Here is a 57671-nt window from a genome sequence, read left to right on the forward strand (position 1 = left end):
CAGCAGCAGGAACAATAGAACTATTGTAAGCAACGCCTTGACCACTTTGAACGGAATAAATAGAAGCGGTTGCGGCCCCAAGCTCAAAATCCTCCGCGCTCACGGCGAGTACGCCGATGTCATCTTCCTCGACTGCGGTAATCCGAACCGGATAGCAATCCAAGCCGAGCGCGGGATCGGTCAGCGAAACGATGTCCATAGGCTCCAGCAGGCAATATTCAAATGTTAATTTGAATTGATAAGTGTTCCGTACAGCAAGACCGCGCTGCAGCATTAATTGAACAGCAATCTGACCGACCTCCGGATCGCAAATCTCATGGGCGGTAATGCTGGATCCTTTCCGCAGGCCGAATGTTTCAATTGAATTTTGGTCCCAAGCCTCAATCGGTAAAGGGCTATACTGCGCTTCTCTCTCCGCTATTTCCAACGCCAGCCAATTTTTCGCTGTAAATGGATCCGAGCGCGACACCTGCACGGGATCATTTTCTCCCGTGGCGACAAAGTCATCGTCGGTTAAGTTGTAAATTGGCGATATCTGTGGAGTATAAGTTGAAAGCTTTCCGGTTTGGAGTTGCCTTGTAATTTGCAAGTCGCCATAGGGAATAAATTTCAATTCTCCGCCCGACCATACTACAGCGGCATTTGTAAGCAACAACCATCGCGCAAGTATGCTGTTGGCAGTCTCTTGATTAACTAACGTCGGGGAAAGCGCGAGACCGGCTGCTCGACAATAGGTCTGATAGGATGCATCTCCTGACGCGCCCAATAGAGTCGATGCATTTATGCTTTCTGGTGGAAAGCCGACGCCATATTGTGAATTCGTCAGGAAGTCCTGCACAATAAGTGCTGGATCCGCATCCAAGCCGTTTACGACTGCAGAAGTAGATGGGAAGGATAGCACGCCACGTATTTCGAAATTTTCGGACGGCAGATTTGCACTCGAACCCAAATAAAATGCTGCTGAACATACATATGCTAGACCACCATAAGCGATTGTTTGGTCGGGAAACTGCGTTGAAAGAACCGACCAATACGGTTGTGGCGTGGAGCCGCTGAAGAATGTCCAACCTGCGGACGCCAATGTCGTGGAACTCGACCCGGACCAAATTGTTCCAATTCCTGCAATCGGACCTTCGCACAGACCTAGAATAGCTGAAACATAGTAGCTGTAACCCGATACCGTCTGCTTATTTGACGACCCGCCCTTCCCGCCTGAACCGGTGTTCGCCGAATATTGCGGCACGCCAAAAAAGCCGCCTTGCCATATTAAATTATAGCCACTCTTATTCGTTCCATAGACAATTGGAATTGGAACTCCGGCCGTTGCCGACTGTATCTGCAGTCCAGAATATTCATAGACCCATGCTTGTTTAGCAGCATTCGCCGAGCGCAAGAAACTCATTTTAATTATCTTCTTTTCGCACAACGCTAAAGAAGCGCACGCGGCGTTTGGAGTTACTCAGATCGGGATGAGTCCAGACAGGATCCTCGACAACAACGCGAGACGGCTGAAAAGCATGAATAATTGTCAATGGTTCCACATTCGAAACGATTCCGCCGTGTGAGTAGCACCTTCCCCAACGAAATACGCATATGTCACCTGACTCGGGTCGGGGGACTTCAGTGGCCCGCTCGTCGACGAAGCCTAGATATCTTTCGTCAGATCGATGCAAGTGCCAGTCGGCACTGTACGGCCTGGGATCAAATTGCGCCGTCAGTCCAAGGTCGACGTAGACGCGGACGAGGAGCATCCCACAATCAACCCCGACGCCCCGCACATCGGCGCAATTATGATATGGGGTTCCAATCCACTTCCGAGCCTCTCGTACGATAACTGATCTAGTATCCATGGCTAACTCGATAATTACAGGTCATATGTCGGTGGCGGTATGAATGGAAAGCCACGAAAATTGATCTGGTTATTGAATTTGGTCCGGCACGTAGATAGCGTGTGATCACATCCTTGATAGACTGTAAACGCGTCTCCGACAGTAGGTTGGTGCGGTAGCTTATTGCTTAGCGTCAAAGAGCCAGCTACCGCTGCCTTGATGTTCGCCGTCGCACCTATATTTGGACCGGAAGTGAACGCAATCGTTCCTTGGGCGTATTCTGCCGCGGCAGCCGACCAATTGATTATCGTCGGCGTAGAGCCAGCACCGACCTGACCCATAGCGCCAAAGGCACTTTTAATGAGCGTGCAGCCAGAATCATAAAGCTTATGTTGACAACTTGGCGAATATATGTTGCGCGGCATCTCGATGTCGAGGAGCACTAAATCCGAGTTCACGGTCAATTGTGCCGTTGTACGCCCAACGTTATCCACCGCTCCGACCCGTCCTTTAAATAGGACAACGCTACCTATCGGTGGTTCAGTCCACGTTTTCAGAAACGCTCTCTCCCGCTGGATTAGCGCGCCGTCAAAAATCCCGTTGCGGACAGCTTGCATAAACGGGATGCCGCCCAGGGTGTCAACGGTCCTTGCAGAAATCGTAATTTGCTGTTGATCCACCTCAAGCCCGACGCTGCTCTTCAATCTCAAGCCGTCAATGAGGATTGAATTCGCTTGATATATTGCGCCATTTAGCGCAATTGACACATCGGCGTTTGTAACGGTCAGTATTAGTCCGTTTTGAAGCGTCAAAGTAAAGCAGTCGCCGACAAGTGCAGTTATATCACAATTCGAACGTAGTACGCCGAGAAATTCGACTAGATCTGGCGACGCGCTTCTCATGGCCTCACGCTTCGAAATTTCACAGAGGTGGCTTGCCAGAGCCCATCCATTATCTGTTGAAAGTCACTTTGATCATCCGCAAATCTACACAAATACGCAAAAGCGAAGCTTGCACTAACAATATGACCTTCCTGCGGGGCGATTGAGAACGCTATCATATTATTTGAACCGTGCGGCGCGTAGATTGAGTAATCTGTGTTAGCAACCACCGTATCATTGTCGTAAATTGTGGCCGGCGGATTGCTTAATACCCAACCTACCGGCTCCGTGAACCCTCCGTAGGTCCGGACTAAGACAAATGTTGTCGATATTCTATCTCCAGTTGCGATGATTTGCCTATCAGCAAGATGATCGGACGGGTCGACGTAGAGAAACGTACCATATTGGCCTTGACATTGCAGGTAAAGCCCGAGAAGGGCCTGCAGAGAATTGGCGCCTAAGCCAGGAAATTTGCCCGCAGAATCGAGGGCATCGAAGGTCATTTCAAATTCATAGAGGGGATAGGCGTAGAACGGTACGCGCGCTTCGCGACCAGAGACGTGCGAAGCGACTCTGGTAGAAAATGTTGGCCGCTTTGTTATCGACCATCCCTGACCCGGCAACATCGGGAAATTTGGCGGCGCAGTCAATCAAGCACCGCCGGCGCGGCATTTGAGCAATCCCCGATCGCGCAGCGACTCGCAACAAACGCATCACCGTAGTCGCTCTTATCGACGTAAGAATATTGCCCGAAGGCACTCAAGATTACCGCGATAGATTCCTTAACCACGGAGCCTTCCTTGTGCGTGAGAGACTTATAGATCCACAACCTGTAATATCAATCCAGTGTGCCGAATGTCTCGTACAAGTGTAGCTGAATACGTTCAAATAGGCGCCGTTAAAAAGGCCTCATTCAGTAGGTTATCCTTCGCCCGGAGCACGACGGGACGTCGCCCGAACTCAACGCACGATTTGAACCGCCGATTTCAAAGGCGACATAATTTCGGGCGTAACCGATCCATTCCGTCTAGGTCCTGTTGACCAATGGCTCCATAGCCGGATCTCGATAATTTGGAAGAAACCAAGATAATTGGCTGGGGCTTTGGCATATCGGATCGCCCGGCTACGCGCGTTCTTGTCCTTGTGAAGCAGCGTTCGATGTCGTTGCGCGAGGTATAGTCCTAGCCAGCGACCTAGATTTGGCTTTGCGCTTCCTGCGCGTAACGACGGTCGCGGCGCCCTTGTCCTCTAGCGTTTCGCGAATACGATCGGAATTATTGCAGCCATCTGCGATTGATATTTGGCTACGGCCCGACCGCGTCCCTCAAAGGGTCAAAGCGCGAATAATCCAAGCCCTAGCCTGCAATGATCTCTGCGGCTAACAGCAGTCCTCGCCGTTCCTAGGGAGGTGACTCTTAGGCGTGAAGTCGCCTCTCAAGCGCCCAAGACCTGACGCGAGGTCCCTTTAGCGCCTACGGCGCAGTGATGCACCCGGACGATGGCGCCATGATCGTCTGGACTCTCTCGCCGACGCCTTCAGTCTCGTTCAGAGGCTCAAGCAGAAGGTCCCGCAATCCGCGGATCATCCAGCGTCGGAACTGTCGATAGGACGACGACCACTTGCTAAAATGTTCATGCCGGCCGAGATGGTGCAGGCGATCCAGACAATCCCATCCGGAAAAGGGCGATGATCTTTAGGGCGTCGCCCGCAGTGTATGCCGCGAACCGTCACGAAGGACTCAAAATTGGCCCATTCCTCATCTGACATCAATCCTCGAACCAGGGCCGCTGCCCGCCGAAACGGATATCAAATCAGAAACTTGTCCTAATGGGACTCCTTTCTGTCAATAAAGCCTAGGCTCGGCAAGCCATGTAATCCTACTCGCCCTTCACGCTGCGAAATTTAATTGCGCCGAGTGCTACGAGGCGTTCCATGAATTCTTCGTAGCTTTCGCCCTCATCATCCAAGCGACATGTCAGCATCGTTATGCCGTCATGCTCGATTGGCGCCGGAAATAGAAACGGACGATGTCGACCAAAATGCATCGCGACGAAACCGATGACTTCTTGCAGCTCAGCGTAAGGCGGGTCCATTCGTAATAGATCAAAGCCGATTTCGATGTTAAATATGGGCGTCGACATACGACTAAGAAGACACTGCCTTCCGGACGCATGTCTTGTTATAGCGGATGAAAATTGCGGTTGATAGCGCACGCACCAGCCGCGCCCAACGAAAGTAGGAAATTGAAAGTACGATCCAAGCTCCGGAGGCGGATCAGGGATTGGCATCTCTGTTGGTGGCGACTTTCCAGTGAGCCAACTTCCGCCTGACCAATTGCTCCCGTCCGCCCACACATCAGATCTGACGGGAAAGATCGGAAAAGGCCGAGCGTCCCAATTCCAAACCGAACAAAATTCGGGCTGGATCATATGGATGCTATCTACGACGGGATTATTGCTCGGCACATCGGTGAACCAATATTCGTGGAAGGCCTGGAGCGCCAAGCTTTGAAGAACTAAATCAGTTCGCGGCAAATAGCCAGCCCCATCCGCGGAATCCCAGATAGACCAATAAGCGGTGGCGCTCTCCGATGATTTTGCATCGAAAAAGGCATTGGGCTGATTTGTCGATCGGTCTGTACTCGCGAAACCGTATTCTGTGAACGCTACGGATTTCATATGGGCAAACCAAGCAGTTGTCTGGCCTTTCGGGCTTTCTCCGGCGCCGTCACCGCTATCATAGAGCGCTCTATGAGAATTGCTCCACCACCACCGAACTTGCTTTTGGGCCAGTATCTCCTGATTTGGATAATAGCGATTTCGCGCCTGCGTCAGACGATCTCCGTCGACGCACGAAACACGAAGATCAGTTCCAAATGGATCAAGACCAACTCCCTTGTTGCGCGAGTTGACATAGAACCAATTAAACCGCTCGCCACCCTCAATATTTGCTTTCAGATATTCCTTCGAGTAGAGCGTGGGAGCGCCAGTAAGGCCGAGTCCGATCGAAAGGGGATCGGCCGGAGGCCAAATTATCGGCGCGGAATCACACCAAAGTCTCGCATCGAGACCGCCAGAACCCGTCGTCCAATCCGACATCGGTAGATAATTGTCAAAACAAACGAGATCGATATTCGGACTAGACCAAAGCGAATCTAGATGTGGCCACAATCCAACCGACGAAGCTGGGTTCGACAACGAATGGTCACATCCCATCCAAGTCGACCAATCAGCTGCGTAGCTGATGAGGTTGTGTAGTCCAGCTACGTTCTTCGTCAGACCCGCCTCGTCAAAAATTCCTCTGACGTCGTCGGACAATTGCGATAGGCCGCCAACGAACGGATAATCCCATGCCGCATGACTGTTCTCATCGACCGTCCCGGCAGCGCTCCATCCTGGGCCTCGAATCGTCTCGAGCCCGCGGAGTTCGGAACCGAGAAGAAATAGGTCAACGCCACCTGCAATGACGCACAGATTTGCGTAATGCAAAATCATACGCCTATATGTATAATTAGAAGGCGGTCCAGAATATCCGACCGTTAAATTCATTGTGTCGCGACTAAACTCTGATGGCGACGCCATCCCCAGAAATTTGGCGACGGCTGAGGCAGCAGACTCCGAGATATCAGGGCCGCTATAGGCAATCCTTCCACGCCAAGGCAACCCCTGGCAGGTCATCAATATGAACGGATAGAAGACGATCCGAAGGCCCCGCGATCTCAGTGCCCGAATACAGCGTACGATCGATTGGTCCGAAGGCGTTCCACCGTAGATAAACGATTCTCCATTCATTGGAAGCGGAATTATTTCCTGCGATAGTTGCGTCAGTTCAGAACATCGCCATACGTCACCGACCCAGTCGTTCCCGCTCCACTTCTCAAATCCACCGCCTATATATGTCGTTGACGGAAAAATCTTGCAATTCTCTACATCGGTCGAATTTCCAAACCACGACACTACAATGGCAACGGTGATACAGCTAGGGAACGCGGCTTGAAGCTGATCAAGCGCAAGTTCGATATCGCCTCTATCCGGCCCTTCGCCGCCATAAGCATTGATCAACTCGAAGGCCGATGCATTCGCTCGATGGCCTCGGTAACAGATAGTGTCATAGGTGAACTCTCCAGTCGACGGGAGCAGATTCACGCCATTGACAAACTCCATATTTCACACCGTCCCGAGCTTGGTTAGGCCAAGATGTGAACCAGTTCGCACGCTCTCATTGATTGAACGCAATATTGTTTTGCCGTGATCTTTAAAGAACTGCTTTAGGCCCATTGCGTCTACGGCTTGAATATTGAAATTTGTGGAATTATGCACATGCACAGCGCCAGCCGCGCCGCCACCGCCTTCCAATGCACTACGAAGCGCTGCGGCAGGGCCCGCCGGGACAATCATCTCGCCTTGATGCACTGCAGCAATCATATCGCTCGGAAGACTCCAAGCGCCTACGGCAAAGGATGCTAGCCCCCCGGCTGCACTGGCTACCGTCGCTGCGCCCGCCGCAGCTGGCCCGGCCGCTCCTGGTCCCATGACCGGAGCCAAAAATCCAAAAATCCCAGCGAACGTTTCCGCCGCCGACGCACTAATGCTACGCAATACCGCCGAGATCGTCTCCGCGGCAGACGCTGTCGACGCGGTCGCCTCAAGACTTGTTCGTGCAGATGTTCCGGCAGCGACCGCCGCAGTCTTACTCGCCTCACTAGACGCCGTGACGCTCAATTGCGCGACAGCTCCCGCCGTCCAATCACCCACCATTTTTATCTTCGCTTGAAGAAACGACTGAATGATAGCCAAGCACACCTTTTGCGCCGCCTGGGCCAGCGTCTGCTGCCCTTGGATCATTCCCATGATCGATGTGGACGCGCTCGCACCAATTTGCTCAAAACTCCGACGATAGTCTCCTGCAATCTCCCCGTTGACTCGGCGCATGATATCCAGTTGGCTCAGCGCCGATCGGCTGGATAGATCCACAATGGCGCGCTGATTTTCGGCAAACTCGTTTGCTTTTTCTTGCCCCGAAAACCTCGCTGCCTCCAATCGGCGTCGATCGAGATCTTCCTTTTCTTGATCAAGAGCTAGCAAACCCGCCAGTTCCGCTTGCCGCGACATCTGCCCTAGTCTGCCCGATTCGATCGTGATCGCGGACTGCTGCTGCAATCCCTCCAGTGCGCTCTCATAGCGTGCTTGCTGAACTCTACGTGCGTTAGCTAATAGCGCCTCACTATTCGATTCATCATCCGAGGCCATCTGGACACCGCCCCCGGCAACCGCCTGAGATAGCGATGCAAACGACGCTTGGGCCTGTGAGGCGCCACTGCGCAATGTCCCGACCGTAGCATCTACCGCACCCGCCGCCTGTTGCATTCCCTTCTGCAAATTTGAAATATCGGCGATAAAGCGGATTGTTACATCATCGGCCATTCAGCATCGTCCTTCTATAAGACCAAACAAACTAACGGACGCCGATGCACCGCCTTAAGCGTTGATTGATACGTAGCAAATCGCTTATGTGAGCATCGCGACCGTCGACGTCGCGCCAGCGGCATCGCAATGACCAATGCACTGCACAAAAAATCGGGACCCGATCACCTTTTTGTCAACGCGCCCGCACAAATCCCTCAGGGAAAGCCGCCACGAGCGCCCCAACGCCGCTAGGATCACCTTTGCTTCGGATTGATGACGTCGGCTCTTTCGCCTCGATCCGATAGACACATTTCAATATCTCATGGACAGGCGGCGAAGTTCTCCAGTAATCGAATAGAACCCGCACATCATGAAGCGTCATATCGTCGATTTGCGACGGCGCATAGCCACATGCCGTCATTAGTCGGGCATAGATATAGTTAAAATCGATGCGGGCGGACGGACCAGATCCACCACACCCGCCTACACTCCCCCCGGCGCAATTCCCCCAGATCTTTCTTTGTCTCCCTGCTCCGATTCAATAAAGCCGCCAAGTCGAAGAACAGCGCCCATCGCCAGCGCAATATCCGACGCCGTCGCCTCGATCTCACCCAGCGCGCGCGCCGCTTCCGGATGGTCGCGCCTCAAGCCGATAGCCACAATGGCGACAGCCGACTGAACGCTGCATCTCGCGCCTCCATCCGCACTCATCAAAAATGGCTCAATCTCCTGAACTTGACACAAATTTAGCGGACGAACCAACCATTCATGTTCGCCAAGACGAATTACCTCGGGCTGCGGACGCATTTTAGGACGCCTCGCCGAAGGACCAAGTCATGACGTTACCAGCCGCATCGGCAAAGCAGGAAAAATCGAATTCCGGCATGACAAAGTCCTCGAGCTTCGTCTGGAAACTCAGCTTAGTCGACGTGCAATTATTAAGTTGCAACGAAATTGCCTGCCCCTGATAAGACGTATAAAAAACCGCCTGAAAGGTCGGAGTCGTACCCAATAGCTGGTTTGCCACGCTGACCTTCGTCCCCGAATTGCCGACCGTGTAAAGATAGCTCGTAAAGACCGTCTTTCCCGCATCGCCGGAACTAAATGTATAGACACCTGAAACGACCGAATATTGACCTACTGACGGCGTCGACGCAACCTTCACCAGTGGCAAGCCTGTCGCCGCATAAACGACACCTTCATCGCCGACAAACGACCCGGAATTAGCTACAGTATTTGTGTATGGACTTGTTGACCCGACAGCCCCAACTTCAGCAAATGACGTCGCCACTTGGCCAGCGACCGGATTAACGCCATAAAATAAATTTGCGAAGGCTAAGCCGGAGATGCGCGCCAGTTTAGCCTTTCCTGTTGTCTTAATCGTCCCGCGAGCAGCAGCTATCGGTCTCTGATACTGGCCATATAGCTCTTTGATCGTCGCAGTTTCCTCAATTGTTACCTCTTGAACCGATCCAAAATTAATTGGCGTCCCATTCAATATGTCATTACGAGTCCCAAGCAATACGCCGGAACCAAAACTATACATTTATAACCTCACTTCTAAGTTTCGTAATTTGCCACACTGATTTTCTTAATGTAGCTTAGGATGCGATCAATCTTGCGAACAGCCGTCAATTCCAGTGTCGCACTCACGCACAACTTACAATATCCGGTCCTTAGGTAGCGCTTTCAGGTTCGCCAACCAATTTTTTTATGCGTTCCTTAAGGTCTTCAATTGCAGCGCTGACCGTGTTCCAGACAATCACGTCACGCGCTACGACCGATCCAGCAAGCATCTCGAAGCGCCACAGGTCCACGATCTCGGCGACGTCATCAATTTTCGTTGGATAGCGAGAAACGTTCACAATTCTACTCTCTTAGGGCAAAATGATCTTAATAGGAACAATTACGAGTCCATCGCCATCGATGTCACCCGGGTCTTTTAAAATCTTGCCGTCGATTCGACATTGATACGCGACGCCGTTCAAAGTGTTGCGTCCGGCGACCTTATCATAGCCAGTCGGCATGAACGCCTCGTCAAGCGCGTCAAGCACATCGTTGACGAGCGCGCCGCCAATAGACTTTGGATCCTTCGCATTAAGGTAAATAAATAACTTAACTTCAACTATACGCTTCGGCGTCGCAATATCTGTCCAAACATATGTGTCATGTCCCCCTTCATAGATAAAACAGGCGGGACGGTTCATCGTAGGGACATCACTCCATAATTTCAATCGACGCGCCGGTCCGATCGCCCAGGCATATGTACCTTCAACTTGCTGAATAAGTCCCGCAATTGCGAGCTCACGTGCAGACATAGCGTTTGCTCATAAAAATCATAAGTTGCGGCGCAGATCTACGCAAATAGCGAAGCACTATCAGCCCTTATTCAAAGACTTTAGCAACGCAGCTTTCCAACTCGCCATTAAAACATCATGGATATTTGCATTTGCATCGCCAAATACGATCGTGCTTGACGCGTCCGGCTCGCCAACAGAGTCTCTGCCCACGACCCGTGACCGACATATGAGGCAACTCCCTAAAACTTTCTCTTTCGTCGATGTCAATTCGGTCGCTGCGCGTCGACCGGCTAGTTTAACTTTTCGAGAAACACACCCGTCACTTTCTGTCGTCAATACTAAAATCCCTTGATCGTCGCTCACCGTCGCATAAATCGACGATGCCAAGCGCGCCCAAGGCGCGCGAACGCGTTCGACACACCGAACTCGTCAAATGCGATCTCCAAAGACGTCGCATAAATTTACTACTGTTGAAGGAAACATGTTGAAATTGCGCCGATTCAATTTAGTCAAGGGGTCACAATTCTTCGATAGGGGACCAGAGCGCTTCGAACAAAATCCGGTATATCCTTAACAATAAACGCTATCGTTTCTTGTCCGCCGAGAGACTTCGATTGTTGCCCGATGCGCGAGCGATATGTATATCGCTCTGCGGCCCAATCCATACAACAAGCAGCAAGTTCAGCCGGCATATATCCGTAGGATATTTGCATCTCGACGCCAGCATCAGCCTGCGAAAATGTATATGTTCCGTCCGCTACAGAATATTGCCCACCTAAAGGATTCGAAGCGACACGCGTGAGTTGCGTACCGTCGATATAACTTACGCCGCAATCACTGCGCCAGTCGCCCAACGGCGCTGCTGCAGCAACACAAAATGGAGCGGACTTCGGTCCGGTCACATTTTCGTCAGTGATTTGATATCCCGCGGTATAGGAAATCATCACATTCTGAATGCCGCAGACGAAGCGTCCATTTCGAAGCGACAAGCGCTGCATACCTCCAGGCGGCCAACTCCCGGCAGGATCTATAATATACCCAACACTTTCACTCCATATTCCCGCGTTTTGGACGAAAGAGGGAATGAGTACGTCATTGATCCTGCATGCTATGATTCCGAGAACAGGCCACTCGCGAAGTGTGACCGACCTCTCGCCGCCGCCATCAAATACATCTTCAAATGGCATTGGAAGAATGGATGAACGGTTGATGTATGCAAGAATAGCGCGACTAATTTGACTTATTAGATGACCAAGGAACACATCGTCGTCGTCCCCAGCGATATCCAAACATCCCTTCAAATCTCCTAGACTCGCAAAGTCAAACGGAGAAGGCATTTTATTCATATCCCTTCACGAGAGACGTCTCTTCGTATTCTCGTAAGTCACGCCCGAACCTGATGTCCGCGGCAATCCATCGAAATTCAAGCGTTCCACTTTTCAATTTCTGAAGATCGCCTTTGCCTACGCATAAAAATGCGCTGTCCAATTACCCCAAGTCGTTGCAGGCACGGGCTCATTTGCCGGCGTTGCGAGCCAGTCGGCGCAACTGGTCATTTGTAATCGGCAACGAGACCGCGACGCGCTGCATTCTGAGAAATGCAAATAACTCGTTACGGTTGAGCTTTTCAATCCGTTCGGCATCGCATATTGTCATTCTGCCACTCTGCCCGAATCCGTCAGATCCTTCTGGCGCAACATTTTGCTCTTCTACATGAAATTTTAGCCCGTCAGACGCTTTTTCCGAGCTCGACGACGACGAATATTTCGGCTGAATAACCAATTCGGGATTGTCCAATGCGCTTTTGCAGTTTATCGAGTTAAGATTAGTTTCATTGCAATGCGTAAAGCCATGGCTTGCGAACGTCAGCCAGTCTTGGTCATCGACTTCGATTGAGCCATCTTCGCCTATGTTAACTGCAGTGCCGCGATGCGATACCGAGGCACAGCCAATTGGAGCACGCAATTTCATCGGCTTTATCCTCATTGCCTTCATATAGAAGTGTAGCCAGAGGCCCTTTTAGCCATTTCCGATGTTGGTGATCATCGCCATTGACGGAGGAAAGTAATTTTGAAGCACTTCATCCGCATAGACTCCGTACTCGTATCTACGCGTCCGCAACGGCCACTCGATCTGATAATAATCTTGTCGCGTCCGGATTTGCAACACGTTGCCGACGCCAGCGAGCGGGTACGGAAGCGCCTTAGAGGTCATCAATATTGTTCCAGCGGGCATATTCGGATGCACTTTAATATCTAGCACCGCTCCACCCTGCATTGGAAAGCGGTTTAGATATGTTCGAACCATGATCCCACCGCCAACCATTTCCTGAGCGGACTCGAATACAAATCGCTGCGCGGCGGATTGGGAGCCCAACAAGATTTTTCGTGATATGTTCAAAGCCTCTTGCGAATTCACCCAAATCGTGTCCGGCGAGAGTCGGAAATTGTCCCACATATACTTGAGCACTGCATCAATTTCGATAATTCCTCCTGCGCTATCGGAGGTCAGAGGTGTGCCAGTCCCTGCCGCCCCAGTGGTCATCGTATAGATGTAAGAACCCGATCCCTGCTTGATTGCTTGATAAATCAAACCATCGAATGCGAGCGCATTTGCAGAATTGTCATTCACTCCGAGCGACGCAGCAGTCTGCACACCGGCAGCAATCGCCGTAATGACAATTGAATTAATTGTAGTGATAGCACCAAGCGCTTCAGCTCCGGGCGCACCCCAGAACCAAGCGTATCCCAACGCACCGCGTACCGCCGAAACGCTCGCGCTAATAGATCCAGTTGGCCCCGCTACTGCGACGGTGGCGTTGGCGCTTTTAGCGCCAACGCCACCGCCAAACGTATCAGTCGATCCGTCCGCGTTAACACGTGTGATTTGTCCCTGGATACCCGACGCCACAGAGCCATTGACGAGTCCATCATGCGTGAGGGCCGCGCAAATGACAGAATAGGTCTGTGTCCCGAGAGAACCTCCAATTCCAGATGACGTCAACGTAGGGGTCGGCGTTACGCCGAGAGGCGTTGAGGCGCATCCACCAAGAATCATCGATTCTTCGCCCAGCATCAATGCCTCGAGGCCCGTTTTCGCTGCCGCGGCGCGAACGTCATCGAACTCCTGACCGGCATATTGCGCCTCAAAGTCGACGCTGGTCTCAACGCCGATGCCTTTATAGGTCGCTGTGTAATCCTGGGTCGCAATCGCTAGCACACCGCCACGATTAGCGGAAGAAACGCCGAAACGTAGCCCATTTGTGTTAATTGCCGTAATTGCCCGCCACGCGGCCTGAATGCCGCCTTTCCCGGAAACGCGAGGAATCGAGTTACGTAGGGGAGTGAGAACAGGATAAAGGAATTTTGCGCCAAGCTCGAGATCGTAAAATGTGAGTCCTGAGGTCGGTGACGAACTTTGCGAGAACGTTCCTTTTTCAAGTCCCAGTAGACTTCTAAACCGAGGATCACCGAGAGGCCGTTGCTGGGCCGTCTTGAGTCGGCCTAGCACATCCTCGACGTCGGTTTGCGATATCATACGCTGCTCCTAAGGAGAAAATGTATAGAGGTAATGAGAATCGGCGTGGATTGCGCTTCACACCGGTCGAAGCGGCAGCCGAAAGGCCCGATCAATATTACGATATATTGCTTGTCGGCTTAGTCGGTACAAATTACCGAATTGGGGCTAGGAGCATTGCCTTGCATTTTTGGATTTGCATACCGTCTACCGCGAGGTCCTGCCCCCGCTACGATGTGCCAATTTTATAGCGAGCAGAGAAAGTCCATCCGGATCGGATAGAAGCTGGTCGACGACATCGCTAGAACGGAGCCCTCCACTGGCATCCTCGGCTTTAGAAATTGCTCTATTATTACCGCCAACAGGGAGCGGCACCGGCTGCGCCTCGATGCGCATTACTCTCTGGAGTACATCGTCCAGGGTTCTCGCCAAAACTTCGAAGCTTTTTTCTAGCCCACCCGATGCAAACTGTTGCGACGGACAAGATAGGCGCCGGCAATCGCTCTCTTCGGACCGATCGCGCAGCTTGATGCTATTCGCTTTATCAAGAAACTTCACCGATGATCGCGAAGGTGCCGAATCCTGAGATTGTTCGCCGTCAGCTTCTTTCATGTTTCTTTCGTCGGACGCCGTTCGCAGAATCGATATTGCGCGGTCAATGATGTCGCTAAATTTATATGACACATCCGAGATTTCACGCCCGGGATCATCAGATTCCTTCGCTGTATCTCGTAAGGACTCCATTTCTTGAATTATCGCGTCAGTTGGATTGTCGGCGCGAACGCTATCAGAAAACTGACGAAATTCTCGGCTCCCATCAATTTTGATCAGCTCAAAGGACGACTCCGCCAAGCATGGAACGTCGACGAGCGAGATTTCTGTTGGCGCGGCCGTATAACGTGTAAGGCCGTCGGCGTCTGTCCAACGCTTTAAATAGGCGCCACCTTGCGAGAAGCCCGTATAAACGCCTTCTACAACCTTCTCCCATTCACTATCGTCAACAACCTTTACGCAGATTTCGATCTGCCTATCCAAATCATTGAAGTTTATCGCAGTGACCTTGCCGGCAGCGTTGGGCTTGTGCATCGCTCTCAGCACGCCAAGCGATCGGCCTCGCGTTGACCTGGCGATTTCGTTCGACCACTTTTCATATTGCGGCTTAGTAGAATTGTAATCGCAAATTTCCCCAGCTCGGTCTTGCTTCTCCGCGGTCGCGAGGCCGTAGACGAGGCGCTGCGCCGCATCGACCTTTGTGATCGGGATGAACATACGCAACGCTGACATCCGTTCTCCCATTTTTGAATAAGACATAAGCAAGTCAACTAAATCTACCGGCGCTGCAAGAGCGGTAATCTAAGCGCAGTGGTCTGAGCATATGAGACGTGACGTTCCGTTCCCTAAGACCGGCGCGTTATCTGTAGACGAAGTTTATTGTTTTGACGCAAGCGAGTCCGCCAACGGCGTATCACCGCTTGCATTGGAGCATTAGATTGAATTCAGTCCGGCAATGCCACATATCCAGCAGCAGTCAATGTCATCGGCTTATTTGCTGACACCTCGTCAACTGGTTCGCGGCCGAGCGTGGCGCGAGCTTCGTTAATAGTGAGAATGCCTTTTGATGTGTAACTTGAGAGAATAGCCTCTTGAATCAAAGGATCCGTCTCTTGACCGGCGCCCCAAATAAATTCGAGATCCGGCGAATCGAATTCACGCGCTAAAATGTCGTCGAAGAGCGACTTCGACCAGCCCAAAATTGGCGCGAGTCCCTCCTCCTCCGCGAGCTCCTTTTGCGTTTCTGCGGTGGCTCGGTTCATTGACTGAGTAAGCGCTTGCGGCGAAATTGAAAAAGCGAAGCATATGATGCGCGCTAACCATTCATCAAACGGACCTTTTAGCTCTGGTTCCTTTGTTTGAACAAAGGTCTTTGCGACGCCGCCAGGAACGAATTTTGCGCGGCGCCGACGACTGAGTTCCCCGTCAAAATATGCATCCCAGTATTTTTGGTAGGAAGCGATTTGGTCCGGGGTCCAGCTTTCCGGTACGCCGATCAAACTGTCCGGGATGTTTCCCTCGGTGAAATAATCCAGCAGATAAGCTTGGCGGCGGAGGGCGATATTCACCGTCGTGACAATTTGCTCGACCGGACTAAAGCCATAGACATGATTGACGCGGATGTTTCGCGGTCTGTAGATTAAATCGCGCACAGAATAGTCTATCGCAGGATAACCTTTGAGGATTTGCTGATAGGCGACGGGATAGACAATTTGTTCTCCATCCCGATATGGCTGGGGCGTACGGCCCCATGCATCGATGACAGGTTTGACCGTCGCACCGTCAAGAGGTAGAAGCGTATTGATGCGCCCACTTCGGTCGCGACTTACATATAGAGCAGTCGCATCGGTCACCAGGACTTCTTCGAGAATCATTCGCAACCAATCGGCGAAACAATGAATGCCGTCCGGGCGCCGAAAAAATAATGTCGCAGACGCAATGCGCTCCAAGTCGGTTTGAGTGACCGCTGTTTTGGATCGCGCGCTTATGCTCCAGCATTGGCGCGTTGCCTGGTCTTTGCGGGTTTCTATGACAAGGCGCAGTAAGTCATATCCGTCTGCAAGCGCGCGCAAAGTTGAGAAAGTTACAGGCTCATACGGACGGGATGTTGTTGAAAGATTGTAGCCGGACGGAAAGTCCCACTGTCGGCCGGTCACTTCGGTCGGCGCCAGTGGAGAAATAGGCGTCAGGGGGCCGAACCAGTTCGCCGCATCGCTTTCTTTTGTCGCGCTTCCAAAGCTAACATTGACCTGATACGGACTGAGCGACCATGTTCTCTGCCCCACTCCGCGCTCGGCCATTTCTAAGTCCCTTTCTAAGGTAGATGCGATCCATGTTGGCTGCATTTGTTAGCGGTGCCGATCCGCCACAATCATAAACTCCGACGGCCCCCTTCAGCTTGACGCCGGTAGAATTCGATGATTCCAGCCCCGTCGTCTGTGGCGAAGAGATATGTCAGCGCCCAAATCGCTGCGTCTACGTGGTCGGGACTGCCGGCTCCGCCATATCCGGCCGATGAAAACGCGCATAGTTGGTCTTCGAGCTTGGCAAACCGGCTAACATGATGAACCTGCCCCTGCGAATAGCGTACGGAAATCGGCTCGGCTCTTACAGCTTTTCCTCGGCTTGCAACGACCAACCGAACTGGCACATTGGGATCCGCCGCCTTGATGGTCGCGCGGACCATCTCGCCGCCGAAATTCGATTCGGCGACGATGCAATCCGCGCGAAATTCATGGAAAGCGACGACCGCCCGTCTCCCCCACACCGCCGGAGCTTCTCGACACGATCGATCAGCGAGAATATAGCAGTCCCCATCGGATCCGCGGGCCGCGACTATGATGCCGATTTCATCGGCGCCGAGATCGTCGCGTCCGGCCGCGCCCGAGGGATCCACGGCGACGACGACCGCCATGCGCTGGTCTTCTGGAATGTCTTCAGGTTGACGACGATTGGCGTCAATCCCTTCGTAAGTCCAAAGAGCTCCTTCGACCTCGTCGACATAAACGCCCTCTAAAAAGCGTTTACGCTGCTTTTCAGGAAGCTCCGCAAGGCTCGCCAGGAATTCGGGCGAAAGATTCGCGGCATTGTCAGGAGGATTTAGAAATTCGCGCTGATAGTTTTTTGGGGATTTAAGCGGTTGCAAGCTGATTGGATCTCGTTTTTCGCCAAACAGAAGGTTGGTCCAATGCGTCTTGCCGACAGGATTAAGGTCAAAAAAGGCCCGTTGAGGCACCTCCGGAACCAATTGGGCCAAGCGGGTGAGAGCTATCAAAGCGGATGAATATGGAATTTGGGACGCTTCGTTTAAATAGACGGTCGAATATTCAAGTCCCAAGATTTTTTCGACACGCTCCTTGTCGTCCAGGCCGCCGATCCAAATACGGGCGCCGTTCGGCAGCGCAAAATAGCCGTCCTGCCGATGCTCTTTTAAACGCACGTTCGGATAGCAAAGATGCATAACCTGCGGAAGCGTATCGAGCGCGATCGATGCTCGCGCTGCGTTTGCATGAAGACGCAGGATCGCGTGACGAGAACAGCCGGATGCGAGCGCGCGACCAACAATAGCTCTTACAATTAGAAATGTTTTGCCGGAGCGTGTTCCTCCGGCGAGGCAAGTGTAACGTTGAGGCCCTTCCAGGAGACGACGAGCCGTCTCTTGACCTGGGCTGAATGTAACCATGCAGGATCCTGTTTATAATATAAGTCGTCGCGCGCTTTTCAGCGACGAATGGCATTCTCCTTGACGCCTTATTGTGGATATGGCGAGCTGCCAAAACAAGACCACACAGATCTTCAAAATTACTTTTAATACGGGATGCGTGTAGCGAGTTTGTCGTCACGGGCCTTCAAATTGGTTTGAGGCCGCGTGGATTGCCGTCTGCATACGCGCATATATCAATAGCAAACCATCCAAGGTCAATTCGTCGGCGTAATTTCGATTGCGCGATCATACAAAGTTACAGTCGCGCATTTTGTGGGTCATCGCAAAATCAGACTCGACCAAAGCCTCGATGGCGAGGACCTCGGCGCCATTGATGCAATATGCTCATATGTGGCATTTTACGGAAGTGATTCAGTTCAACTTGTCTGCAGTGGTAGAGTTTGTCCGCTGCATACGCGCATATAACCATAGCAATTTATCGCAGGTCAATGCGTCGACAAAACCAACATAACACAACCTTACATGCGTCCATTCGTTCAGGCTGTGGATTTACTAGCGGTTTAAATTTTCACGGCGTGAGCGCGCGAAGCGCGTCGACAGCCGATTACGAGGCGCACACAGATGCTCTTCTCTTACCGCAATCAGCTGTTTCGATTAAGCGCTAGGGCGCAAAACTTGCGCGCTGCACACGCGCATAAAGCCATATCTTTTCGTTGCAGGTCAATGCTTCGCAGCGCCGTCTCAGACGCGATCTTACCCGAGTCGCCAAGCCTGTTGACCAATCGGCGGATGGGCGAAGCGCGGAGTTGCTCTAGACGCGCTTGGTCCGCGTGGATAATTCCGGCGCCTAGTCCAGCCCCGGAGGCCGCGGCCCGCCATAGGCAAAGGCGAGGAGTTCGATCGTATGAACCATCGGAATGTCGATTGCGCTCGCGATCTGCGTCACGCAGCCGATATTGCCGGTGGCGACGACGTCGGGCGAAGTTGCAAGAATATTCGCGACCTTGCGATCGCGGAGCGCTGCGGCCAATTCTGGCTGAAGGATATTATAGGTCCCGGCAGAACCGCAACATAGATGCGCCTCGGCGAGATCGCGCACCAAAAAGCCGGCCTGGGCGAGAAGGCGCTTCGGCAGCGCATCGATTTTCTGCCCATGCTGCATGGAACAGGCGGACTGGTAGGCGACGGTCAACGCAGGCAGCGATCGCGGAGCGCCAAGATCGAGGGTCGCAAGAAACTCGGTTGCGTCTTTCGCAAGCGCCGAGATGCGCGCGGCCTTTGCGGCATAAGACGCTTCGTTCCTTAGGAGGAAACCGTAATCCTTAATCATCGTTCCGCAACCAGACGCGGTCACGAGAATAGCGTCTAGACCACGCGACTCTATCTGCGCGCTCCACAAGTCTATATTTCGCCGCGCCTGGGAAAGCGCCTGCGCCTCGTCACCCAAGTGATGGACGAGCGCGCCGCAACAGACCTCGCCAGGCGTAGCTGCAATTTCCACCCCGAGACGCTCCAGCAGATCGATCGCCGAAGCATTTGTTTGTGGTCGTAAAACGCTCTGCGCGCAGCCCTTCAGCAAGGCGACGCGCGCAATCTGCGGCGTATTGGTTTTTGTAGCCGTCTTGCTCCGGCGCCTCAAAGCGCGATCGAGACGATTGGGCGCCAGCCGCAGCATCGCGGCAAGCCGCTGGCCTGTTTTGCCGAAGCCCGCAAGCATAGGCGCCAACGGCTTGGCGAGGACGCCGGCGCGGAGCGCGAGCGCGAAACGCCTTGGATGGGGGAGAATAAAAGCGAGCGATGCGCGCATCAGCCTCTCGGCGAACGGCCTCCTGTAAGTCTTTTCGATCCTGGCCCGCGCAGCGTCGACGAGATGCATGTAATTTACGCCGGATGGACACGTCGTCATGCAGCCGAGACAAGAGAGGCAGCGGTCGATGTGCCGAACTGTTTCTGCATCGGCGGCGCGATCGGCCTCGAACATCTCTTTGATGAGGTAAATGCGTCCACGCGGACTGTCGAGCTCGTCGCCGAGAAGCATGAAGGTCGGGCAGGTCGCCGTGCAAAATCCGCAATGGACGCAACTGCGCAGGATCTTGTCGGCTTCCGCTGTTCCTACGTCCGAAAGCTGCGCCAAGGAAAAATTGGTTTGCATGTCAAAACTCGAAAAAAAGGCGTCTCGGCTCTAAGATCCCGTTCGGATCGAATGCAGCCTTCAAACGACGAGACAAAGCCACTAGCGCGCTGTCCTGAGGCCCAAACGCGTCGATCCGACCGCGAAGCTCTGCAGGAGCCCGAACAAGCGTGGCATGCCCACCTCCTTGAGCCGCCACCGCGCGCTTGATCACCTCCGCGCCGGCGTCTGCGGCAAGGTCAGACGATGGCTCCACAGCGAGCCAGACCAGCCCTCCAGACCAGTCGAACAGCGCCTCGCAAGACAAGGCCTCGGCACATGCGTCGGCGACCCTCGGTCCGGCGGTCGGCGCGACTGAACATTTCCAAATGAGGCTCTCGGACGAGGTTGCAAGCGGAGCAACGTCACGGATCGCCGACCAGAGAATTTTGGAAGCTTCTGCGTCAAGAGAATCTGACGGGCCGAACGGTTTCAAAATGGCGGCCAGCCGTTCGAAACGCGCCTTTACGGACGGCGCGAATCCTTCAACGCGCAAGACCGTGAGCGCGGTCGAATATCCTTGGCGCTGCGCCGCCGCCGCCGGCAAATGAGCCGCGCCCGAGACGTCGACCGGCGCGCCCATCGCAGTGCAAAGCGCAGCGATCGCGCGGCCGGGATCGAGGCCGGAGAGAACGAGCGTCGCGACAGTCTCCGGCGCCGGCAAGACCTTGACTGTGATTTCTGTCGCGACCGCCAATGTTCCGAAAGAGCCGGCGAGCGCGCGAGGAAGATCGTAGCCAGTCACATTCTTCACGACGCGACCGCCGGCCTTGAAGGCCTCGCCGCGACCGGACACTGCCTTGACCCCGAGCACGTGATCACGGGCTGCTCCCGCCTTGATCCGGCGGGGCCCGGAGAGATTGGCCATGACGCAGCCGCCGAGCGTGCCGGCTCCGGTCCCGTAGATCCGGCTGAAAGACATGGGCTCAAAAGCAAGTTCCTGGCCCTGATCGGACAATAGCGTCTCGATCGTCTCGATCGGCGTGGCCGCGAGCGCCGAAAGCACAAGCTCCTCAGGCTCATAGAGCGTCACGCCCGACAGAGCCGAGAGGTCGAGCCGGCGCACGGCCTCGCTCGGCCTGCCGAGCGCCGATTTGGAGCCGAGGCCGGAGACGCTGAGCGGCGTGCGCGAGGCGACGGCCAAAGAGACGGCGGCCGCGACTTCGGCGGCGTCGGCCGGGGCGAGAGGAGACATTTGAAACCTACGCGGCAAGATCGGAACGAAATCTATACCTATTTTCCGAGGCTTTGGCACCCGAGGCTCAGCCTTGACAATACGATCAGAGGTTCAGCGACACGAGCGGAGGCCGAATCCTTGCGCATTTGCATGAAAGATCGGGCGCATGACCGAGTTTCCGCAGAAGCCGATCATTTAAGCCTTGCTCCTAAAGGCGCCGCCGCTCGACCGCCGCGGCCCAACGGCTCTGCTCACACGGTGAAACAACACGCCATTCAGCACATGTTGATCCTTTCGAGTGATAGCGCCGACATGAGGCGAGACCTGACTACAAGACGGATGATGGCTATGAGTTGCTTTGCATAACTTGTTCGTCGGATGCTGTGCGCGCGAGTCACGACTGATGCGTAATTTATGTAATAATATTACGCAAACTCATCCATTTGGTGGATTTCCTTCATGCGCAAAAATCATCACCTTGGAGCCTTCCCGTGACGTTCGAGGTTGCCGGTGATAGATATAATCCACGGTTACGAACGGCTTGCTCGCCCAAAGTTTTTCGATGAGATGTTGCGTCACCGCAAGCACTTTACGGTCGGCTCGGGAAACATGGGTTTGAACCCCATCGATGATGAACTCGACATCGACCCGTTCGATCGAGACGACGCCGTTTACCTATGTAGCCGCCTGCCAGACGGCGCGCTTGCCGGATCCGTCCGCTTTCTCAACACGATGACCGCGACAATGGCGGAAGGACTTTTGAAGACAGATTTCTCAAACTTGGCAGTTCGGGCGCCGACGATTTGGGAGTGCTCGCGATTCGTCTTTTCAAATAATGTCAGCCTTCAGCCAAATGGGGCGCCGTTACCGGCCTGTGAACTCATCGTCGGGATGTGCCTTTTCGGCCTTGAAAATGGGGTGACGCAAATGACCGCCGTTCATGAGGCGAGCCTGGAAGCCGTTTTTGCGAAATGTGGCCTGGATTTCGACGTTCTCGGACGATTGTGGATCGAGAATTACGGCGCGATGCATTATTCGCTCTGGGATATTTCGCGTGATTTAGCGACATTGGTTCGTCAAGCGACGCAATTATCGTCGGATTTGTTACGCCCTGAAGACTTGGGCTCTGCGCAAGACTTTGGCTTCGTGCAAAGCCAGGGCCGCGCGGACGAGTAGCGCGGCGCCAAGGGCTCGACCTACAACTTGCGCAGCTCCACTTCCTCGACGCGATGGCTCGGCCCTTTAGTAAGAACCAAATTGGCGCGGGCCTTCGTCGGCAATATGTTTTCGCGTAGATTTTTCAGGTTGATCCGGGTCCAAATATCCTGCGCAGTAGCTTCCGCGGCGGCGTCGTCGAGGTCCGCATATTTCTTGAAGTAGGACGAAGGATCGCGAAACGAGGTCTGACGCAACCGCATGAAGCGGTCGACGAACCATTTTTCGAGTTCCGTCTCCTCCGCATGGAGATAGACCGAAAAATCAAAGAAATCGGATACGAAGGGTATGGCGCGACCGTCTTTGCCCGCGCGATTAGGCATTAGTACGTTCAGCCCCTCGACGATGAGGATATCCGGCCGATCGACGATAATATGCTCGCCCGGCACGACGTCATAGGTCACATGGGAATAGACCGGCGCACGTACGACGCGCTCGCCCGCTTTGACGTCGGAAAGAAAACGAAGCAAAGCAGCCCCGTCATAGCTTTCGGGAAAGCCCTTTTTCTGCATCAAGCCGTCACGCAGCAGTTCGGCGTTCGGATGCAGAAATCCGTCGGTCGTGACCAGTTCGACCTTCGGCGTGTTCGGCCAGCGCGAAAGCAAAGCCTGCATGATGCGCGACAGAGTCGACTTGCCGACTGAAACAGATCCAGCAACGCCGATAATATAGGGCGTCTTGCCGTCTTCGTCGCCGAGAAAGCGTTGAGTCGCTTTGTAGAGCCCTTGAGTCGCGGCGACGTAAAGGGACAGGAGCCGCGAAAGCGGAAGATAGATCGCAATGACCTCGTCGAGCGAAATCGGATCATTGAGAGATCTGAGTCGAGCGAGATCCTCAAGAGTCAGGGTCAGCGGCGCATCGGCGCGCAGCGCAGCCCACTCGTTTCGGGTGAACCGGTGATAAGGAGAGAGGGTCGCGGCAGCGACTGTCGCCCGCTCTTCCATGCGAGATCCTTTTTGCCGGCTGCGAAGCGTCGCATGCAATTGTCTTGGCCGGACCGCGCGCCCGGTCAAGGCGAAATATTGCGCCGCGAAGCTTTTTCTTCATGGCCAGATTTGGCGGTGCGCTTTTCGAGCTCCTCCAGAACCTCCCCGAGGGATGCGCCGCTCTGATGCAGCACGACAAGCAAATGATAAAGCAAGTCCGCGCTCTCGCTGACGACGGCCTTATGATCCTTCTCGAGGGCCGCAATGACGAGCTCGACGGCTTCCTCGCCCAATTTCTTCGCGGCGCGGGAAGGACCGCCCTCGAGCAGCGATTTTGTATAGGACGCCGCAGCGTCAGCCTTGGATCTCGCCGCGATGATCGCGGCGAGATCTTCCAAGCAAAACGTCGTCATCGGCTTGTCTCCGCAAGCAGAGAAGTGTCGGCCGGGCGCAAGGCGGACGGACTTGCGTCGAGGCGCATCGGTAGGCCGTAGCTCGCCATATGGCGCTTGGCCTCGCCGATGGTGAATTCCCCGAAATGAAAAATGGAGGCGGCGAGGACCGCGGTCGCGCCGCCGTCGCGAACGCCTTCGACAAGATGGTCGAGCGTTCCGACGCCGCCCGAGGCGATGACCGGCACGCCGACCGCGTCTGTGACGGCGCGGGTGAGCGCGATGTCAAATCCGCTCCGGGCCCCATCCCGGTCCATCGAGGTCAGCAGAATTTCCCCCGCGCCAAGGGCCACGACCTCGCGCGCATAGGCGATGACGTCGAGGCCGGTTGGACGCCGCCCGCCATGGGTGAAGATTTCCCATTTGCCGGGGCCGGTCTGCTTTGCGTCAATAGCGACGACGACGCATTGGCTGCCGAACTTTTCCGCCGCCTCGCGCACGAAATCACGATTCGCCACAGCGGCGGTCATGATCGAGACTTTATCCGCGCCCGCGAGCAAAAGCTTGCGAATATCCTCGAGCGTGCGCACGCCGCCTCCGACCGTGAGGGGCATGAAACAGGCCTCCGCCGTGCGCTGAACGACGTCGAAAATGATCGCTCGATCTTCGTGGCTCGCCGTGATGTCGAGAAAGCAAAGCTCGTCGGCGCCGGCGGAATCATAGGCGATCGCGCACTCGACCGGATCGCCGGCGTCGCGCAGATCGACGAAATTCACGCCCTTGACCACGCGGCTGTCCTTGACGTCGAGACAAGGGATGACGCGGCATTTAAGCATGGGCTCGCCCTTACAATTTAGCGATTTGTCACGCCGGCGCCTTCGCCAGCCGTATGAGATCGAGGGCTTGCGCGGGATCGAGCCTTCCGTCGTAGAGAGCCCGCCCCGTGATCGCGCCTTCGAGCTTGGCGCAGTCTGGCTTCAGCAGGCGCTCGACATCCGCAAGCGAGGCGAGACCGCCCGAGGCGATGACAGGGATCGTCAGAGCCTCCGCGAGCGCCAGGGTCGCCTCGACGTTCAAGCCCCGCAAAAGCCCATCGCGGGCGATGTCCGTATAAATCACCGCCGCCACGCCAGCATCCTCGAAACGCTTGCCGAGCTCGACGGCGGCAAGAGTGGAAACCTCCGCCCAGCCTTCGACGGCGACCAGCCCATCCCGGGCGTCGATTCCGACGGCGATGCGGCCGGGAAACAGCCGCGCAGCTCGCCGCACCAGTTCTGGATCGCGGACTGCCGCCGTTCCGATGACGATGCGCGACACGCCCTTGCCGAGCCACCCGTCGATGGTCGCGAGATCGCGCACGCCGCCGCCGAGCTGCGCAGGAATATGGATTTCCGCGAGAATGGACTCGACCGCCCGCGCATTCATCGGCTTGCCGGCGAAAGCTCCGTCGAGATCGACTATATGGAGATATTCGAACCCCTGGGCCTCGAACGCCTGGGCCTGCGCGGCCGGATCGTCGTTAAAGACCGTGGCCTTCGCCATGTCGCCCTGGACGAGGCGCACGCAGCGGCCGTCTTTGAGATCTATCGCCGGGAAGAGAATCATGGCCGCCACCTGAGGAAATTGGCGATGAACGCCAGGCCGAGCGCCTGGCTCTTCTCCGGATGGAATTGCGCGCCGGCCAGATTATCGCGCCCGATCAATGCGGTCACCGGACCGCCGTAATCTGTCGCGGCGATGATATTCGCTTCGCTCGCCGGCCGAAACGCATAGGAATGGACGAAATAGGCGTGGAGCCCATCCGCGCCTGTCGGAATATTCGCGAGCAAAGCATGCGGCCGGCGCGCGTCAAGCGTGTTCCACCCCATATGCGGAATGCGCAGCCCGGGGGCGGCCGGGATCGCTTCAACGTCGCCTTCGATCCACCCGAGCCCTGCTGTGATTTGGTGCTCCAGTCCCCGCGTCGCCATCAATTGCATGCCGACGCAAATGCCGAGAAAGGGCCTGCCTCTTTCCTGGACGGCGCAGGTCATCGCGGCGATCATTCCGGGCACGGCTTCAAGGCCAGCGCGGCAATCGGCGAAAGCGCCCACGCCCGGCAGAACCACATGGTCCGCCTGCCCGACAAAGTCGGGATCACGCGTGACGCGGATGTCGGCCGACAGGCCGGCTTCCCGCGCCGCGCGCTCGAAGGCCTTATGCGCGGAATGGAGATTGCCCGATCCATAATCGACGATGGCGACGTTCACGCGCTTTCCTCGCGAGACTCCGTCGTGGAGACGCTGCTCTCCAGCGCATCGCCGCGTCGAAAGAACGCCGACTCGGCCTCGTCCAGGCCCGATGCAGCGACAATCGCCGCGAGGCGCCGCCCTCTCGCCTGAAGCTTACGCTCGAGGAGCCGATTGGCTTCCAGCCCGAGCAGGGCCTCGAGCAGCAAGGCAATGGTTAAGGCTGCGGCGCCGGATAGGACGCCGAGCCCAGCCATCGCCAGGAGCGAAAATGCGCCTGCGACCCACAGGCCGGCCGTGAGCCAGAGCCCGTGATGAAGGAGCCAAACCGGCCCGAACAGAAACGCGCTCCGGGCGAAGCCCTCGCGAATAAATACCGCGTCCGCGAGAGACGACACGCCTTCGCCGCGAAGATGAACCGAATAGACGGCCATAATTTTGAGCATCCTCGAACGCCGCCGCCGCGCCTGCGTCACGAAAGAAAAACCGCAAGCGGACGCCATCATCTGCGATCCAATAGCGCGGGATGCGGGAAGAAAGCCAGCTTCCTCTTTAGCATCTCCCAGCCGGGCGCAACAAAGCTTAAGCGAGAGCTGAGACGAAGCCTATCGCCGCCAAAGCCGGCCACGAAAGGTCTGGCCTCAGAGGGTTCCTTTCGTCGAAGGGATCGCACCCTTCAAGCGCGGGTCCAGCTGGATGGCGGCGCGGAGCGCGCGCGCAAGGCCCTTGAAGGACGATTCCGATATATGATGCGAATTCTCGCCATAGAGCGTCTCGACGTGGATGTTCATGCCGGCATGCATGGTGAAGGCCTGGAAAAACTCACGCACCAGTTCGGTGTCGAAATCGCCGATCTTGGCCTTTGCGAATTGGGTTCTGAAGATGAGAAAGGGGCGCCCGGATATATCGACAGCGACGCGCGTCAAGGTCTCATCCATCGGTAGAAGCACGTCGGCGAAGCGCGTGATCCCCGCCATATCGCCCAAAGCGCGCCGCACCGCCTGCCCGAGAGCGATTCCTGTATCCTCTACCGTATGATGTTGATCGATATGGAGATCGCCTTTCGCGCGAATTTCAATGTCGATCAGCGAATGTCGAGCGAGTTGCTCAAGCATGTGGTCGAAAAAGCCGACGCCAGTCGAAATCGCGGCCGCGCCGACTCCGTCGAGATCGACATTGACCTCGATTTGCGTTTCCTTGGTGTGCCTTGAAACGGCGCCTTTACGCATGTCAATTGGCTCGGGACTGGCTTGGCGCTCGCGCAAGCGCTCCTGCGGCCATCCGGGCTTGGACGGACCGCGGACCTGATTTAGCAAGCCTTCGGAATTTTGGCTACCAGCTTCGCCGCGCCTGGTCTCAGCCCAGCGCGCGCTGATCGGCATGGGCGTAGAGCGCGCGAAAGCCGCGGCGACCAAACTGACCTTGGATCAACCGCGGGTCTCGCCGCAATATTCGGATTTGCCGCCGCTTTCGCCACCCCGCTCTCAGGACCGGAGAAAGCGCGCTTTGGTCAGGCCTCAGACGAAAGCGTCGGCTCGAACACGCGTCTCACTCGTGATCTTTTTGCCATGCTCGCGGAGAAGCGCATCAAAATAGGCGATGGTGCGGACCAGTCCCTCGTCGAGCTTGATCGTGGGCCGCCAGCCAAGAAGCTTTTCGGCGACCTCGATGTTGGGCTGGCGCTGCTTCGGATCGTCCTCCGGCAAAGGCCGCTCGACAAGCTTGGACTGAGACCCAGTCAGTGCGATGACTTTCTCAGCGAGCTCGCGAATGGTGAATTCGCCCGGATTGCCTATATTGATCGGACCGGTGACCTCTTCGGGCGAGTTCATGAGTCGATCCAACCCATCGATCAGATCCGTCACATAGCAAAAGGATCGCGTTTGCTCGCCGCGGCCAAAGATCGTGATGTCCTCGCCAAGCAACGCCTGGCAGATGAAGTTTGACACCACGCGGCCGTCGTCCGGGCGCATGTTGGGTCCATAGGTATTGAAGATGCGCGCGACCTTTATGCTCATCTTGTGCTGACGATGATAATCGAAGAACAAGGTCTCCGCGCAGCGCTTGCCCTCGTCATAGCAAGACCGGCTGCCGATCGGGTTGACATTGCCCCAATAATCTTCGGTCTGCGGATGCACGATGGGATCGCCATAGACCTCGGAGGTCGAGGCCTGGAGGATGCGAACCTTCAAGCGCTTGGCGAGGCCCAGCATGTTGATCGCGCCGGAGACGCTCGTCTTTGTCGTCTGGACGGGATCGAACTGATAGTGAATCGGCGAGGCCGGACAAGCGAGGTTGTAGATTTCGTCGACCTCGACGAAGAGCGGAAAAGTCACATTGTGACGCAGCAGCTCAAAGCGGGGATCGGAGATCAGCTCCTCAATGTTGCGGCGAGTCCCGGTCGAGAAATTGTCGACGCAAAGCACCTCATGGCCTTGGTTTAATAGACGTCGGCACAGATGGCTTCCGAGGAATCCGGCTCCGCCGGTAACTAAAATTCGCTTTTGTCCTAACAGCACGTTTGGCTCCACTCGGACGAATGAATTAGCTTTTCTATTAAATATTAAATAATATATACTTCTAAGTATAAAGAAAATCTGACAAAACTCATGAACGCATCAGAGTTTTTCTTAACAAAGGCCAATCTAATATTTTGCAGCCGCCAAGTCTACTAAGACTTTAGTCTTAGGCGCTATCCATCTAAAGGATGAAGGTCATTTGCAGGGCGCGTCGCCAGGCGCCGCCGGAGGCCGCTCGCGGCGCCGCGCAATCTACGTCTTTAGGATGATGAGATGAGCGTCGACAGATCAGTTCTTCAGCGGCGAAAACGCTTGATCCGCGAACGGAGAGGAGGTTGGCGTCTGAATTGTAATAAACCCGATCTGAGCGGCCTTATGACAGGCGTTGCAAGCCACCGTCAGCTCAGTGAAGCCTCGCTCCGCCTTCGCGAAGTCTTTCGCCTTCGCCGCGGCCTGCAGAGTTATGAGCGGATTGGTGGCCGAAGCGATCAGCTCGACGGGAATATTGCGGTAGAGGATGACGGCGTTCTCGAAACTGTCCCGCATCTGCCCGAGCTCATAGTCCGTCAAATCCCAATTTCGCGACTTGATGGCGAACCAGAGCTTGATGTGCCGCAACTGCAGCTTTCCCATAATGTCGCCAAGCGTCGCGGACGGAGCGCTGGGCAAGCCCGGGCTCACGAGCGGCGGCGCGGCGAAGGGAACGTCATCGGCGAGGGTCGGCGAGGCCGCGGCAATCGCAAAAGCGAGGCAAAATTTCATGCGGTTCATATTCGCCCTTCCGATCCGTTGATGAGCCCGCGTCGTTTGGCTGCGAGTCCCGCAGCGGCGCGACGCCAAGAGAGCTGTCTCGACACATGCGGGACCTTAGCTGAATTTCAATTCATTTTGCAGCCGCCCTCGGAGGCCGCCTCCCGCATGCGCCGCCGTCAAAAATGCTTTAAGCTCGCGCCATGTTCGAAACTCGATTTTCCGCTCTCGCCCCGATCCATGTCATCGGCGGCGGTCTCGCCGGCAGCGAAGCCGCCTGGCAGATCGCGCGCCAGGGCCTTCCCGTCATCCTTCATGAAATGCGCCCCGACCGACAAACCCCGGCGCATCGCACGGCGGAGCTCGCCGAGCTCGTCTGCTCCAATTCTTTTCGAGCCGACGATCCGCAAACCAGCGCCATCGGCGTCCTGCATCGGGAGATGCGGCGGCTGGACTCTTTGATCATGGCCGCAGCCGAGGCCCATAAGCTTCCGGCCGGCGGCGCCTTGGCTGTGGATCGGGCCGGATTTTCCGAATTCGTCGGCGCCAAAATTGCCGCGCATCCTCTCATCGATGTGATCCGCGAGGAGATCGATCGCCTGCCCCCGCGCGAATGGGACAATGTCATCGTCGCGACCGGACCTTTGACCTCGCCGTCTCTCGCGGCTGCGATCGGCGCTTTGACCGGCGAGCGCGATCTTGCCTTTTACGACGCGATCGCCCCGGTGGTGCAGCGCGATTCAATCGACATGGGGAAGGCTTGGATGCAGTCGCGCTATGACAAAACCGGCCCTGCCGGCACCGGCGCCGACTACATCAATTGCCCACTCTCGAAAGACCAATATTACGCCTTCGTGGACGCGCTGCTCGCGGCCGAAAAAATCGAGTTCCGCGAGTTCGAGGACACGCCCTATTTCAACGGTTGCCTACCGATAGAGATCATGGCGGAACGCGGCCGCGAGACATTGCGGCACGGGCCAATGAAGCCGTTCGGGCTCACCGATCCGCATGCGCCGACCATCAAGCCTTATGCGGTCGTTCAATTGCGCCAGGATAATGCGCTGGGCACGCTCTATAATATGGTCGGGTTCCAGACCAAGCTGAAGCATCACGCCCAGGCCGAAGTTTTCCGCGCCATTCCGGGACTCGAAGGCGCGGTTTTCGTCCGCTTGGGCGGACTGCACCGGAACACGTTCCTGAACGCGCCGAAGCTGCTCGACGGCGAACTCCGGCTGAAGGCCGATCCTCGGTTGCGCTTCGCCGGCCAGATCACCGGTTGCGAGGGCTATGTGGAAAGCGCCGCGGTCGGTCTGTTCGCGGGCCGCGCGGCCGCCGCCGAACGCAAAGGGGAAGAGTTTCACCCGCTTCCCCCGACGACGGCGCTCGGCGCCCTGCTCAACCACATCACCGGCGGACATATTGAGGCGATCGACGCCGGGCCGCCATCCTTTCAGCCGATGAACGTCAATTTCGGCCTGTTTCCCCCGCTTTCGGGGGCCGTCAAGTCAGCAGAGGGCAAACGGTTGCGGGGCGGCGAAAAAGCGGCGGCCAAAAAGGCGGCGCTCAGCGCGCGCGCGGCAGAGGATCTCGACGTCTGGATGGCCACTGAAAGCAGCAGCCTTGCGCCGGCTTGAATCCAGATAAGGCGGCTCTAGTGGCGCGACGGGCGCATCCGTCCCGACAAGATCGTCCCTGCGACGATCAAGCCGAGCAAAGGCGCAAGAATTAAGAAAGCGCCCAGAAAGAATACAAGCAGACCGATGGAAATAAATCCGCCGAGCAGCGCGAAAGGGATCAAGCCGAGCGGCCCGATGCGGCCGACATAAACGCGCCCTGCGCCATTATGCTCGATGACGACGCGACTCCATCCGTCAGCCTTTCGCTTTCGGTAGTCGTGCCGATCGGGCGGAATGATCTCCGCTTCCGGAAAACGTCTTTCGTCGGAGGGGATTTGAGAGTGGATGATCATGGTCTTGAAATCACAGGTTGGTCGATTTCATTGAACATGTGGTGTCGAAAAGGCGCGCTCGCAAATTCGCCGAGCCGACCTTAACTATTTATTCATTATACACGATGCCCTCGCGAAAGTCCCCACGCGAATGGAATAAAAAATGTCGCGGACGCTCGTCATCATCGGTCTCGTCATCGTGGCGATCGGCCTATCCTGGCGGTGGCTCGGCTTTTTGAAGCTCGGACGTCTGCCGGGCGACATCGTCGTGCAAAATCAGAATTTCAGCTTCTATTTACCGATCACGACCAGCCTACTAGCGAGCGCGGTCCTGGCCTTGCTTGTCTGGCTCCTCAACCGATAGGCGCCATGTCGCGGCGAAGCCTCCGTCGACGTTTCCGTGAGATCTCCCGGAACTTCTCGCGCCTTTCGCCCCATGTTAAATTCCGCTCATGAAGAAGCAAGCGCCGACGACTCACCCCAGCGCGGCCCAAGCGCGCCGCGAGCATGAGCGTCTCGGCGCCGAAATCGCCGCCCATGACCAACGCTATTACGGCGAGGACGCGCCCTCCGTCTCGGACGCCGAATATGATTCCCTGCGGCGGCGCTACGAAGAGCTTGAAGCAGCCTTCCCGGAACTCGTCACTTCGGAATCCCTGACCAGGAAGGTCGGCGTCGCGCCTTCAGAAAAATTCGCCAAGGTTCGCCACAAGGCGCCGATGCTCTCGCTCGGCAATATTTTCAGCGACGACGAAGTCCTGGAATTCGTCGCTCGAGTGCGCCGATTCCTCGGCCTCGCGGAAGAGGCGCCGCTCGCCATTACGGCGGAGCCCAAGATCGACGGGCTCTCGTGCTCGCTGCGCTATGAAGGCGGCGCACTCGTCCAGGCGGCGACGCGGGGCGACGGATTCGAAGGCGAGGACGTGACCGCCAATGTGCGGACGATCGACGAAATTCCCCATGCCCTGCGGGACGATCCCCCTGAAATTTTCGAAGTGCGTGGGGAAGTCTATATGGCTCACGCCGATTTCGCCGCGCTGAACGCGCGCCAGGCGGCGGCGAGCAAACCGCTTTTCGCCAATCCACGCAATGCGGCCGCCGGATCGCTGCGTCAGCTCGACCCAGCGATCACGGCGCAGCGGCCCCTGCATTTCTTCGCCTATGCCTGGGGCGAGGCCAGCGCCCTGCCCGCCGACACGCAAATGGGCATGGTGAGCGCGTTCAAGCGCTTCGGCTTCCCGGTCAATCCTTTGACGATTCTTTGTCATTCGGCGGAGGACCTTCTTTCCCATTACCGGCGGATCGAGGCGCTGCGCGCCACGCTCGGCTATGACATTGACGGGGTTGTTTATAAGGTCGACAGCCTCGCGCTACAGCAACGGCTCGGTTTCGTCTCGCGCTCGCCGCGCTGGGCGACCGCGCATAAATTTCCCGCCGAAAAAGCGACGACCGTGCTGCGCGACATCGAGATCCAGGTCGGCCGGACAGGCGCGCTCACGCCGGTGGCGCGGCTCGATCCCGTCACGGTCGGCGGCGTGGTCGTCGCCAATGCGACGCTGCATAACGAGGACGAGATCGCCCGCAAGGACATCCGCATCGGCGACACGGTGACTGTCCAGCGCGCCGGCGACGTCATTCCGCAAATCCTCGGCCCAATCCTCGAAAAGCGGCCGAACGGCGCGCAGCCCTACGCCTTCCCTCAGACATGCCCGGTCTGCGGCTCGGCTGCGCTCCGCGAAATCGACGCCAAGACCGGAACCGCCGACGTGGTTCGCCGCTGCACCGGCCGACTCGTCTGTCCGGCCCAGGCGATCGAAGGCTTGAAGCATTTCGCCTCGCGCAACGCGCTCGACATCGAGGGGCTCGGCGACAAGCAGATCGAACTTTTTTTCCGCGAAGGCCTGATCCGTACGCCGGCTGATATTTTCACGCTGGAGGCGCGCGACCGGGCGAGCCTCAAAAAGCTGAAGGACCGCGAAGGCTATGGCGAGACCTCGGCGAGAAATCTCTTCTCGGCGATCGACGCGAGCCGCAAGCCGCCGCTCAATCGCTTCGTCTTCGCGCTCGGCATCCGGCATGTGGGCGAGACCAACGCCCGCCGCCTCGCCCGCCATTTCGGCTCTTTCGAAGCGCTCCGTGCGGTCGCCCGGGAGGCGTTGGAAGGTTCGGAGGCCCGCGCGGAAATCAATAATATCGAAGGGCTGGGCGAAGTCGTGGCGGAGGCCGTGGGGGATTTCTTCGCCGAGCCGCACAATGAGACGGTGCTCGACGCCTTGCTTGAGCATGTGACGCCACAACCGATGGAGGAAATCGCCTCCTCGAGCCCGGTCGCCGGCAAGACCGTCGTCTTCACCGGCTCGCTCGAACGCATGACACGCGACGAAGCCAAGGCGACGGCCGAGCGTCTCGGCGCGAAGGTCGCGGCCTCAGTCTCGAAAAAAACGGATTTGGTCATCGCCGGGCCAGGCGCAGGGTCCAAGCTCGCCAAGGCTGTCGAACTCGGCATTGAGACCATTAGCGAGGAGGATTGGCTGAAGCTGACGGGGCAAGCTTAGCGCGGCGGCCCCCTGGTAAACATCGATCGACCCGGCGCGTCGCCCGCGACATAAGCTCTGCGCCAAATCGCGCCGAGCCCCTTTGCGTCAAAGCCCTTGCCGACAGGCTCGCTCGGCATCATGTTGGGATCGCAATGACAGATTCTCACGAAAAACGATTGATCGAGGCCCTTCGCAAGGTCGATGCGCTCGGAGACGTCGCGCCCGCCCATGTTCAGGACCCGCTCACGATGGTGCTCCGCCAAAGGGCTATCCAGGCCGATTTGATGCGCTGGGACGATAGCCGCGGCCATTATGTGCTGACAGGCACGGGCCGCAGCCGAATCAACGCCCGCAGCCGCGCGCCCGGCGCGGTTCTACCCTTCAAGAAGCGCGATGACGGAGAGGTCGGCGCGCGGCGGCGAAAACCAGACTGACCCGTTTCGCCGGGGTCGGGGAGGCCCGACGGCGAGGCTTTAGAGGACGGCCTTGAGGTCGCGCGCGACGCGGAAGGCGACTTTTTTACTCGCCTTGATCTTGATCGCCTCGCCCGTCGCAGGATTGCGCCCGGTGCGCGCCGCCCGCTTCTTGACTTGAAGAATTCCGAGCCCGCTGAGCCGAACCTTTGAACCTTTCTTGATATGTTTCGTCACGGCGGCGATCATATCGTCGAGCAAGGCGTCCACCTGACGCTTCGGCAGCTCATGCGACTCAGCGAGTTGGACGCCGATCTGCTTGAGGGTGACCGTCGCTTGCGGAGCGGCGGCGCGCGGCGCCGGCGACTTAGCGGTTGCGGCCTTCACAGCCGTCTTAGCGACCGTGGCGCTTTCCGCCTTGACGGCCGCCTTGGCTGACTTGACGGCCTTGCCCGCCTTGGCGACGGCGGCGGTTTTTTTCACGACCATAGTTGAAGCTCCTTGAAGTCGCGCGCTCGCAAAAAGAGTCGAGGCGCGCGCGCCAATGAATGGTTGCGGCGTCCAATCGGTTTTTGATGATCCCGCAACTCTTCAGCATCGGTGCGTCCCTCGTCCCGTTGGAGCGCCCGATGCAAAAGCAGCCGCGGCTCATGGACTTAGGTGGTCGAAAAGCTGCGTGAGCTCCACGGGGATTTCATAGATCGGCGCTTGATGAGCCGCTTGCGCTGCGAGCGAATGGCTTGAAGCGGCTTGGCGGCGGAAATCAGCGCCGCTTATTTTTATCGTGCATAGGGTTAATGCCGAGTTACCGAGCCAAGCTGGACTCGTCTTGCGCCAGTTGGCGCAGCATCCACCGCGGCGCCGCGAAATGGAATGCACTGCGGGCGCGTGGTTGGGAGGCCGCGCCCGCAGGCATTCCCAAAAATTGATACGTGCTGAAGTGGGAACATGCTTACGCCGTGACGGGTTTCCCCGGCGTGCTTTCGGGCACATGGCGGAGCCTCCCTGCAATCCGATTGAACTCTTGGCGCGGCCGCCTAATTAAATGTGGACCGTTTTCGCCATGAGGACCGAAGCGATGCACACGCGCGTGGGAAATTGCTTCATCGAATATATCCGGCCGGCGCAGGGGACGCCCGAAGTGCTGCACAGATTCCCCTTCTGGTCAGGAGAGCCCAACGCCAATTATTTTCGGAGCCTGGCCGAGGCTGGGGTCAAAAGCTTTTATCGCGCCGCCCCGCCGAATGTCGGCGAGCTATGGCGGGAGAACTCCCGCAAAAAGATCTATCCGGAAGCCGTGAGGATCGTGAACGACGACGGCGTCGAGCTTTGCCGCTGGACCGCGGACGACGAGTTCGAATCGGTCCAACTGCACTAAAGAATGCGGAACGCCGCGAGACCGATCGCAGAGGTTCCGTGAGCGCATCTGGGGCCGGCCGCTCCGCTCCGCTCCGCTCCGCTCCGCTCCGGGCGCGCTATTCTTTTGACTCCAAACGGCGCGCGCGCCCAGGTTCAGTCGCCCTGAGCCAAGGAGTCCAAGCCTTCTCAAAGGCGCGCATCCACATGAAAAAGGGATTCGTAGCTTCGAGATAGCGGTAGAATACGTCGAACGACGGCGCCGCGCGCAAGGTGATCGACAAGAACTCCTCGTCGCCTCCCCAACTGCGGCGGCGTAGGATCTCAATGTCGAGGTTCGGCAAATGGGCCACGGCTTTTGTATCGTCGAATTCCGAGTTCATACGCTCAGCCCTCGTCTCGCTGTTTCGTCCTCTCGTCTGCATTCCCACGGCGGCGCGCGCATCGCCGTCCCTCGCGCGCCCTATTCGTCATTCTCCGCGTTCAAATCCTCAACCGCAATCGCCTCCGCCTGAGCGCCCTTGCCGTAAGCCTCGCCGAGACGCACGCCGGGCCGGCCATGGTTCAGAAATTCCACGCCGATTTTTTCCAAAGCGTTCTGCACGGCAAGCACATCGTCAGCCGAACCGGAAAGGCGGGCGGGCCCGCAGGCCTCCATGTCGCGAATTGTCATCTCCGAGACATTCGCCGCCTTGGCCAGCGTCGCGAGGCCGACGCCCGCCAGTGCGCGCGCCGCGGCCAATTGATTGCCTGTCACCAGCATTGCGCTTCCAAAACCATAACAGAGGAAAGCTAGCTTTATTTTGCGCGGCGGCAATGGCCACGCCAAGGAATATCCGAATCAACGCGGGCGCCCAACCGCCGCATCAGACGGATCGTCCATTGATCACATTTTAATGTAGTTTTAGCCGAGCGATAGCGCAACAAGCGCATTATTAAAATATGTTACCGCCGCTCGGCCGAATTATTCCCCTCATAACCTAATAAATGTCTCAAAGGCCGAGTATATATACGCCTGACCGCTAGCATGGATCATAAACTAATCGATTGATGTGGGAGGCCTAACGCCTTTGGTCGGCGATGATCCTTGGAAAATGAGGAGAGTCGACGATGGCTGATAGAAGCATGGCGCCGAGTCGGGCGCTGATAGCCTGTGTTTTCCTGTTCGCGATCGCAATTGCCTATGACTCCTGCTCGAAGTCCGGCACCAGGCGCGCAGAGGCCGCATGGCCGAATTCAGCCAGAGAGATCAAGGGCGACTGCCCTTTGACGCATCGAACGCTATTGGTCCAAATCTTTGGCGATGCGCTTTGCCCTGTTCCTTTCAGGAAACACGCCGCATAGGAGCAACAGCCCCTCCGATCGCCGCATCGCTCGGTTCGGCAATAGGCTGCGCGGGCCATCAGGCGGAGATGCATGACCGCGCGAGTCCACGCGCCTCACCGAGGCGGAGACGGCGCGGTGAATTGGGAAAGGTCGGCATAGCCAAGCGCTTGCTCGATTGCGGCGATCTTGCGCACCGCATCTTCAAATCCGTCCGCGCCGAATTGCTTATGCTCGATCTCCTCGAATTTCTCCCCCAATTCGTCGAGCTGGCTTTCGGACAGCGCGTTTTTCCAGGCTGGAAAAACCACTGTGTCCTCGCGCGCGGCATGGTTTTGATACATGAGCGCCTGAGCTTCGAGGGCGCGCGCCAAAGGCTCGGCGTCGGCAGCGGAGATGGAGGCCTTTCCCGTCACGCGCAGGACATATTCGGTGATCTCGCGGCCCCGATTGTGCTGCGCCGTCAAAATATCGGGAAGCGCCGCCGCCGCGCCGCCCGCCTTGCGCACCGCCGGGAAGACATAGGGCTCCTCTAGCTCCCTTTCGTGGTAATTCTCGCCAAAGGCCTGAAACAGAAGTGCTGTTTCATTCAGGAGTTTAGGGTCAATCGCGCCGGCCTCGGCGCGAAGCCGCGCAGCGGTTTCCGCATAGACCAGAAGCGCCCTGCGCAGGACGCCATGCTCGCGCATCATGTCTTCGACGGCGGAGACCTCCTTCTCGTCGTCAGGGCCTTTTGGCCCCGCGACTGCGCCCGCGGCGAACAGCAATCCTGTTGCGCCGCCAACGAGGAGCGCGCGACGGTCTCGACCGAAACTGGGCATTAAATTCTCCTAAAATCGTCGTGACCTACGCCCTATTCCACAACAGCGATCGGCGGCAGCGGGAAGGCCTCCTTGTCGGTCTGCGACTTGATCAGCGCCTCGCCCGGCGCATAGGCGCGCAGGATCAGATAATAATCTCCAGCGGGTGCGGGCAGCCAATTGGCCTCTTTCTCCGGTCCCGGGCTGTCCTTCTGCAGATAGAGGGTCACGGAGCCGTCGGACTCCTGCTTGAGCTTATCGTCGCTGCCGAGCGAATAGCGGTTGATCGGATTTGGAACCGTATAATTATTGGCGAGGTCATAGAGGGTCAAAGACCAGAAGCCCGGCGGAATGAAGGGCGGCGGTGATTTGAAGGTCACCGCATATTTCTTGGCGCCCGAAAGCCTGTGCTCGTCGGCGCCCGAGATCCCACCGATATAGATCGCCTCGCGCGGCGTGTTGGCGGTGAGTCCATTGCGCGCGATCACCGCCCGATTGTAGAAATCGGTTCCGAAATTGCCCGTGCTCGGCGGCGGCACGATCCAGCCATTGCGGAAGCTCCCACTGGGAAGCAAGGCAAAATCCGGCCCGATCCGCTTGGCGACCCGGCCCATCGCCTCCAAGATGGTCGGGGCGACCTTGGCGCGATCCCAAGGCTTGCCAGGGGCGAGGCCCAGCGGCCGGAACAAGGGTAGAAGCCCGCTCGCCTGATCGGCCGGCGGCGGGTTCTCAATTAGAGCCTCGGCGAGAATCTCCCAAAATTGCAACGGGTCCTTGAAGGCCAAGGCGCTGACCGGCAGCTTCGGGTCTGTAAATTCCGGCGCGGCGTATTGATAAGTCGAGGTCGCCGGCGGCTTTTTGCCTGTCGCCGCCGCAAGCCCTTGCACAGTGATGGCGTCGAGCACGGCCTTTGCCGCAGGCAGATCGTCATGATTTAGGACATGAACCCGCGGCTGAACCAGGACCCAGCGGGTCGGCGCGTCAATCCGCTTGACGCTGGGCGGCAGCTTGCCCTTCCAACCGGGGCCGACGATCGCGAACTTGCCGCCCTTGTAGCCTGTGGCGACGCCGCCAGCATAGGCGAAGGCGTTGGTCCAGAAATCCACGATCTCGACCATATAATATCGACCGTGGGAATCGGGGACGGTCAGAATGATCGGCTCCGCTGCAAGATCGAGAAAGCCGAACCCATAAAGCGTGTTGACATTCGGCGTGACATAGCCCGCCTCCTGCGACAGTTCCGGGGTTGAGATGTCCTCCATCCGCCAGATCGCGTTGACGGCCGCTTTGGGATGCGGTCCAAGCGCGTCATTGAAGCGCAAGGCGTACATTGTGACGAGCGGCGAGCCCCAAGAAGCGGCGGTCAGCGCCAGGGCCTCGCCGTAGGCGCCGAGCGCCTTGGCCCGCTCGGCGGCGGCTGTCTGGACTGCGGTCGGCTTCGCCGCCGGAGGCGCGGCCGCGGGCGATGCCGCCGAATGGGCCGCCGCGGAGGGCGATGCGTCAGGCTTGTGGCTCGCCGTTTGGGCGAAGGCGCCGCCCGCCGCGATCAATCCGACGGCGAGGGCCGCATGGCTCAGTCGGCCCCCGAAATATATGGCGCGGTCGGATTTTCTTGCCGTCATGAACATCGCTCCCCAAATCGACGCGGCGCTTGATTGGTAAGAAGACGTCTCAGCGTCTGAAATTCCGCCGAGCCCATCGATCGCGCCAGACGCGACCGCCGCGAGCATAAAAGCGGCTGCGACGATTCCACAACTGCCGAAAGTCAATTCACGGCGTTTTTACAGCGGCATTGTTTAGCCACGAGGCCGGCTCACATTCCGTCTGCGCTCATAAGTTGGAGCAGAATGCCCTCGCGCAGCCCGCGATCGGCGATGCGCACGCGATCGGCCGGAAAGGCGCGGCGGATCGCCTCGAGAATGGCGCAGCCCGCGAGAACGAGATCAGCTCGGCCGAGGCCGATGCAGCCGTTGGCGGCGCGCTCGCCATAAGTCATGCGCCGCAGGCAATCAACCGCTCGGGTCACGTCCGCGCTCGACATCCATAGCCCGTCGACGCGCCGCCGATCGTAGCGCCCGAGGCCGAGAAAAACGCCGGCGATCGTTGTCACGGTGCCGGACGTGCCGAGCAAATGGAAATGCTCGCATCTGCGCTGCGGGCTGACCATCAAGACGAAGGCCTGCAACTCGCGCGCGACATGTTCGATCATCGCCTCGAAAACGGCGTCGGAGACCTCATGGCCGCCGAATTTTTCCGCCAGGGTCACCACTCCGAGCTTCAGCGAGACCCAGCATCTGATCCGCTCACGAATGGCGAGGTCGATCGATCGGTCAACGGCCGCGTTCGTCGCGGCGCGGCCGAGCCAGACAATTTCCGAAGAGCCTCCGCCAATGTCGAAGAGAAGCACGCCTTCGGCCGCAGCATCCGCGAGCGAGGCGGAACCGGCGGCGGCGAGGCGCGCCTCGGTTTCACGGTCGACGATCTCGAGCTCGAGGCCGACCTCTTCGCGCACCCTGGCGAGAAAGGCCGCGCCGTTTTGCGCCGAACGGCAGGCCTCGGTGGCGATCAGACGCGCCCGCGTGACACCGCGCATCCGCATCTTGTCGCGACAGACTTCGAGCGCTTCAAGGGTGCGCTCGATCGCCGCCGCGCTCAGTTCGCCGCTTTGCGAGAGGCCCTCGCCGAGCCGCACGATGCGAGAAAAGGAATCGACGACGCGGAAATCGGGGCGCCCTGACCGCTCGGGTCCCGGCTTGGCGATCAGAAGCCGGCAATTATTCGTGCCGAGATCAAGCGCGGCGTAGACATGGTCTGGCCCAGGCCGGTGCGGCGCGCGATCAATCGTCCTCGCGGCGGCCCCATCAGCGTTCGCCGCCGCCGCCCGACGCCGAGCGGCGCCCTCGGCAATTTCAGCGTCGCTCGCAAGGCGCCCAGACGGAGTCGGAAGCGCGGCGGCTTCAACGCTGATGCTCTCGCTTGGTCCCACTTGAGCCGCTCCCGAAGCCTTGGGCGGGCGTCACTCCGCCGCAGCTTCGGGAAGCATATCAATGGCCGCACTAAACGCCAAGCTCCGCGGCGGCCCGGCAAGGCAAGGCCGAAACGGTCCGCCCCTGCCCTTTCGCTTTTGCTCGAACGCGGTCACTGCTCCGGGTGAGGCGGCTTCTCGCCAGGCTTCTGCGCGGCTCCCGGATGCTGTTGCTGCTGCTGAGAAGCCGGATGAGGCTGCTGCGGCGCCGCCCGAGGCTCCTGTTGATGCGGTTGACCTGGAGCCGCCTTCATCTCCGGAGCCGGCGTCGGCGCAGGGTGTGGCTGCTGCGGCGCGGCCCTCATCTCCGGAGACTGCGTTGGCGCGGGATGAGGCTGCTGCGGCGCTGACCGAAGCTCCGAAGCCGGCGTTGGCGCGGGACGAGGCTGCTGCGGCGCTGACCGAAGCTCCGGAGCCGGCGTCGGCGCGGGGTGCGGCTGCTGCGGTGCTGACCGAAGCTCCGGAGCCGGCGTTGGCGCAGGATGAGGCTGCTGCGGCGCTGACCGAATCTCCGGCTGCGTCGACTCAGAGGCGGGCGCATGACCCTGCGGCAAGGCGTGGCCAGGCTGTGCGGCGCCGCCGGGAACGGCTCCTCGCGCGCCTGGAGCCGTAGGTGAAGTGGGCTTAATGACGGACCCCGGAGACACGCTTGGCGCAGTTCCCGGCTTCGTTCCCTGAGGCGGGGCGCCCGACGCCGGAGCGCCGGCAGGCGGCAGCTCATGACCCTGCGGCAGGGCATGGCCGGGTTGCGCTGCGCCGGGGACGGTTCCCGACGCGCCAGGGATCGTAGGAGAAGCCGGCTTGACGACGGATCCTGCGGCCGGCGGCTGAGCCGGCGCGCCAGGCTTGCCAGTTTGAGGCGCTCCTCCCGGCGCCGGCGCTCCGACGGGCGGCAACTCATGGCCTTGCGGCAAGGCGTGGCCCGGCGGCTGCGCCGCGCCGGGCGCGAGGGCTGGAGCGCCTGGGATTGGCGGCGTCAAAGGCTTATTGCCTCCAGGCGCAGGCGAGGCGCCGGGCGGGAGAGCGCCCGGCGGCTGCGCCGTCGGCGGCAAATGCGGTTGGCCGGGCAAAGGCCCCCGGCCGGGCGCGCCCTGCGGACCCGGTCCTTGACCGCTTGGAGGAGCGCCGCCGACTGGTCCCTGCTGACCGAAATTCTGCTGAATGACGACGCCCTGTGGCGCGTTCGGTCGAGCATAAGGGAGGGGAATCGGCGTCGGAATCGGCAGGAAGCCGGGACCCGGCGGCGGTGGCGGAGGCGCGAGCTCGATGAACGCCACCGGAGGCGGCGGCAGGAAATAGACAGGAGGCGGCGGAGGCGGCGGATAATCACCCGGGTCGAACATGATCACGGGACGATCGACGATTTCATATTCAACCGGCGGCGGCGGCGGCAGCCCGCCGAAATCATAAACCTCGAAACGTGGCGGCGGCTCCAGCGGCGCCGACAGAATAGCAAGCCTGCGGCGCGCATCCCAAACATGCGGACCGCGCGGATAACGATGAATATAGGTCCAATAGGCGTCGGGCGCGTTCGCCTCGAGGGCGCGCCGCCAGGTCAAGGCTTCGCGCCGCGCAGCGAGCAAAGTCCGCATCCTGCGCGTAAGCGGGCTGTCCGGATAGGCGACGATAAAATCCTGATAGCCGGCGATTGTGTCGCGCTCGATCGCGGCGGCATAGGCCTCCTCGACCGGGAACTCGCGGATCGGCCTTGCCTGCAAGACGGCGTAGCTTTGCGCCGCTACGGGCGGCGGCGCCTTGGGGTCGGGGGGAAGCAGGACGACCGGCGGGGCGATTTTGGAGGCGTCCCAAGGCAGGAATGCGCCGCGCGTCGCCTGATCGACCCGGAGGCGCACGCGGGCGAAGGCCTCGTCGATAGGGAGTCCGCCGCTCCGCAACATCTCAGCCAGGGCGGAGGCGTATGCGCCATAGGGGCCGGCTTCGTCCGGTGCGATCGTGCCCGGCGCGGCGTTGAAGGCGTAAAGCGATCCGGGCTCGGCGTCGACGAGCGCCAAGCCGCCGGCCAGCGGCCGCCCATTCTGAGCGAAGGCGTTCGCCCGCGCGGCGTCGAGCACGACGATCCTCGCGCGCAGCGGCAAAGACGCCAGCGCGCGGGTGAAGTCTGAGATGCGCAGCGCTTCGAGCGGAACGTCCGAGTCCCGCGCGATAACCGCCTCGATGGGGGCGAAATAATTCTCGCCCTCATATTGCAGGCCTCGGCCAGACAGATAAACGAAGGCGATGGCGTCAGGCCCGGCCTGCGCCGCCTTGGCGAGGAAATCGCGAAAGGCGCGGCGCAGCGAGTCCTGATCGAGATTGGCCGCACCCATCACTTCGAAGCCTTCCGCGCGCAAGGTTTCGGCCACGAGGCCGGCGTCATTGGCGGCGGTGGGCAGAGCGCCCGAGCGATAATCGGCGTTGCCGATCACTAGAGCGAGCCTAGGTTGGACCTCCTGAGCTCGAAGCGCGCTCGAAAGGGACAAAAGAAGCGCCAGGCCGGCGATCGCGAGGCGGTCGATCAGAAGTCTGTTCATGTTGACCCTTTGGCGCGAAGACGCAATTTGAGCAGGCGGTTAAAAGGAGCCTTTGTGGCTGAACATTGACTGAACGATCCGGCTTCCCGATCGGCGGCTTCCGCGCATCAGCCGATCGCGCGCGCCACCTCGGCCCGAACCAGGGGAAGAATCTCGGCCTCGAACCAGGGGTTCCGCTTGATCCAGCCCGCATTACGCCAGGATGGATGCGGCAGAGCGATGATCCGTGGCCCCGCGCCCCGGAAATCTGGAGCTCGCCGGACGATCTCATCGAGACGCAGGCCTTTCGGCTGCGGCCGCCCAAGCCGCTCGAAATGATAGGCCTGCGCATAGCGACCTATGGCGAGCACGCATTCAAGACGCGGCAAGAGCTGGAATAACGCATCGTGCCACGCCTCCCGGCACTCGGGGCGCGGCGGCAAATCTCCCTTGTTCGCATCATGGCCCGGAAAGCAAAATCCCATCGGGATGATTGCAATCTTGGCCTCATCGTAGAACGTCTCGCGCGAAACGCCCATCCATTGCCGGAGGCGATCGCCCGATGCGTCATTGAAGGACAGGCCGGTCGCATGAACGCGCACGCCGGGCGCCTGGCTCGCGACGAGCAAGCGCGCGGTCGCGGAGGCGCGCAGGACCGGGCGCGGCTCATGCGGCAGCGTCGCCTTGCGCGGCGCCTCGACGCAGATGCGGCAAGCCCGGATCCGCGCAGTCAAAGCGGCGAGCTCAGAGGTCGAAAGAGAGTCCGTCATGGGCGATCGTCAGGCCAGCTTCCTCCATCTCGACGCGACAAGCCATCGCCGATGCGCTGAGATGTGTGGCGACAATGCGTTTTGGCGAGAACCTCGAGAGATTGGACTTCAGAGTCGGCCAATCCATGTGATTCGGCACTGGAGTCGCGCCGGAATAGCACTCGACCATGAAAAGATCCGCCATGGCGGAAAGATCGAGCAAGGCGTCGGTCCAGGCCGTGTCCCCGGAATAGGCGAAGATTTTCTCGCCATCGTCGAGGCGCACGCCCGTCGAAAGGCCGCCGGACTTATGGACGACCTCGAAAGTCTCGAGCGTCGATCCACCGAGCTTCACCTTTCTGCGGGCAGGAATTTCCTCCACGCGCCAAGGAAATCCCCATCTTAAATGCCTTTCATCCGGAAAAGACGATTGCAAAGCGCTGTCGAGTCTTTGCCCCAAGCCTGGGGGACCGATCAGCAATAAAGGCTTGGTCCTGCGCTCGACGAACTGACAGTCGAGCAGCAGAAACGGCAATCCACCGAAATGGTCGCCATGCAGATGCGAGATCACGACCGCGTCGACATCGTCGAAACGGAAGCCGAGCCTTTTCCAGGAGCTGATCGAGCTCGCGCCAAAATCGACGATCGTGCTCGATCCTTTCGAATCGACGCGAAAGCAAGTGTGCGCCAAGCCGCCAGTCCCAAAAGCATCGCCGCAGCCGACAATCGTTATTTTCATAAAACGCCTACACTACCCGAGGCCCACGTGGCCAAATATTTAAATAGCAGGGAGATTTTTCTCAATAGAATCATTCCAATACACGCGCCAAAACCGCCGCCTCCTAAGCCTTCCAATGGATCCTCATTGGTTCCTTCGCCCGCTCGCAGGCCGCCCTGAACGAAGGCCCGGCCGCTGCAACCCATTCCGGACATCAAATAGAGCTCCGCAATTTTTCGTTGCGTGTGAGATCGCACATTCGACCACGCGCCTGGCTTCTCCGAGGCGCGCGCTAGGGCTTTCCGCCCCGCGACGCGGCGATTCCGCAATTCGCGCCCCAAACTGTTCCAAATCGCGACATTCTTGCTCCCCGCAACCGGGCGAGGGAGGTCGAAGCGCGCGCCGCCAGTCTCGCGCCGGCTTCGGATGCGATCGACTTTTACCGACGCCATCAGGTCGCCATTAATCTTTTTCCCGCAGCGTCGGCCGGACCCTATCTCATCGCGGACCTCGAACGGACCTCCCGCAGGAATGACAGACGTCGGGGCGGAAACGACAAGACCTGAGCATGGCGGCCGAGCGTTCGCCGCCGCGTCGGCGCGCCGCGACGCCGGAGAGCGGCTGCACGAATCAAAGCCGGATTCTTCCGTCGCCGGCCATCGCGACTTCGACATCGCGCTTTTGCGTCTATTCGCCAAGGGTCGCAGTTCCTCCGGACCGGCGATGGCGGCGCTCAGCGGGGTCGTCGCAGCCATCGCCGCGACGTGGATCTCGATCGCGGTCGTCCTCGCATGGATGTGCGTCAATATCGGCGCCCTGAGCCTCGCCCACCGCCTCGCGGTCCGGTTCCTCGCCGCGCCGACTGCCGACATCGACGTCCGTCGGCAACGCCGCGAATTTATCGTGACGGAAACCGTGCAGGGCCTGATTTGGGCGGTCATTGTCTGTCTGGTTAGCCAGGCCGACGCCCCAGCCGCGCGCACGGCCGCCTTGGCCATGCTCCTGCTGGTGGCCGCAGCAAATGCGACGATCACCGCGTCGATTCCGGCCGCGGTCTGCGGCGCCTTGACGCCCATGGCTTTGACAATCGCGATCTTCCTGCGCCCGACAAGCTTTTCAGATGGGACCGTGCCGCTGATCGCCCTGGCTTTCGGGACCCAGCTCTATTTCATGCTGCTCGCCAAGAAGCTTCACGCCGCCTCGCTCGAAGCGCTCTCGTTTCAAGCCGAAAAAGACGAATTGATCGCCGAGCTCGAGCGGGCCAAGACGAATAGCGATCTCGCCCGAAGACGCGCGGAGGAAGCCAATCTCGCCAAATCACGCTTTCTCGCCACGATGAGCCATGAGCTGCGCACGCCTCTCAATGCGATCCTCGGCTTTTCCGAGGTCATGAAGGGAGAGCTCTTCGGCTCGCATATCGTCGCCTCCTACAAGGAATATTCGAGCGACATTCACGCGAGCGGCCAGCATCTCCTGATGCTGATCAACGAGATTCTCGATCTCTCGCGGATCGAGGCCGGACGCTTCGATCTGAAGGAGGAAGCCGTCGATCTCGCTCAGGTCGTCGAGGATTGCCGGCATCTCCTGGCGCTGCGCGCGAAGAAGCGCAATGTCGCCGTTGACGAAGCTATCGAGCCGAGCCTGCGGCGGATTTGGGCCGACGAGCGCGCGGTCCGCCAAGTCGCCCTGAACCTTCTGTCCAATGCGGTCAAATTTACGCCTCCGGGTGGAACGATCAAGATCAAGGTCGGCTGGACCTCGAGCGGCGGCCAATATTTCTCGGTGCGCGACAGCGGCCCCGGCATCCCCGAAGAGGAGATTCCGGTCATCATGTCCTCGTTCGGGCGCGGCGCGCTCGCCCACAAAAACGCTGACGAAGGATCGGGGCTCGGCCTGCCGATCGTAAAGGGACTCGTCGAACTGCACGGCGGCGCATTCACGTTGAAGTCCAAGCTTCACGAAGGCACGGAAGTGACCGTGATCTTTCCGTCGGGCCGCGTGATGGAGGCCGCGGCTAGGCCCGAGCCGCTGGCACCGACCTCGAAGCCGCGACGAGGGGCGAGGCGGGAGACCTCCGCGGCCGCATGACGAAAATATCCTCGAACATCCGCTCTTGCTCATAGCGGTGTCCCAACGGCGAATCCCGCCAGAGCCGGGCGCGCCACATCCGCCTCCTCCGGCGGCCGCCCCCCTTTAAGTTGAGCCTGGGGCGCTTCCAGAAATTGCGTATTTCGTGCAACAATCGCGGCGCGTCGCCTGATTCGATTATGGCCGCGTTCTTCCGGCTGTCAGCCTCGCTTCGACAAAAAGCCTGTTTCAACGGGTCCGGCCGAAAGCCGCGCCGCACAAGGAGATGCGCCGGAGTGTTCTCCCAGCCAGCAATTTTCAAGCGCGACATTTCCCGATCGATGCTCGCGGCGATTTTATGCGCCCTCGCGACGGCGGCAGGAGCGGAAGAGCCGATCACGCCTCCGCCGGCCTCCGAGCAAGCCGAGCCGACGGCGGCGAAGCCCACCGCGCCCGATCACGCGCAATCGACCACGCCGCCCAACCCTTTGCCTCCGGCAGCGACCACCGCCCATACGATCGCGCTTCCAGGGCGCAGCCTGAGCTTCACAGCTATCGCAGGGCCCACGAGGCTCAGCGACGGGCAGAGCGGCGCGCCCGAAGCCGACATCGCCACAATCGCCTTCCTGCTGAAGGGTGCCGATCCAGCCAAGCGGCCGGTGACCTTTGTCGTCAATGGCGGTCCGGGCGCGGGCTCAGCCTGGCTCAATTTGGGCGCGCTCGGGCCTTGGCGCCTGCCGCTCAACGGCGGGCCGCGATCGCCCTCGGCGCCGCCCATCGCCGTCGAGAACGCCGAAACATGGCTCGATTTCACCGATCTCGTCTTCGTAGACCCACCAGGAACCGGCTATAGCCGACTCCTGGCCAAGGGCGACGAGGCGCGTCGCCATTTTTATTCGGTCAATGGAGACATCGAGGCGCTCGCCGTCGTCATTCGCAAATGGCTCGCCGCCAATAAAAGGCTCGAGAGCCCGAAATTCATCGTCGGGGAAAGCTACGGCGGCTTTCGCGGACCCAAGCTCGTCCGCCGCCTCCAGGACGACGAAGGGATCGGCGTCGAGGGGCTGGTGCTGATCTCCCCGGTTCTCGATTTTGCCTGGTTCGACGGCCCGAATAATCCGCTGACCTTCGTCACGCGGCTGCCCTCCCAGACCGCCGCCGCGCGCGGCCTTGACGGCGCGGACGGCCGCGCCGGCCTCGCCGACGTCGAGGCCTATGCCGCGGGCCCCTATCTCGCGGATCTCCTGCGCGGCGAGCGCGATCCGCAAGCTCTCGCTCGGGTGAGCGAAAAAGTCGCAGGCTTCACGGGAGTCGACCCCGCGCTTGCGCGTCAACTCGGCGGACGGATCGACATGGCAAGCTTCGCGCGCGAAAAGAATCGCGCGGCCGGCAAGATCGGCAGCTATTACGATGCCCGCGTCTTGGGCTTCGATCCTGCGCCGCATGCGGCCTCGAGCGACTATTCCGACCCCGTCCTCGACGCGGACAAGACGCTGCTCGCCAGCGCGATGGCGGATGTCACCGCCAATCGCCTGAATTGGCCAATCGAGGCGCGCTATGAAATCCTCAATGAAAACGTCAATCGGCAATGGAACTGGGAGGGCGGGCGGAGCCGTCCCGAAGCGCTCGGCGATCTGAAGAAGGCGCTGGCGATCGACCCGCGCCTGCGCGTCTTGGTCGCGCATGGGCTAACCGATCAGGTGACCCCTTATTTCGCCTCCAAGCTCCTGATAGACCAAGTCCCGCCGATGGGCGACCCCGACCGGCTGCGGCTCAAGGTCTATGGCGGCGGCCACATGCTCTATTTCGACGACAAGTCCCGCGCCGCCTTGCGCGAGGAAGCGCGTAAGCTGATCGAGGGCAAATAAGCGAGAGACCCGGCGCCTATTCCTCGGCGTCGGTGGACAGAATCACCTCGTCGGGGAGGCCGGCCGTAACGCTCTTTTCGAGATTGACGCCGGCGATGCGGGCGAAGGCTCCGTCGCCTTCGAGCAGCACCACGGCTTCGCTCGGCATCTGCTGCAGCTTTTCGATCAATTGCGCGACGGTCATCAAAGGTCCTTCATGAAAACGCAAGCCGCCGCCTGCGGCTTGCGCCGCATAACGCGCATGTTTGATTTTCGCCTTATAAATTGACGCGCGCCAATTTCCCAGCCCGCCCTGTGCGTCAGGCCAGCCAATGCGATACGTCGACGCACGGCGCCCTAATGGCCATGCTTCAATTGTTAAATCCTGAAAACTAGAACTTAGACGTAGTAATTAGAATTATTCAAAGTATGTTTCTCCCCCGCATAACCAATTGTCCAATAAACGTCACATTGATACATTTTTGATACAGCTAAACAGAATTATCGATCAACTACTGTCCGGCCATTTCATTACGTAATGATACAAACTATCCCTAACTCATTATTGGAATATTTACTTGATGAGAACGGGGAATTGCGTCATGGGCAGACAAGCGGTCCGGAAATATATCTTTTCCACACCTTTAGCGTCGTCTTCAGCCAGAGCGCTTCGATTCCGGCTAACTTCGTCAACGGCGCTTTCCGCGGGAGCGCTGATGCTGAGCATTTCGAGCGCCGGCGCAGTCGACGTCTCGACTCAAGGCGAGCTCGACGCGGCCATCGCCGCGAATTTAAATCCCATCAATATCGTGGCCGGGAATCTCGCGGTGTCGGCGGCCCAGACGATCGCTCCGACCACAGACCTGACCGTCGCCGCTGGCGCCAGCCTGAACTTGGCCAACGCCAATAATCAGACAATCGGCTCGCTCAGCGGAGGAGGCACGGTCGCGCTGGGAACAAAAACTCTGATTGCCGGCGGCGACGGCAACAGCACTGCATTTTCTGGAGTGATCAGCGGGACAGGATCATTTGCTAAGCTCGGCTCGGGCGTTCTGACCATCGACAATGCAACTTTGGGAGCAGTCTCGGGATCCTATATTGTTCACGGTTCTTTAGCGCAGACGAGCGGAACGACCTCCGCCTTCTATCTCGCCGTGGGCTCGGGCGCCGGCGCCAATGGCGCGCTTTTGGTGTCGGGCGGCGCGCTAAATATCGCCGGCGACCTCTCCAATTTGCAGGTCGGCGACTACGGCGGCGTGGGGACCGTCACCCAAACAGGAGGCACTATAAAGCTCACGAACAGGGCGATGAACTTAGGCAATCAAGGCGGCACTGGCACATATAACATCAGCGGCGGCGAACTCGACCTCACGAATCCAGGCGGCGTCGCAAATCTTAACGCCATTGGACGCAATACAGGCGCCAATGCCGGCAGCACAGGCACGCTCAACATTAGCGGCGGCGTCATCGATGTATCGGGGACGAACAATAGGCTCATTATCGGATATGGCGGCAGCACGGCCCAACAATCGCAAGGCGTGATCACGCAAACCGGCGGCGTCTTGCGCGTCCACACGGGTTCGACGCTCAATCTTTCGGGGCTAAATTCAAGCACCGGCGTCTATAACCTGAACGGCGGCGCGCTCGAGATCGGCGGCTCCAGCCTTCAGGCCAGCTACAATAACGCCAACCCGCATTATCAATTCAATCTCGGCGGCGGCACGATCAAGGTCATCGAGACGGCGCTTGTAGCCAATTTGAACGCAACTCTGACCGGCGGCGTTTCAACAATCGACACCAACGGCTTAGGAGCGACTTGGACCGGCGTGCTTTCCGGCTCCGGCGCGCTCGCGAAGGCCGGGGTCGGGACCCTAACGCTGTCCGGCTCCAACGTTTACACGGGCGCGACCCTCGTCAACGGTGGAACCCTGCGGGCCGGCTCCGCCGGCGCCTTCGCCTCGACCAGCGCCTTCACCGTCGCCTCCGGCGCGACGCTCGATCTCAATGGTTTTAGCCAGACCATCGGTTCGCTCGCGGGCGGAGGCGTCGTGAATGTCGGGACCAACAATCTGACGGTTGGAGGCGACGGTTCTAGCACCGCATTCTCCGGCACGATCAACATGACCAATCAGGGTTACGGCTCCAGTCCCTATGGAACCTTCACCAAGACGGGCGCAGGCACGCTCACTATTGACAACGCGACAATTCAATTGGGGGAATCCTATATCGTTCAAGGCGCCATGGCGCAGACGAGCGGAACCACCGCCGTCACTTACCTAGCGGTGGGCGAAGGCGCGGTCGGCGGCACGCCGAACGTCGGCGCCCTTATCGTCTCGGGCGGCACGATCACATTCGGAACGCAACTGCAAGTCGGCGATTTCGGCGGCGCAGGTACCGTCACCCAGACCGGCGGCACCGTTAAGGTCGTCGCCCAATGCGGCGACCTCACTCACTGCGCGGCGCTCAATATCGGCAACCAGGGCGGCAATGGCGTCTATAACATCAGCGGCGGCGAACTCGATCTCACCGCGTCCCTCAATACCATTGGACGGAGCACAGGAAACCACGCCGGCAGCACAGGCGCGCTCAACATCAGCGGCGGGCTCGTCGATCTGTCAAACAACAGCGGGGGCGGCGGCGGTCTTATCATCGGCTACGGCAACATCTCCGCGTTCAGCGCGCAATCGAGCGGCACGATCACGCAAACCGGCGGCGTACTCCGCATTGAAAGCGGTTCGACGCTTTATCTCTCCGGTTACAATACCAGCACTGGCGTCTACAACCTCAACGGGGGAGCCCTTCAGGTCGGCGACGCCGGACTGCAGGCTAGCTATGGCAATGGCGCGGGAGACTATCACTTCAATCTCGGCGGCGGATCGATCCAGGTTATCGGTTCCGCCCTCACGACCAATGTCAACGCCACGCTGACGGCGGGCAGCACGTCGACGATCGACACCAACGGCCTCGGCGCGACCTTCAGCGGCGTCCTTTCCGGCGGCGGCGCGCTGGCGAAGATCGGAGCCGGAACGCTCGTGTTGTCCGGCGTAAACACCTATGCGGGAGGCACAACGATCGGCGACGGAGTGCTGCAGGCGACCAATAACAGCTCGGTTGGAACCGGCGTGGTGACTCTCAACGGCGGCGCGTTCCAGGCCGGCGCCAATGGCCTCACCGTCGCCAATAATTTCGCTCTGGCAGGCGCCGCCAACGTGATCGATACCCAAAACTTTGCGCTGACACTCTCCGGCGGCGTCTCCGGCGCGGGAGGGCTGACCAAAATCGGAGCCGGAATCCTCACGCTCTCCGGCTCTGACACTTACCTGGGCGCGACCCTCGTCAGCGCCGGAACGCTTCGGGCCGGCGCCGCGAACGCTTTCTCCACGAGCAGCGCCTTCACCATCGCCTCGGGCGCGACGCTGAACCTCAACAGCTTCAATCAGACCATCGGCTCGCTCGCCGGCGGCGGCAATGTCGCGCTCGGATCGGCCGTTTTGACGGTGGGCGGCGACAACTCAAGCACCACTTTTTCCGGCAATATCTCCAGCCCCGTGCTGGGAGAGCTGAGCAAGATCGGAACCGGCGTGCTGACCTTGACCGGCGCCAGCGTTTACAGGGGCGCGACCACCGTTTATGGCGGCGTCCTCGACGTCGAGGGCTCGCTGACATCGACTGTGACCGTCGAAAATGGCGCATCGCTGATGGGTAGCGGGACCATCGGCGGCCTCAATGTCGTCGCCGGCGGCACGGTCGCGCCCGGCAATGCGTCGATCGGAACGCTCAACGCCGCCGGTGTGGCGTTTCTCTCCGGCTCGACCTACCAAGTCGAGGCCAATGCGGCAGGTCAAGCGGATAAGATCGCAGCGACGGGCGCGGCGACGCTCACGGGAGGGGCCGTGCAGGTGCTTGCGGAGAACGGAAATTACGGCTCAACGACCAAATATACGATCCTGACCGCGGCGGGCGGAGTGACCGGCGAATTCGCGAGCGTCGTCAGCGATTTGGCCTTCTTGACGCCAAAGCTGAGCTATGACGCGAATGACGTCTTTTTGACCTTGTCCCGCAATACGACCTATTTCACAAACGTCGCTCAGACGCGGAACCAGCGGGCCGTCGCGGCGGCTCTTGACGCCAGCTCTCTGGGAAGCGCGCTGGTGCAGGCGGTCTTGTTCCAGAACGCGGCCGGCGCGCAACAAGCTTTCACCGCGCTCTCCGGCGAGATTTACGGCAGCGCGCAAACAACGATGATCGATGACAGCCGCTATGTACGGCAAGCGCTGCTCGGGCGCATGCGCCAGGCGTCGTTCGAGGATCAAAGCGGGCCGATGACGGCGCTCACGACCGCCGGGCCGACTCTCGCCTATGCAGATACGACGCCCGCTCTCAGCAATCCGATCAACGGCCACGTCGACGCAGGCAGGCTGTTTGTCGGCGCGCCTGCCCCGAGTCGTGCGTTCGACACCGTTTGGTGGGCGCAAGGCGTCGGCGCCTGGGGGCGGATCGAAGGCGACGGCAACGCCGCCGAGATCAGCCGCGACCTCCGCGGATTCTTCACCGGCGTGGATCAGCGCTTCGGCGACAATTGGCGGGCGGGCCTCGCCAGCGGCTATGTGAATTCGAGCCTCTCCATTAGCGCGCGGGCGAGTTCCGCCAATATCGACACGGCGCATGCCGCCGCTTATGCGGTAGGAACTTACGGCGCCTGGAGCCTGCGTTCCGGCGGCGACTTCGCATGGAACATGGTCGGCGCCAACCGGTCGATTCAGTTTCCTGGATTTGTCGACTATACGACGGCCCACTATAACGCCCGTCTGGCGCAACTCTTTAGCGAGCTGGGCTATAGCGTGGCGTTGGGCGATCTCGCCGCCGAGCCGTTCGCTGGTCTCGCTTGGGTCCATTTGAACACCGACGGCTTCAGAGAATCGGGCGGCGTCGCCGCCCTCTACGGAGCAGGCAATACCGAGGATGTCGGCTATTCGACGCTCGGGACCCGGATGGCGTCCAACTATCTCATGCCGAACAGCATGGTCCTGTCCCCGCACGTCTCCGTCGCCTGGCAGCACGCATTTGGCGATGTGACGCCGACAGCCGCTCTCGCGTTCCAAAATACCGGCGCCGCCTTCCTCATAGCCGGCGCGCCGCTCGCGCGGGACGCCGCATTGATCGAGGCCGGGATCGAGCTGCATATCGCGCCGCTGGCGACGATCGGCGTATCTTACGCCGCTCAGCTCGCGAATCGGGCGCAAGACCAGTCGGCCAAAGGCAGCCTGAACTGGAAATTCTAGCAGGCCGCGGAGAAACGCGAGCAGGCTCTAAGACGATCACGATGATTTGGCGTCGAGGCGAGTTCCATATCATCGTGATCCCGCCGGGAAAGCTCCCCCGTCGGGGGCGCGTTCCGCCAGCGAAGCGCCGACGGCAAAACGGCCCGGCCGGACCGTCGACATATGACGTCTCCACCCTGCCCTACCCTTCGAGCTTTCCCGCGACATTGGCTTCGACGAAGGTCGCCATGCCCTTATGGCAGGCGAGCGCGGCCTGAGCGACGCCGACCGCCAAGGCCGCGCCCGAGCCTTCGCCGAGCCGCAGGCCGAGATCGAGAATAGGCGTTTTGCCGAGCCGCCTCAGAACGTCGCGATGCGCCCCTTCCGCCGAGACATGGCCGGCGAGACAATGGTCGAGCGCGGTCGGATCGAGCGCGTGCAGAATGGCGGCTGCGGCCCAGACGACATAGCCGTCGAGTATGACCGGCACACGCTCGATGCGCGCCGCCATTATGGCCCCCGCGATCGCGGCGATCTCGCGGCCCCCCAAGCGTCGCATCACTTCCAATGGGTCGGCGAGATGATCCTTGTGCAGCGCAACCGCGGTTTCTACCGCAGCGATTTTGCGCAGCATTCCCCCATCGTCGACGCCCGCGCCCCGGCCGACCCAATCCCCCGCCGCCCCTCCATAAAGGCCATGGTAGACGGCGGCGGCGATCGTCGTGTTGCCGATCCCCATTTCGCCAAGGCACAAAAGATCGACGCCGCCGGCGATCGCCTCCATGCCATAGGCGAAGGTCGCGGCCGCCGCCGCAGCCTCCATGGCCGGCTCTTCCGTGATATCTTTGGTCGGGATGTCGAGCGCGAGGTCAAAAACCTTCAGCCCGATCCCGAAACTCGCGCAGATCTGATTGATCGCCGCGCCGCCGCCGGAGAAATTCTCGACCATGGCGCGCGTGACGGAGGACGGATAGGCGGAGACGCCCTTGGCCGCAACCCCATGATTGGCCGCGAAAACAGCGACGAGCGGGCGATCGATCGTCGGCTCGGGCGTCGCCTGCCAGGACGCCAGGAATTCGACGATCTCTTCCAGCCGACCGAGTGAGCCGGCCGGCTTGGTCAATTGCCCCTGGCGCGCGCGAACCGCCGCGCACGCCTCCGCCGAGGCTGGAGGCATGGCCGCGATGAGGTCGCGGATCGGGTCGAATGGCGAAGATGGAGCGGGCATGGGGGCTCACGGCGGAACGATTTGCTGAGCACGCACCAGGAGCATGACGGGGCGCAAAAATCGACCGGCTTTTTCTGAGATCAACCGGCGACAGCCGACCCCAACTTAACGTGAACTCCAGCCAGGCTCCGCGTTCGGACAGCTACAAATACGATGTGGCTGAAATTTTATCTCTTTAATTCCGATGGTTAAGGAAATTCTGCCGATCCCTTTATTGTGCATTGCGGCAATGCGCCTCAGGCTCTACCGCACTTGCGATATTGCAATGCAGCATCGACAGACCTATTTGGGCTTTAAATCAATTTGGAGGAACCGCGCGAGGGCCACGCCACCGAACGGAGGATCGAACTTATGAACACCCGGGCTTCTTTGATCGCTATGGCGATCTTTTTCGCCGCCGCCGCTCCCGCCGCAGCCGGGCCTCTTCGCAGCCCGCATCTCGGAGAAGCGACCGCATCCGAGCTGACCGAGCGGACGTCGTCGACCGACGATACGCGCCGCGTCTATTGCTACAATGGCGTCAGGGGCGACCAGGAGAACCTCTATCGCGGCTGGATCTGCGTCCGCGAGGAAAACGCTCCGGCGCGCTAGATCAGCAAGATGATCTAGAAATTTTGAGTGGGACAAGGGGGATTCGCATCCTCTCGTCCCACTCTACGAGGATCCGGGACCTCGACAATCGCCGATCGCCGTAGGATGAGAGGCCATGCGCTGCGGCTCATCGATTCTCGCCGACTTCCTGATTTGCTCGAGATTCGCCACAAGGCTTCCGATCCCGGCTCCAGCGGCCGAAGCGGGGCCGCATGGGCCGACCGATCTCGCCCGCGCTTTGCGCCTTTTGCCGGCGGCCGGCGGCCTCATCGGCGGGCTAGCCGCCGGCGTCCTCGTGGCCGGCGCATCGCTCGGCCTGCCGCCACAACTCGCCGCGGCGCTGGCGGTCGGGCTGCTCATCCTCGTGAGCGGCGCGCTTCACGAAGACGGCCTCGCCGATTGCGCCGATGGATTCGGCGGCGGCGTGACGCGCCAGCAAAAGCTCGAGATCATGCGAGACAGCCGCATCGGCGCCTTTGGGACGCTGGCCTTGGCGCTCACCCTCTATTTGCGGATCGCCGCCATCGCCGCCATCGCGGAACAAAGCCTTCACCTTGCGAGCGCGGCGCTTGTCGCGGCGGCCGCCCTCTCCCGCGCGGCGGCGCTGCTGCCTCTGGGCCTGCTTTCGCCGGCGCGCAGCTCCGGCCTCGGATTTTCCGCGGGCAAGATCGGAGCCGACGCCTTGCGAGTCGCCCTGCCCCTGGCCGTCCTCTTTGCGCTCGCGCCCCTCGCGGCCGGCGCAGGATTGGCGCGGCCCTTGCTCTCTGTAGTCGCCGTCCTCGTCGCCGCGCTCGCCTTCGCCGCCTTCGCCAAGCGCGAGATCGGCGGTCATACGGGCGACGTCGCCGGCGCATCCCAGCAACTCGGCGAAGTGATCGTCTATTTGATCTATGCCGCCGGCGCTTGAGCCTTTGCCTCCGCTGTGAGATGAGGCTGCTCGAGCCGGAAGCGGCGGGCGCCATTGGGACGATCCGGAAACGAGCCTGGTCCGTCAAATCACAAGGAAGCAAGATGCTAAAGCGCGGCTTGGAGGTCTTTCTATTCGCCAGCCGCTGGCTGCTGCTTCCTTTTTACCTGACATTAGTGCTTGGCCTCGCCGCGCTCCTCGTCAAAATGGGGCAGCTCATCTATGAGCTTTTGCCTCACCTTTGGGAGTCCCAGGAAGCAGATGTTTTGCTTCAAGTTCTCGGACTCGTCGATTTGACCTTCGCAAGCTCGCTGATCGTGCTCGTCATTTTCTCAGGCTACGCAAACTTTATTTCGCGCCTCACGCCCGGCGCGACTCAAAGCTGGCCGGAATGGCTCGCGCAAATCGATTTCACCGGCGTCAAACTGAAGCTCATGTCGTCGATCGTCGCGATTTCGGCAATCCAGCTTCTGCGGGCCTTCATGGACGTGAAGAATACGCCCGACCGCGAGCTCTACTGGTATGCGGGATGCCATCTCGTCTTCGTCTTTTCGGCGCTCGTTCTAGCGATCACCGATCGAATCTCCGGCGACAAGCGCTAAAGGGCTCGTTTGAATTTCCGCTCTCGGCGTCCGCCAACTGTCCAATGGACCAGGAGCCTGTTCCAATTATCAATTGGTCGATGCGGATCGACCTCTTATCGATTGGATGATTCCATCCGATCGGAACGCGCTCTATGGCGCCGGGCGGCGCGTCGATCGCCAAAGGATGCGCTGGAGCGATTTCTCATCGACCAAATGAGTCCATTCGGTCGGAAAGCTATTTAGAGGCCCGCGCCCACACGACCTGTGCATATCCGGGACAAG

Annotated in this window: 50 protein-coding genes (1 of these 50 only partly in view); 12 read left to right on the top strand and 38 right to left on the bottom strand. The window is 59.1% G+C overall.

The window, feature by feature from the left end:
* The 17 genes from METAC_RS0110220 to METAC_RS0110310 all read right to left on the bottom strand — a co-directional run.
* Window positions 1–1402, bottom strand: partial view of a phage tail protein gene (locus METAC_RS0110220; RefSeq protein ID WP_036256302.1) — the 5' portion only. Its footprint begins 755 nt before the window's first position; only the first 1402 of its 2157 coding nucleotides appear in the window; its start codon is at window positions 1400–1402; its stop codon lies off the left edge, out of view.
* 462 nt (window positions 1403–1864) lie between these two features.
* A complete protein-coding gene (locus tag METAC_RS0110225; protein ID WP_026606954.1) occupies window positions 1865–2731 on the bottom strand; it encodes a DUF2163 domain-containing protein in 867 nt (288 codons plus the stop codon).
* On the bottom strand, window positions 2728–3360 hold the full coding sequence (locus METAC_RS0110230; RefSeq protein WP_026606955.1) for a DUF2460 domain-containing protein: 633 nt from the start codon (window positions 3358–3360) through the stop codon (window positions 2728–2730). Before METAC_RS0110230 ends, METAC_RS0110225 begins: the two co-directional genes overlap by 4 nt.
* A gap of 1228 nt (window positions 3361–4588) precedes the next feature.
* Window positions 4589–6874, bottom strand: coding sequence for a baseplate megatron protein TIM-barrel domain-containing protein (locus METAC_RS25805; RefSeq protein WP_084143566.1), 2286 nt, complete (start codon window positions 6872–6874; stop codon window positions 4589–4591).
* Window positions 6875–6877: 3 nt separating this feature from the next.
* Window positions 6878–8134 carry a hypothetical protein gene (locus tag METAC_RS0110255; RefSeq protein WP_026606959.1) on the bottom strand — a complete coding sequence of 419 codons (1257 nt, stop codon included), beginning with the start codon at window positions 8132–8134 and terminating at the stop codon, window positions 6878–6880.
* Window positions 8135–8599: 465 nt separating this feature from the next.
* A complete protein-coding gene (locus METAC_RS23170) occupies window positions 8600–8923 on the bottom strand; it encodes a hypothetical protein (RefSeq protein WP_051335508.1) in 324 nt (107 codons plus the stop codon).
* A gap of 1 nt (window position 8924) precedes the next feature.
* Window positions 8925–9662, bottom strand: a complete 738-nt coding sequence (locus METAC_RS0110270; protein WP_026606961.1) for a hypothetical protein — start codon at window positions 9660–9662, stop codon at window positions 8925–8927.
* A 130-nt stretch (window positions 9663–9792) separates the two neighbouring features.
* Window positions 9793–9981, bottom strand: coding sequence for a hypothetical protein (locus METAC_RS0110275; protein ID WP_026606962.1), 189 nt, complete (start codon window positions 9979–9981; stop codon window positions 9793–9795).
* Window positions 9982–9993: 12 nt separating this feature from the next.
* Window positions 9994–10434 carry a hypothetical protein gene (locus METAC_RS0110280; RefSeq protein WP_026606963.1) on the bottom strand — a complete coding sequence of 147 codons (441 nt, stop codon included), beginning with the start codon at window positions 10432–10434 and terminating at the stop codon, window positions 9994–9996.
* Between the two features lie 491 nt (window positions 10435–10925).
* Window positions 10926–11762 carry a phage head-tail connector protein gene (locus tag METAC_RS25810; RefSeq protein WP_245257461.1) on the bottom strand — a complete coding sequence of 279 codons (837 nt, stop codon included), beginning with the start codon at window positions 11760–11762 and terminating at the stop codon, window positions 10926–10928.
* A gap of 169 nt (window positions 11763–11931) precedes the next feature.
* Window positions 11932–12387: a hypothetical protein gene (locus METAC_RS26435; RefSeq protein ID WP_156898171.1), complete on the bottom strand. Its 456-nt coding sequence runs from the start codon at window positions 12385–12387 to the stop codon at window positions 11932–11934.
* Window positions 12388–12435: 48 nt separating this feature from the next.
* Window positions 12436–13953 carry a hypothetical protein gene (locus METAC_RS0110285; protein WP_026606964.1) on the bottom strand — a complete coding sequence of 506 codons (1518 nt, stop codon included), beginning with the start codon at window positions 13951–13953 and terminating at the stop codon, window positions 12436–12438.
* A 186-nt stretch (window positions 13954–14139) separates the two neighbouring features.
* Window positions 14140–15216, bottom strand: coding sequence for a hypothetical protein (locus METAC_RS0110290; RefSeq protein ID WP_026606965.1), 1077 nt, complete (start codon window positions 15214–15216; stop codon window positions 14140–14142).
* A gap of 212 nt (window positions 15217–15428) precedes the next feature.
* Window positions 15429–16784, bottom strand: a complete 1356-nt coding sequence (locus METAC_RS0110295) for a phage portal protein (RefSeq protein ID WP_026606966.1) — start codon at window positions 16782–16784, stop codon at window positions 15429–15431.
* 71 nt (window positions 16785–16855) lie between these two features.
* A complete protein-coding gene (locus tag METAC_RS0110300; protein WP_026606967.1) occupies window positions 16856–18166 on the bottom strand; it encodes a phage terminase large subunit in 1311 nt (436 codons plus the stop codon).
* Between the two features lie 829 nt (window positions 18167–18995).
* On the bottom strand, window positions 18996–20300 hold the full coding sequence (locus METAC_RS0110305) for a heterodisulfide reductase-related iron-sulfur binding cluster (protein ID WP_026606968.1): 1305 nt from the start codon (window positions 20298–20300) through the stop codon (window positions 18996–18998).
* A 1-nt stretch (window position 20301) separates the two neighbouring features.
* On the bottom strand, window positions 20302–21513 hold the full coding sequence (locus METAC_RS0110310; protein ID WP_026606969.1) for an FAD-binding protein: 1212 nt from the start codon (window positions 21511–21513) through the stop codon (window positions 20302–20304).
* A 492-nt stretch (window positions 21514–22005) separates the two neighbouring features.
* Between METAC_RS0110310 and METAC_RS23175 the strand changes: the two genes are divergently transcribed.
* A complete protein-coding gene (locus METAC_RS23175; protein ID WP_156898172.1) occupies window positions 22006–22671 on the top strand; it encodes an acyl-homoserine-lactone synthase in 666 nt (221 codons plus the stop codon).
* Window positions 22672–22691: 20 nt separating this feature from the next.
* On the opposite strand, the gene coaA is transcribed toward METAC_RS23175, so the two are convergent.
* The 9 genes from coaA to METAC_RS23190 form a co-directional block, all read right to left on the bottom strand.
* Complete coding sequence (coaA, locus tag METAC_RS0110320; protein ID WP_026606970.1) at window positions 22692–23654, bottom strand: type I pantothenate kinase; 963 nt, start codon at window positions 23652–23654, stop codon at window positions 22692–22694.
* A gap of 65 nt (window positions 23655–23719) precedes the next feature.
* The gene (locus tag METAC_RS0110325; protein ID WP_026606971.1) at window positions 23720–24049 is read right to left on the bottom strand and encodes a phosphoribosyl-ATP diphosphatase; all 330 of its coding nucleotides are present in this window, start codon (window positions 24047–24049) and stop codon (window positions 23720–23722) included.
* Entirely contained in the window at window positions 24046–24864 is an 819-nt protein-coding gene (gene hisF, locus METAC_RS23180; protein WP_051335510.1) for an imidazole glycerol phosphate synthase subunit HisF, read from the bottom strand. The genes METAC_RS0110325 and hisF overlap by 4 nt, the downstream gene beginning before the upstream one ends.
* Before the next feature lie 28 nt (window positions 24865–24892).
* Window positions 24893–25633: a 1-(5-phosphoribosyl)-5-[(5-phosphoribosylamino)methylideneamino]imidazole-4-carboxamide isomerase gene (gene hisA, locus METAC_RS0110335; protein WP_026606972.1), complete on the bottom strand. Its 741-nt coding sequence runs from the start codon at window positions 25631–25633 to the stop codon at window positions 24893–24895.
* Entirely contained in the window at window positions 25630–26277 is a 648-nt protein-coding gene (hisH, locus tag METAC_RS0110340) for an imidazole glycerol phosphate synthase subunit HisH (protein WP_026606973.1), read from the bottom strand. The genes hisA and hisH overlap by 4 nt, the downstream gene beginning before the upstream one ends.
* Window positions 26274–26690, bottom strand: a complete 417-nt coding sequence (locus METAC_RS25195) for a DUF2628 domain-containing protein (protein ID WP_198017201.1) — start codon at window positions 26688–26690, stop codon at window positions 26274–26276. The genes hisH and METAC_RS25195 overlap by 4 nt, the downstream gene beginning before the upstream one ends.
* Before the next feature lie 207 nt (window positions 26691–26897).
* On the bottom strand, window positions 26898–27485 hold the full coding sequence (hisB, locus tag METAC_RS0110350) for an imidazoleglycerol-phosphate dehydratase HisB (protein WP_026606974.1): 588 nt from the start codon (window positions 27483–27485) through the stop codon (window positions 26898–26900).
* Window positions 27486–27773: 288 nt separating this feature from the next.
* Window positions 27774–28775, bottom strand: a complete 1002-nt coding sequence (locus tag METAC_RS0110355; protein WP_026606975.1) for a UDP-glucuronic acid decarboxylase family protein — start codon at window positions 28773–28775, stop codon at window positions 27774–27776.
* A gap of 288 nt (window positions 28776–29063) precedes the next feature.
* A complete protein-coding gene (locus METAC_RS23190) occupies window positions 29064–29546 on the bottom strand; it encodes a hypothetical protein (protein WP_051335512.1) in 483 nt (160 codons plus the stop codon).
* 182 nt (window positions 29547–29728) lie between these two features.
* On the opposite strand from METAC_RS23190, the gene trmFO reads away from it, so the two are divergent.
* Window positions 29729–31159: a methylenetetrahydrofolate--tRNA-(uracil(54)-C(5))-methyltransferase (FADH(2)-oxidizing) TrmFO gene (trmFO, locus tag METAC_RS0110365; protein ID WP_026606976.1), complete on the top strand. Its 1431-nt coding sequence runs from the start codon at window positions 29729–29731 to the stop codon at window positions 31157–31159.
* 17 nt (window positions 31160–31176) lie between these two features.
* Here trmFO and METAC_RS0110370 read toward each other — a convergent pair whose 3' ends face one another.
* On the bottom strand, window positions 31177–31494 hold the full coding sequence (locus METAC_RS0110370) for a hypothetical protein (RefSeq protein WP_026606977.1): 318 nt from the start codon (window positions 31492–31494) through the stop codon (window positions 31177–31179).
* 142 nt (window positions 31495–31636) lie between these two features.
* On the opposite strand from METAC_RS0110370, the gene METAC_RS0110375 reads away from it, so the two are divergent.
* The 3 genes from METAC_RS0110375 (at window position 31637) to METAC_RS0110390 (ending at window position 34444) form a co-directional block, all read left to right on the top strand.
* Window positions 31637–31837: a DUF2905 domain-containing protein gene (locus METAC_RS0110375; protein WP_026606978.1), complete on the top strand. Its 201-nt coding sequence runs from the start codon at window positions 31637–31639 to the stop codon at window positions 31835–31837.
* Window positions 31838–31925: 88 nt separating this feature from the next.
* Window positions 31926–34028: an NAD-dependent DNA ligase LigA gene (ligA, locus tag METAC_RS0110380; RefSeq protein WP_026606979.1), complete on the top strand. Its 2103-nt coding sequence runs from the start codon at window positions 31926–31928 to the stop codon at window positions 34026–34028.
* 134 nt (window positions 34029–34162) lie between these two features.
* Window positions 34163–34444 (top strand): hypothetical protein, encoded by a 282-nt coding sequence (locus METAC_RS0110390; RefSeq protein ID WP_026606980.1) that lies wholly within the window; start codon window positions 34163–34165, stop codon window positions 34442–34444.
* A gap of 39 nt (window positions 34445–34483) precedes the next feature.
* Here the strand turns inward: METAC_RS0110390 and METAC_RS0110395 are convergent, their stop codons facing one another.
* Window positions 34484–34810 carry an HU family DNA-binding protein gene (locus tag METAC_RS0110395; protein ID WP_026606981.1) on the bottom strand — a complete coding sequence of 109 codons (327 nt, stop codon included), beginning with the start codon at window positions 34808–34810 and terminating at the stop codon, window positions 34484–34486.
* Window positions 34811–35486: 676 nt separating this feature from the next.
* Here METAC_RS0110395 and METAC_RS0110405 point away from each other — a divergent pair.
* Window positions 35487–35801, top strand: a complete 315-nt coding sequence (locus METAC_RS0110405; RefSeq protein ID WP_156898173.1) for a hypothetical protein — start codon at window positions 35487–35489, stop codon at window positions 35799–35801.
* A 97-nt stretch (window positions 35802–35898) separates the two neighbouring features.
* On the opposite strand, the gene METAC_RS23195 is transcribed toward METAC_RS0110405, so the two are convergent.
* From METAC_RS23195 to METAC_RS0110445, 8 genes are all read right to left on the bottom strand, one after another.
* Complete coding sequence (locus METAC_RS23195; protein ID WP_156898174.1) at window positions 35899–36162, bottom strand: hypothetical protein; 264 nt, start codon at window positions 36160–36162, stop codon at window positions 35899–35901.
* An 80-nt stretch (window positions 36163–36242) separates the two neighbouring features.
* Window positions 36243–36542, bottom strand: coding sequence for a hypothetical protein (locus METAC_RS23200; RefSeq protein ID WP_245257462.1), 300 nt, complete (start codon window positions 36540–36542; stop codon window positions 36243–36245).
* A gap of 676 nt (window positions 36543–37218) precedes the next feature.
* Window positions 37219–37923 carry a hemerythrin domain-containing protein gene (locus METAC_RS23205; RefSeq protein ID WP_051335513.1) on the bottom strand — a complete coding sequence of 235 codons (705 nt, stop codon included), beginning with the start codon at window positions 37921–37923 and terminating at the stop codon, window positions 37219–37221.
* A gap of 32 nt (window positions 37924–37955) precedes the next feature.
* Window positions 37956–39524 carry a DUF1254 domain-containing protein gene (locus METAC_RS23210; protein ID WP_156898175.1) on the bottom strand — a complete coding sequence of 523 codons (1569 nt, stop codon included), beginning with the start codon at window positions 39522–39524 and terminating at the stop codon, window positions 37956–37958.
* Between the two features lie 191 nt (window positions 39525–39715).
* A complete protein-coding gene (locus tag METAC_RS0110430) occupies window positions 39716–40744 on the bottom strand; it encodes a Ppx/GppA phosphatase family protein (protein WP_026606983.1) in 1029 nt (342 codons plus the stop codon).
* A gap of 296 nt (window positions 40745–41040) precedes the next feature.
* Window positions 41041–43458, bottom strand: a complete 2418-nt coding sequence (locus METAC_RS27305) for a caspase family protein (RefSeq protein ID WP_051335515.1) — start codon at window positions 43456–43458, stop codon at window positions 41041–41043.
* Between the two features lie 107 nt (window positions 43459–43565).
* Entirely contained in the window at window positions 43566–44207 is a 642-nt protein-coding gene (locus METAC_RS0110440) for a uracil-DNA glycosylase family protein (RefSeq protein WP_026606984.1), read from the bottom strand.
* Window positions 44182–44925: an MBL fold metallo-hydrolase gene (locus METAC_RS0110445; RefSeq protein ID WP_026606985.1), complete on the bottom strand. Its 744-nt coding sequence runs from the start codon at window positions 44923–44925 to the stop codon at window positions 44182–44184. Before METAC_RS0110445 ends, METAC_RS0110440 begins: the two co-directional genes overlap by 26 nt.
* Window positions 44926–45435: 510 nt before the next feature.
* On the opposite strand from METAC_RS0110445, the gene METAC_RS27310 reads away from it, so the two are divergent.
* The gene (locus tag METAC_RS27310) at window positions 45436–46992 is read left to right on the top strand and encodes a sensor histidine kinase (protein WP_051335516.1); all 1557 of its coding nucleotides are present in this window, start codon (window positions 45436–45438) and stop codon (window positions 46990–46992) included.
* Window positions 46993–47267: 275 nt separating this feature from the next.
* A complete protein-coding gene (locus METAC_RS0110460; protein WP_342446947.1) occupies window positions 47268–48839 on the top strand; it encodes a S10 family peptidase in 1572 nt (523 codons plus the stop codon).
* Window positions 48840–48855: 16 nt separating this feature from the next.
* Here METAC_RS0110460 and METAC_RS26810 read toward each other — a convergent pair whose 3' ends face one another.
* On the bottom strand, window positions 48856–49023 hold the full coding sequence (locus tag METAC_RS26810; RefSeq protein WP_198017202.1) for a hypothetical protein: 168 nt from the start codon (window positions 49021–49023) through the stop codon (window positions 48856–48858).
* Window positions 49024–49534: 511 nt separating this feature from the next.
* Between METAC_RS26810 and METAC_RS0110470 the strand changes: the two genes are divergently transcribed.
* Window positions 49535–54100, top strand: coding sequence for an autotransporter domain-containing protein (locus METAC_RS0110470; protein WP_026606988.1), 4566 nt, complete (start codon window positions 49535–49537; stop codon window positions 54098–54100).
* A 181-nt stretch (window positions 54101–54281) separates the two neighbouring features.
* On the opposite strand, the gene cobT is transcribed toward METAC_RS0110470, so the two are convergent.
* Entirely contained in the window at window positions 54282–55307 is a 1026-nt protein-coding gene (gene cobT / locus METAC_RS0110475) for a nicotinate-nucleotide--dimethylbenzimidazole phosphoribosyltransferase (RefSeq protein ID WP_026606989.1), read from the bottom strand.
* 351 nt (window positions 55308–55658) lie between these two features.
* Here cobT and METAC_RS0110480 point away from each other — a divergent pair, with 351 nt between their 5' ends.
* The 3 genes from METAC_RS0110480 (at window position 55659) to METAC_RS0110490 (ending at window position 57407) form a co-directional block, all read left to right on the top strand.
* The gene (locus METAC_RS0110480) at window positions 55659–55898 is read left to right on the top strand and encodes a hypothetical protein (protein WP_156898176.1); all 240 of its coding nucleotides are present in this window, start codon (window positions 55659–55661) and stop codon (window positions 55896–55898) included.
* Window positions 55899–56013: 115 nt separating this feature from the next.
* Entirely contained in the window at window positions 56014–56805 is a 792-nt protein-coding gene (gene cobS, locus METAC_RS0110485) for an adenosylcobinamide-GDP ribazoletransferase (RefSeq protein WP_026606991.1), read from the top strand.
* A gap of 104 nt (window positions 56806–56909) precedes the next feature.
* Window positions 56910–57407: a TIGR00645 family protein gene (locus METAC_RS0110490; RefSeq protein ID WP_026606992.1), complete on the top strand. Its 498-nt coding sequence runs from the start codon at window positions 56910–56912 to the stop codon at window positions 57405–57407.
* Window positions 57408–57671 lie beyond the last annotated feature (264 nt).

It is taken from the genome of Methylocapsa acidiphila B2 (assembly GCF_000427445.1).
GTDB classification, from domain to species: Bacteria; Pseudomonadota; Alphaproteobacteria; order Rhizobiales; family Beijerinckiaceae; genus Methylocapsa; species Methylocapsa acidiphila.

Bases quoted from the DNA above. Each gene is read 5' to 3' on its own strand.
- METAC_RS0110405 (WP_156898173.1), top strand. From the start codon at position 35,487: ATGAGGACCGAAGCGATGCACACGCGCGTGGGAAATTGCTTCATCGAA.
- METAC_RS0110390 (WP_026606980.1), top strand. From the start codon at position 34,163: ATGACAGATTCTCACGAAAAACGATTGATCGAGGCCCTTCGCAAGGTC.
- METAC_RS0110445 (WP_026606985.1), bottom strand. From the start codon at position 44,925: ATGAAAATAACGATTGTCGGCTGCGGCGATGCTTTTGGGACTGGCGGC.
- METAC_RS26435 (WP_156898171.1), bottom strand. From the start codon at position 12,387: ATGAAATTGCGTGCTCCAATTGGCTGTGCCTCGGTATCGCATCGCGGC.
- METAC_RS0110370 (WP_026606977.1), bottom strand. From the start codon at position 31,494: ATGATCATCCACTCTCAAATCCCCTCCGACGAAAGACGTTTTCCGGAA.
- METAC_RS23170 (WP_051335508.1), bottom strand. From the start codon at position 8,923: ATGCGTCCGCAGCCCGAGGTAATTCGTCTTGGCGAACATGAATGGTTG.
- cobT (WP_026606989.1), bottom strand. From the start codon at position 55,307: ATGCCCGCTCCATCTTCGCCATTCGACCCGATCCGCGACCTCATCGCG.
- METAC_RS27310 (WP_051335516.1), top strand. From the start codon at position 45,436: ATGACAGACGTCGGGGCGGAAACGACAAGACCTGAGCATGGCGGCCGA.
- METAC_RS0110225 (WP_026606954.1), bottom strand. From the start codon at position 2,731: ATGAGAAGCGCGTCGCCAGATCTAGTCGAATTTCTCGGCGTACTACGT.
- METAC_RS0110295 (WP_026606966.1), bottom strand. From the start codon at position 16,784: ATGGCCGAGCGCGGAGTGGGGCAGAGAACATGGTCGCTCAGTCCGTAT.
- METAC_RS23190 (WP_051335512.1), bottom strand. From the start codon at position 29,546: ATGAACCGCATGAAATTTTGCCTCGCTTTTGCGATTGCCGCGGCCTCG.
- METAC_RS0110270 (WP_026606961.1), bottom strand. From the start codon at position 9,662: ATGTATAGTTTTGGTTCCGGCGTATTGCTTGGGACTCGTAATGACATA.
- hisB (WP_026606974.1), bottom strand. From the start codon at position 27,485: ATGCGTAAAGGCGCCGTTTCAAGGCACACCAAGGAAACGCAAATCGAG.
- METAC_RS27305 (WP_051335515.1), bottom strand. From the start codon at position 43,458: ATGAACAGACTTCTGATCGACCGCCTCGCGATCGCCGGCCTGGCGCTT.
- METAC_RS0110440 (WP_026606984.1), bottom strand. From the start codon at position 44,207: ATGACGGACTCTCTTTCGACCTCTGAGCTCGCCGCTTTGACTGCGCGG.
- METAC_RS0110490 (WP_026606992.1), top strand. From the start codon at position 56,910: ATGCTAAAGCGCGGCTTGGAGGTCTTTCTATTCGCCAGCCGCTGGCTG.
- METAC_RS0110305 (WP_026606968.1), bottom strand. From the start codon at position 20,300: ATGCAAACCAATTTTTCCTTGGCGCAGCTTTCGGACGTAGGAACAGCG.
- hisF (WP_051335510.1), bottom strand. From the start codon at position 24,864: ATGCTTAAATGCCGCGTCATCCCTTGTCTCGACGTCAAGGACAGCCGC.
- METAC_RS0110300 (WP_026606967.1), bottom strand. From the start codon at position 18,166: ATGGTTACATTCAGCCCAGGTCAAGAGACGGCTCGTCGTCTCCTGGAA.
- hisA (WP_026606972.1), bottom strand. From the start codon at position 25,633: ATGATTCTCTTCCCGGCGATAGATCTCAAAGACGGCCGCTGCGTGCGC.
- METAC_RS25805 (WP_084143566.1), bottom strand. From the start codon at position 6,874: ATGGAGTTTGTCAATGGCGTGAATCTGCTCCCGTCGACTGGAGAGTTC.
- METAC_RS0110480 (WP_156898176.1), top strand. From the start codon at position 55,659: ATGAACACCCGGGCTTCTTTGATCGCTATGGCGATCTTTTTCGCCGCC.
- METAC_RS23205 (WP_051335513.1), bottom strand. From the start codon at position 37,923: ATGCCCAGTTTCGGTCGAGACCGTCGCGCGCTCCTCGTTGGCGGCGCA.
- METAC_RS25195 (WP_198017201.1), bottom strand. From the start codon at position 26,690: ATGGCCGTCTATTCGGTTCATCTTCGCGGCGAAGGCGTGTCGTCTCTC.
- coaA (WP_026606970.1), bottom strand. From the start codon at position 23,654: ATGGAAGAGCGGGCGACAGTCGCTGCCGCGACCCTCTCTCCTTATCAC.
- trmFO (WP_026606976.1), top strand. From the start codon at position 29,729: ATGTTCGAAACTCGATTTTCCGCTCTCGCCCCGATCCATGTCATCGGC.
- METAC_RS23195 (WP_156898174.1), bottom strand. From the start codon at position 36,162: ATGAACTCGGAATTCGACGATACAAAAGCCGTGGCCCATTTGCCGAAC.
- METAC_RS23210 (WP_156898175.1), bottom strand. From the start codon at position 39,524: ATGACGGCAAGAAAATCCGACCGCGCCATATATTTCGGGGGCCGACTG.
- METAC_RS0110255 (WP_026606959.1), bottom strand. From the start codon at position 8,134: ATGGCCGATGATGTAACAATCCGCTTTATCGCCGATATTTCAAATTTG.
- METAC_RS0110280 (WP_026606963.1), bottom strand. From the start codon at position 10,434: ATGTCTGCACGTGAGCTCGCAATTGCGGGACTTATTCAGCAAGTTGAA.
- METAC_RS23200 (WP_245257462.1), bottom strand. From the start codon at position 36,542: ATGCTGGTGACAGGCAATCAATTGGCCGCGGCGCGCGCACTGGCGGGC.
- METAC_RS25810 (WP_245257461.1), bottom strand. From the start codon at position 11,762: ATGAATAAAATGCCTTCTCCGTTTGACTTTGCGAGTCTAGGAGATTTG.
- ligA (WP_026606979.1), top strand. From the start codon at position 31,926: ATGAAGAAGCAAGCGCCGACGACTCACCCCAGCGCGGCCCAAGCGCGC.
- METAC_RS26810 (WP_198017202.1), bottom strand. From the start codon at position 49,023: ATGACCGTCGCGCAATTGATCGAAAAGCTGCAGCAGATGCCGAGCGAA.
- METAC_RS0110375 (WP_026606978.1), top strand. From the start codon at position 31,637: ATGTCGCGGACGCTCGTCATCATCGGTCTCGTCATCGTGGCGATCGGC.
- METAC_RS0110310 (WP_026606969.1), bottom strand. From the start codon at position 21,513: ATGTCTCCTCTCGCCCCGGCCGACGCCGCCGAAGTCGCGGCCGCCGTC.
- METAC_RS0110325 (WP_026606971.1), bottom strand. From the start codon at position 24,049: ATGACGACGTTTTGCTTGGAAGATCTCGCCGCGATCATCGCGGCGAGA.
- METAC_RS0110290 (WP_026606965.1), bottom strand. From the start codon at position 15,216: ATGTCAGCGTTGCGTATGTTCATCCCGATCACAAAGGTCGATGCGGCG.
- METAC_RS0110285 (WP_026606964.1), bottom strand. From the start codon at position 13,953: ATGATATCGCAAACCGACGTCGAGGATGTGCTAGGCCGACTCAAGACG.
- METAC_RS0110470 (WP_026606988.1), top strand. From the start codon at position 49,535: ATGCTGAGCATTTCGAGCGCCGGCGCAGTCGACGTCTCGACTCAAGGC.
- cobS (WP_026606991.1), top strand. From the start codon at position 56,014: ATGCGCTGCGGCTCATCGATTCTCGCCGACTTCCTGATTTGCTCGAGA.